The following is a 43972-nucleotide window of genomic DNA, read 5'->3' as shown; positions in this document are numbered from 1 at the left end:
TTTTTAAAAAGCTATTGCAAATTATACAAAGAAATCCATATATTTCTCAGACAGAACTTATAAATTTATGCTGCTCAAAAGAATTTATTAATAAGATATATACTTCAAATCGCATTGAACTACTGAATGCTCTTTCAGGTTCCAAACGCCTTCTTACTCTTTCCGAAGTGGCAGATCTTGGCCTGGTTATATTCGGACCTAAAAACTGGTATTTTGATAACTGTGCAGATCCAAATATTCCATTGTCTTACAATAGTAAAAAAATATATTCATTACAGCATAACCAGGATGTATACAACGCCTCTCGTCTGGCCATTAATATAAATCATATTCAGGCTACTACTGGCTTTTCATGGAGAGTATGTGATATCATGGCCAGTGATGCATGTCTTGTTTCAGAATACAGACCAGACTTTGAACGATGCTTTCCAGAAATACCCATTCCATTTTTTACCAACCGGTATGAAGCCAGATCGCTCTGTCAGAAACTTCTCAACGATGAGAGCTTACGGAGAGACATTGTTGCTCAATGCAATGAAATTATTGATAAAAAATTCCGTTTTGAAAAACTCGTACCTTCTCTGGAAAATTTTTTCAAACGGTCTCTTCAGACAGAACAACCAGCAGAGCCTCCACGCATTGAAGCGATTCCCGATATCTGCATCATGCCCTCCCGACAGACTCTCTCCAAGGTGGCAGACCTGAAAAAAAGATGTAAGCTGGTATTTTACCTTACTATTCTCATATCTGCGCAGCTTCCGGGTTTCAATCTGTGCTTTTCTCCCGAAAGGCGAAGCTATTTCTTGAAAAAAATCAACAAGTACTGGCGATAAATCATTGCCAATGCTTTTTTCTGTACTGTAATAGGAATCAGGAGCCCGTATGGACGTTTCTTTTCTCGATCTTGCCAAGGTGAACAACCGGTTCCGTGCTGAAATCGACGCACGCATCAAGAACATTCTCGACAAGGGCTGGTATCTTCAGGGCGAACAGAATGAACTGTTCTGCCGGCATTTTGCCGAATATTGCGGTACAAAATACGCTCTTGGCGTAGCCAACGGACTGGATGCACTCAATCTTATCGTCAAAGCCCACGGATTCGGTCCGGGGGATGAAATCATCGTACCTGCCAACACCTATATTGCCACCATTCTGGCCATATCGGAAAACGGCTGTACCCCCGTACTGGTTGAACCCACCCTGGAAACCTGCAACATCGATCCCGACAGGATAGAAGAAGCCATCACCCCGCGCACGCGGGCCATCATGGTGGTTCATCTTTATGGACAGGCCGTGCGCATGGAGAAAATCTGGGCTCTGGCAGAAAAATACCATCTTAAAGTATTTGAAGACTGCGCTCAGGCACACGGAGCCGTCTATCAGGGACAAAAAGTAGGAAATCTGAGCGACGCCGGAGCATTCTCCTTCTATCCGGGCAAAAATCTCGGCTGCATGGGCGACGGAGGCGGCATCACCACCAACAGCAAGGAGCTGTATGAAAAAATAAAGGCTCTGGCCAATTACGGTTCCGACCGCAAGTATCACCATATTTACAAAGGAACAAACTCCCGCCTCGATGAAATTCAGGCCGCCGTCCTGGACGTAAAGCTGAGCAGACTCGATGCCGACAACGCCCGGCGCCGGGAAATCGCCACCTTCTACCGCACGCACATCACCAATCCCCTCATAAGCCTTCCTCAGACGTATGACGAGCAGGCCGCCGTATGGCATGTATTCACCGTGCGCACGAAGAAGCGAGATGAATTCCAAAAATATCTTTCCGAGAACGGCATACATACCATCATTCACTATCCTACGCCGCCGCACAAGCAGATTGCCTATGCGGAATGGAGCGAGCTCTCCTTCCCCATCACGGAAAAAATTCATCGGGAAATCATCTCACTTCCCATGTCTCCGGTCATGACCAGGGAAGAAATAGAGTTCGTTGTCGATACCGTAAACAATTGGCAAGAATAAAAGGACGACAGTGTGATGGCGAATCCTCTGGTTTCTGTCATTATCCCGTCATGGCGGCATGAACGTTATATCAGGGAGTGCATGGAATCCATCATAGCCCAGAGCTACAGTCCCATTGAGCTTCTGGTTATTGATGATGCATCACCGGACGGCACGCTGCAAGAGGCGGAAAAGCTGCGTCCCCAGTGCGAAGCCCGTTTTGTACGTACGGTCATGTTCTCCAAGGAAAAAGGAAATGCCGCTGCATCGTGCAACACGGGCATCGCCATGGCACAGGGAAAATACGTCTATCTCATCGCTTCGGACGATGTCGCAGAGCCCGAGGCGATAAAGGAACTGGTGGAAGTACTGGAAGCCCGTCCCGATCTGGTTCTGGCCGTTGGGGATTCCATCCTTATAGACGACAAGTCCTGCCGCATCGGCTGGGATGCCGACCAGAGAAGCGTTCCTCTTGATCATGCGCCGTTCAAGACGTTCGGAGATTTTTTCAAATTGAACGAACCGTTCCGACGTCCGGGAGGTTTCGGCAGCTATGCATCGCTTCTGGAAGATAACTACATTCCCAACGGATATTTGATGCGCACTTCGGCACTGCGAACTGCGGGAGGCTACAACACCTCCGTACTGGTGGAAGACTGGTACATGAATCTCCAGCTCGCAAAGCTTGGCGGCATGGCATATCTTCCAAAAATTCTGTTTCGTTACCGCTGGCATAACGCTAATACCATCAAAACATATGCAACGGAAGAGTTACGAAACAAGATATACCGACAGATATACGGTCTTGAAGAACCATACTGTCGAGACCATGGTTTTCTTTCCATTCTTCGACGAAGACACCCCGACAGCATACGCAATCGCTGGCACAGACTGCGACGCAAGGTCCTCAAGGCCGTCAATCATATATTTTACATCAACATTGCCAAAAGAAAACTGAGTATCTTTGGACATAATTTCCGCTTATGAGGTGAGACATGAAAGTTATACAGACAGGTATTGACGGGCTTTATGTTCTCGAACCACACGTTTTTATCGACAGCAGAGGCTATTTTTTCGAAAGCTACAACAAAACTTCTTTTGAAAATGCAGGACTTTACTATAATTTTGTACAGGACAACCAGTCGAAGTCCAGCTATGGAACAGTAAGAGGGCTGCATTTTCAAAAAGGAGAACATGCCCAGGCCAAGCTTGTGCGGGTCATTGAAGGCACCGTGCTTGACGTGGCCGTGGATCTTCGCCGGGCATCCCCAACATACGGAAAATACCTCTCGGTAGAACTTTCGGGAGACAACAACCGTATGATGCTGATTCCCCGCGGTTTCGCCCACGGATTCTCCGTTCTCAGTGAAACGGCTGTTTTTTCCTACAAATGCGACAATTTCTATTGCAAGGAGTCCGAAGGCGGCATCCGCTTCGATGACCCCACTCTCGCCATCGACTGGCGCATCGACATGACCCGAGCGCTTACCTCGGAAAAGGACAAACTGCATCCCTTCTTTACGGAGTTTGAATCATGCTTCTAGTCACGGGTGCGACAGGTCAGCTCGGCCGGGAGCTTCGACGTGTTCTGGGAAACCGGGCAGTGTACGTCGGACGCAAGGAGCTCGACATTGCCGACGAAACGGCAGTGAAGGCGCTTTTTGCTGCGCAGTCGTTTGACTTCGTCATCAACTGTGCAGCCTATACCGCCGTCGACAAGGCGGAAGACGACGTCGAGGCCGCGGACAGAACAAACCGTCTCGGCCCTGCCATCCTTGCCCGTTACGGCCACCGCATCATTCACGTTTCCACGGACTATGTCTTCGACGGAAGCTCCTGCCTTCCCTACAGGGAAAATGACGCGACAAATCCCGTTTCCGTCTACGGCAAGACCAAACTGGCGGGCGAAGAAGCCGTGATCAACGAAGCGGAAACGGCGGTGATCATCCGCACGTCCTGGCTCTATTCCGACTTCGGCAAGAACTTCGTCAAGACAATGCTCCGCCTCGGCTCGGAGCGTGAGAGCCTCGGCGTGGTGTTCGATCAGGTCGGAACTCCCACCTATGCAGCCGATCTGGCGGCAGCCGTCGTGTCCATGCTGCCGCAGATAAGGCCTGGCATGAAGGAAATCTATCATTACAGCAACGAGGGCGTAGCCAGCTGGTATGACTTTGCCGTTGCCATCATGGAAGAGTCGCGTCGTTCCTGCGCCGTTCGCCCCATCGAAAGCGCCGACTACCCCACACGGGCCGCACGTCCAGCCTTCAGCGTACTCAACAAGGCAAAAGTCAAAAAGGACTTCGGACTCTCCATTCCTTACTGGAAGGATGGACTCCGACGAATGTTGAAAACTATTTCAAACTGAGAAAGACAACTATGGAAGTTCTCTGCAAAGGGAGAGCTTCCGATTTTCTTGCTCTTCTCATCATGTCAGGATACTCATCATGAAATCCATACTCGTCACCGGCGGCGCCGGATTCATAGGCTCCAACTTTGTTCCGTACTTCTGCACGAAGTACCCGGAGTATCACGTCATCAACCTCGACAAGCTCACCTATGCGGGCAATCTCGACAACGTGAAGGAATGCGAGGACATGCCCAACTATACCTTTGTGCAGGGCGACATTTGTGACGAGGGCTTCGTGGAACGGCTCTTTGCGGAACACGACATCCGCGGCGTCATACACTTTGCCGCAGAAAGCCATGTGGACAATTCCATCAAGGGCCCCCGCGCCTTCATGGAAACCAACTACATGGGAACCTTCACCCTCATGGAAACGGCACGCCGCCACTGGATGGACGCCCCGGGCAAGGTGAAGCCGGGATACGAGGAAGCCAGATTCCATCACATTTCCACCGACGAGGTGTACGGCACGCTGGGCGCCACCGGATACTTTGCCGAAACAACGCCCTATGCTCCCAACAGTCCCTATTCCGCCAGCAAGGCGGGATCGGACTTCATCGTGCGCGCCTACCATCACACCTACGGCATGAACGTGACCACCTCCAACTGCTCGAACAACTACGGGCCCAAGCAGCATCACGAAAAGTTCATCCCCGTCATCATCAGCAAGTGTCTTTCGGAGCAGCCCATTCCGGTATACGGCAACGGCTCCAACATCCGCGACTGGCTCTACGTGCTCGACCACTGCAAGGCCATCGACCTCATTTTTCACAAGGGACGCAGCGGTGAAACCTACAACATCGGCGGCCACAACGAGCGGGACAACCTTCAGATCCTGCACAAGGTGTGCTCAATTCTGGATGAACGCCGTCCGCGCAGAAACGGCGCGAAATATGAGGAGCTCATGACCTTCGTCTCCGACCGCCCGGGGCATGACAAGCGCTATGCCATCGATCCCACCAAGATCGTGACCGAACTCGGCTGGAAGCCCGATGAAAACTTCGACTCCGGCATTGTGAAGACCGTGGACTGGTATCTGAAAAAACTGGGATAATCCATGAAGCGTCTCGCTCTCTATGTTTTCTGGGAAAAGGACGGCATCGTCCGCGATTATGTATCGTACTATCTGGAAGGTCTCAAAAGCGTCGCTCAGGATATTACGGTCATCGTAAACGGCTGTTTGTCCCCGGAAGGTCGTACCAGGCTGAAAAAGCAGGGCATCGACATTCTCGTCAGAAAAAATGAAGGGCTTGATTTCGGAGCGTGGCAGCATGCCCTTCTCCATAAGGGATGGGACAAGCTCCATGAGTACGATGAGCTTATTCTCTGCAACTGCTCCTGCTATGGTCCGGTGTACCCCTTTTGGGAAATGTTCAACACCATGAGCCGCAGATCCTGCGACTTCTGGGGGATCAATCGCCAGCCTGCCCTTCCCGGCAGGTTTCTGGGCACGGCACAGCAGCGCTTCCCCGTCAGGGAGCACATCCAGTCCTACTTTTATGTGTTCAGAAAAGAGGCTATGACCTCCCCGGTCTTTCAGGATTGGTGGAACAATCTCCGCTGCGCTGAAAGCTACTGGGAGGAGGTCGGCCTTCACGAAATGGCGTTCTCCGGCCATCTGGAAGAAAAAGGCCTCAGCGGCTCGACCTACATGGACTTTGAAAAATACCGCCGTCTTGCCCCGGAGGGAGACGCCTTCAACGTCTGCGCGGACATTCAGCTCGTCGAGGACAGAAATCCCCTCGTCAAGCGCAAGCTCATTCTGGGCAACTCCCCTGCGGTCATTCCGGTGCTCAAACACATCATCCATGCAACGGACTACCCCCTCGGCTGCATCACCGATGATCTCGGACGGGAATTTCCCTATTCCCGTCTCAGGCACGACAAATGCAGAATACTGTCCTGCTGCCTGGGAGGAACGGCCCGGGAACACTACAAGGTCAAGGCCTTCAAATACGATCTGCTGAAAGAGGCGGCCCTTTCAAAATAATTCCACAGTAAAGCACACGAACGCCTACCGGCTCTTATCCGTCCCGGACATAGACGCGGCCGCACGCTTCTGTCCGCAGCGCCGTGAGCTCTCCCCGCAATCGCATGCCGCCTTGCGGGGAGGCGACGCAGGCCGTGCCGGGGCATGCCCCAGAAGCCCGACACGGGCTCTCGCTTCCAGAGCGCCTTCTCCCGCAAGCCGCACCGTTTTTTCCCTCAACGCACAAGGCCCGCGCTGCTTTCACAGCGCGGGCCTTGTGGTATCAGGCTTTCAGACCGACGTATTCAGACTAATACAGACCGAGCACGCCGCCGCCGATGAAGAGCACGCTGGCGACGCACAGGGGAATCCAGATGAAGGAAATGGTCACGCCGGCCTTGAGCCAGTCCTTCATGGAATAGTAGCCGTACTGATAGGTCACGAGCTGCACGGCATCGATGACCAGCACCAGGGAGGCGGAGGCAAGGAAGCCCAGAGGCAGCGCGAGCACCACGGGATTGAGGCCCTTGCTCTGGGCCAGAGCGATGATCATGGGCATGAATACGGCGATGATGGCCGTGGAGTTGGTGACGAGCAGATGAATCCACATGGCGAAGAAGCCGATGATGAGCATGATGAGCCAGGTGGGCAGGTCAAGCAGACCGCCGAGGAAGGTATTGCCCATCCAGGCGGCGGCGCCGCTTTCCCACAGGGACATGCTGAGCGAGCAGGCGCCGCCTATGAGCATGAGGATGCTCCATCCCATGCGGGGACCGGCATAATTCCAGTCGATGAGATCCACGCCGGGAACGAACAGCACCGCGCCTGCGATGACGGCGAGAATGGGCAGGGGAATGTGGTGGATGCTGTCGGTGCACCACAGGATGATGTTCACCAGCATGAAGATGACGAACTTCTTTTCATCCCTGCTCATGGGACCGAGATCCTTCCATGCGTCCTCAAAGCATTCCGTGCCTTCCAGATAATCGAGTTCCAGAGGGAACAGCTTGAGAAGGATGAACCACACCACGGGAATGAGCACGATGGCGACCGGCACGCCTATGGCGGCCCACTCAAGGAAGCTCATGTCCACGCCCGCCATGTCACGCAGGAACTGCATGGTGAGGATGTTCATGGATGCGCCGGTAGGAGTGGCTATGCCGCCCATGAGCACGCCTATGGGAAGACCGATCATGATGGCACGGGCAAAGTTGCTGCCGTTTGCCTGGCACTTGTTCTGCTCCACGACCTTGAGGGCGATGGGCGCCAGCATGACCACCACGGGGACGTCGGCCATGAAGGCGGAAAGGATGGTGCCGCCGGCAATGAAGCACAGAAGCAGCCGCGAAGGACTGCCTCCCGCCAGGCGGGAAATCCACAGCGCCACACGTTCGGAGAAGCCGGAACGGGTGAAGGCGAACGTGACGCAGAACATGCCGAAGCAGAAGAAGACGATGGGGTTGGCGAAGTTGGCGAGAGCCTTGTTGAAGGGGGCCGCGCCGGAGAGCGGCTGAAGCATGGTCATGAGAATGGCGGCCACGGCAAGAGGCAGGGCGTCGGTCACCCAGATGATGACGGCCGCCACCATGAGGGCGATGGAACACTGTCCCTGGTGGGAAAGTCCGTCCACGGGACCGAAGCCGTAGGCAATGGCGATGTAGGCCGCCACGGCGGCCAGGAGCTTTATGGCGCGCTGGGAGGAAAAGGGGATGGCGTTGATGATTTCGGCTTTCTCAGACATGTAGGTTTCTCCGATGGGAAATTTCTCGTCAGCATCCCGCGGGGCGGGAAGGCATCATGGCAAGACCGCCGCGCCGCAAAGGCATATGCCTCCTCCGGCGCAGAAGTCGCGCCGGATCAGTGAATGCTCCAGCCCTCGTCCACAAAAAGGGCCTGTCCCGTGATCATGGCCGCCTCGTCGGAGGCGAGGAAGGCCACGGCCGCACCTATCTCCTCAGGCTGCACGAGACGACCGAGCAGCATTTTGGGATGCACGGAAGACGCAGAGCCCATGGCCTTCGTCATTTCGGTGGCCACGATGGCCGGCCCCACGGCGTTGACCGTGATGCCGAGAGGAGCCCACTCCAGAGCCAGAGCCCGGGTGAGCACGTTGATGCCGCCCTTGCTCGTCTGATAGGGCACGCGCTTGTCCAGGACGTTGGTGGAAAGACTGGAGGTGATGTTGATGATGCGTCCGCCGCCCGTCATATGCTTCACGGCCGCCTGCGCGATGAAGAACGGAGCCTTGAGATTGACGCTCAAAATGCTGTCCCAGCACTCTTCCGTCACTTCAAGGGCGGGCACGGGACGATTGACGCCCGCGTTGTTCACCAGAATGTCGAGCCCGCCGAGCGCCGCAGCGTCTTCATCAATGGCCGCCGGAAGCTCTGCCGTCCGCGTGATGTCCATGACGCGGCACACGGCCTTTCGTCCCTGTTCACCAATGAGACGCGCCGTTTCCTTCAGTCCTTCCTCGTTGACGTCCCAGCAGGCGACGTCGGCGCCGCGCGAGGCGAGAGCAAGGGCTATGGCCCGTCCCAGTCCCCGGCCGGCTCCGGTCACAAGCGCTTTCTTTCCCTGCAATCCTTGTCCGTTCATTCCTTATCTCCTTTGCCGTTTCACACAGCCCGCATGCTCTGCAAAGGCCATGCCAACAAAATATTTCTTCATGATGAAGCTGCCATGTGCAAATAAGCATTTTTCATGCCATTCCCATTAAATTTGAAATATCAATTGGTTAATAAATATTCCCGATAATGGAACATACTATGTTTTGGTAAGTTGAGTTATAAAAAAAAGAGACTGCACTCTTTTTTTTGTCATCACTCATAACAGACGAATTTGCGCCGCAAAAAGAAAACTCCATTTTTATCAAGAAAACGAAGACACAAAAAAATGTGACAATAAATGGCATATTAATTGCTATTTATTGTCACATTTACCCATTAACGCTTTCTGCGCCGCAAAGGGCATTATTCATCAACCTGTTGTTTTCATGGCATTTTCAACTTTGGCACGCATTTTGCTTCATTGTCGGGCATAGCACGCCCGGATCTTCCGCGTGAAGGTCCTCAACCATTCAAGGAGCAAGTCATGGCCATACACGGCATTCCCACCGGCGTTCATCGTTACGACAAGGAACTGTGCTGCGACGGTTACAATCTGTTCAGCCCCTATTTCAGAAACGAGACTCACCTCATCAACATGGAAGGCGAAATAGTCCACACCTGGAAGACCAACTACTTCCCCGGTCTGTTCGCCCACCTCATGCCCAACGGCGATCTCGTCCGCGGCATCCGCGTGCCCGATCAGGCCGTGCTCTTTGCCGGAACCACGGGCGGCTTCGAACGGTACGACTGGGACGGCAACCTGCTCCAGCGCTACATCAAGAACGACCATGAGACCCAGCAGGTGCTCTCGCACGCCTTCTGCCCCATGCCCAACGGCAACACCATCGTCATCTGCCTGGAAAAGAAGAGCAACGAGGAGGCCTACGCCCGCGGCCGCATTCCCGGCACGCTGCCCGAAGAAGGCGAATGGTTTGAAGGCAAGCAGCACAAGGGACTGTTCCTCGATTATCTGATGGAAATCGACAAGGACAACAACGTGGTCTGGGAATGGCACCTGTGGGACCATGTTGGCGACGCGCCCGACGAGTTCAACCTGAACTACATTCTGCCTCCGGCGGCCCACTATTTCTCCACCGTGGACTGGGTGCACTTCAACGCCGTGGACTACGACCCCATTCATGACCGCGTGTGCATGACCTGCCGCAACTTCGGCGAGTTCGTCATCGTGGACCGCAAGACCGGCAAGCTCATCTACCGCTGGGGCAATCCCTCCACTCATCTGCGCGGCCGCAAGCCCGGCTGGCTGGACGACGGCGATCAGCAGCTTTTCGGCCCGCACTGCGGCACCTTCATCAACGAAGGCAAGCACATTCTCATCCACGACAACGGCTGGTTCCGTCCCAAGGGCAACCGCTCCCGCGCTCTGGAAGTGGACATTGAAACCGGCAAGATCGTGTGGTCCTACGAATCCCACAATCCGCAGAACTTCACCTCTCCCTATCAGAGCTCCGTTCAGCGTCTGCCCAACGGCAACACGCTCATCTGCTCCACGGGTTCCGGTCAGATCTTCGAAGTCACGCCCGGCCCGCAGCCCCGCGTGGTGTGGGAATTCGTGTGCCCCTGGCTGCAGGACGGCCGCACCGTCAACTACCTTGACGACACCGACGTGCTCTACAGCACCACGTCCCACATCATCAAGGAAGGCCACATGAAGAACATGATTCACCGCGTGTACCGCTACGCCAAGGACTATCCCGCCTTCCAGGGCAAGGATCTCTCGCACGGCGTGCCCATCGATCCTTCCATCGTGCGCCTGTGGGAAATGGAACCCTTCAAGTCCGGCTACGAACGCGCCAAGAAGAATCCCTGGCCGCAGCCCATTGCCTACCGAGAAAACCCCGACGTCAAATAGGCCCCGGTTCTTCGCCCGAGCCGACACAAACTCCCCTTGACGGCGGGACAAGTCTCCATTGCCCGCGTTCTTTTGCTCCGGCGCTTCCTTCACGGAACGCGCAGACGGTCATGCCCATCGCCGTTCGCCGCAAAAGATCATGAACGTCCCGCCCTTCGGTCCGTCATGGCCTCCCATGACGGACCGTTTTTTGTCCGTTTTCCGTTCTGCGGAAAAAGTTCAGTGAACAAGCCGGACTCCGGCAGGAATTCAGTGTCTGTCGCGCATGCGGCGCGCCTCGGCGCGTTCGGCCTGCTCGTCGGCGCTTTTCCGGTCGGCCTCGTCGCGCGGCTCGAACAGGCGGCCGCGCATGACGGCGTTCCCTCCATAACGGGAACGAAGAGCGTCCACGGCCCTGTTCAGTCTGTCGCGTCTGCCTTCGTCCTTTTCCGGTTCCTTTTCGGGCAGCAGGGAAAGCTGCACGGGCCCTCCGGCCTCAAAGCCGGAAACGCCCACGCCGATGAGACGGACCCTGTCCGCAAGTTCCAGAGAGTCGAGAATGCCGCAGGCCGTCTCGTAGATGCTCTCGGTGCTGCATATTCTGTGCTCCAGCGTGACCTGGCGCGTTATCTGATGAAAGTCGGCGTACTTTATCTTGAGCGTCACCGTGCGTCCGGCCAGCCCCTGTCCGCGCAGAGAAGCCCCCACTCTCTCGGCATGACGCAGAATCCAGGTTTTCAGGAACTCCCGGTCCCGCGTGTCTTCATCGAGGGTCACTTCCGCGCTTTCCGACTTGGGCGGCGACCACGGCATCACCTCCCGGGGATCTTCGCCGCGTGCCCTTTCGCAGAGCACGATTCCGGCCTTGCCGTAGCGGGTGCGCCAGAACTCCTCCGCATAGCGCGACACGTCGCCGCATGTCTTCACGCCGAGTCTTGCCAGCTCCTCGGAAAAGCGCCTTCCCACGCCGGGCACGGCGGTCACGGGAAGCGTCGCCAGAAATTCCGGAACACGTTCTCTTTCAAGCATGAACAGTCCGTCGGGCTTGCGCTTCTCCGACGCTATCTTGGCCAGAAACTTCACCGGCGCTATGCCCACGGAGCAGGTCAGGCCGCCCGTGGCTTCCCTTACCGCGGCCTTGAGAGCGCGTCCCATGGCATCCACCGGCCCGAACAGCCGCTCAAGTCCCGTGGCGTCGAGATAGGCCTCGTCCACGGAAGCCATTTCCACCTTCGGCGAAAAGGACGCAATGGTCTCGCGCACCAGCGCGGACATTTCCACATAGCGGCGCATTCTCGGCCGCACGTACACGGCCTGCGGACAGCGACGTTTCGCTTCGGCAATGGGCATGGCCGAACGCACGCCGAAACGACGCGCCTCGTAGGAGCAGGTGCTCACCACGCCGCGATGGTCTCCGCCCACCACCACGGGACGGCCGCGCAGCGACGGGTTGTCGAGCTGTTCTATGGACGCAAAAAAGGCATCCATGTCCATGTGCATGATCCAGCGCTGCGATGAACTCAAGGCTCCGTCTCCCGAAAAGCCGCAGAATATGAAAATCTCGTTACAGAGGGCCCCTTTCCGAGGATTGTCCTTGACAAAGGGGGGGGGTCTCTCTAAGGAAGAAGTACCCGTCCTCATCATGCCCTTGAGCAAAAAAAAGGGCAACCTCGGGCCTCCCCGGCCCTTCTTTTTTCCATTCCCATAAGGAGTCAGGATCGTTGGCCAGAAAGAAATCTATGCAGAAGTGGACTGTGGAAGATTCCGTCGACCTGTACGGCATCCGCAACTGGAGTTCAGGATATTTTGACATCTCTCCGAACGGCGAGGTGGTCATTCGTCCCTTCGGTCGCGACGGAGGCCCGGAAGTCAGCGTTCTGGAAATCATCCGCGAACTCAAGGCGCGCGGGTACGACCTGCCCGTGCTGCTCCGCATCGAGAACATTCTGGATTCCCAGATATCTCTTCTGCATCAGACCTTCCGCGCCGCCATCAGCGAACTCGGCTACAAGGGCGAATACCGCGGCGTGTTTCCCATCAAGGTGAATCAGCAGCAGCAGGTCGTGGAAAAGATCGCCCAGTACGGCGCCGCCTACCATCACGGTCTCGAAGTCGGATCCAAGGCCGAGCTCATCGCGGCCATAAGCCAGCTCAAGAGCCGCGAGGCCTGCCTCATCTGCAACGGCTACAAGGACGAGGAATTCATCGATCTCGGCCTGCACGCCCTCAGCATGGGCTTCAACGTCATCTTCGTTCTGGAAATGCCGGGCGAGCTCGAGGTCATTCTCGAAGAGGCCAAGCGCCTGAACATCCGCCCGCAGATCGGCGTGCGCGTGAAGCTCAGCACCAAGGCCAGCGGCCACTGGTCGGAATCGGGCGGCGAACGTTCCGCCTTCGGCCTCACCTCCGCGCAGATCGTGGACGTCGTGGACATTCTTAAAGAACACGACATGCTCGACACCTTCAAGCTCATGCACTATCACCTCGGCTCGCAGGTGCCCAACATCCGCGACATCCGCGCCGCGGTCATGGAAGCCACGCGCATTTACGCGAGCCTCGTGCAGGAAGGTGCGGCCATGGGCTATCTCGACCTCGGCGGCGGTCTCGCCGTGGACTACGACGGATCGCACACCAACTACGTGAGCTCGCGCAACTACACCATGATGGAATACTGCACCGACGTGGTGGAAGCCGTCATGACCATTCTCGACGAGCAGGGCATCGCGCATCCGCACATCATCACGGAATCCGGCCGCGCCACGGTGGCCTATTATTCCATTCTGCTCTTCAACGTGCTCGACGTGAGTCTCATCGAAGTGGGCAGTCTGCCGGAAGAACTGCCCGAGGACGCCCCCGAGCCCGTGCGCAACCTGAAGGACACCCTGCAGAACATCAACCCCCGCAATCTGCAGGAAACCTACAACGACGCCATCTATTACTATGATGAAATGCGCCAGCTCTTCATTACCGGACGCGTCACCCTTCGTCAGAGAACGCTTGCCGAACGCTTCTTCTGGGCGATCATGCGCGTGCTCTCCGAAGAGAAGAACCGCGTGAAGTACATTCCCAAGGAGCTCAACGAAATCGACTCCATGCTGGCGGACATCTACTACTGCAACTTCAGCGTGTTCCAGTCGCTGCCCGACAGCTGGGCCATCGATCAGCTCTTCCCGGTCATGCCCATACACCGCCTCAACGAATTTCCCGAAAGGCAGGGCATCCTTTCCGACCTCACCTGCGACAGCGACGGCCGCATTTCCCACTTCATCGATCCGCAGGGCCTCAAGACCACGCTTGAGCTGCATCCCCTCAAGGAGGGCGAAGAATACTATCTCGGCACCTTCCTCGTGGGCGCCTATCAGGAAACGCTGGGCGATCTGCACAACCTGCTCGGCGACACCAACGTGGTGTCCGTGCGCATTCAGGAAGACGGCAGCTACGACTTCGTCCGCGAAATCGACGGCGACTCCGTGTCCGACATCCTCGCCTACGTGGAATACGATCCGCACCGCGTGCTCGTGGGCATACGCAAGTCCGCGGAACGGGCCGTGCGCGAAAACCGCATCACGCCCGCCCAGCGCTATCAGCTCATGCAGGCCTTTGAAGACGGCCTGCGCGGCTACACCTACTTTGAACGCTAGGAAAGGCCGGAGGGAACCTGTTCCCTCCGCATCCCTTTCCCCTGCCGAGAACCTCGTTCTCCCCTTTATTCATAAGGCCTTCAGAGCGCGGTTTCCTTCCGCCTCCGAACCCTTCATCTGCAAGGAGCAAGAACATGGCAAAGGTACTTATCATCGGCGCAGGCGGCGTAAGCTCCGTCGCCACGCACAAGTGCGCGCAGGCCGCTGACGTTTTTACCGACATAGTGCTGGCCAGCCGCACGAAATCCAAATGCGACGCCATCGCCGCAAGCGTGAAGGAACGCTGCGGTCGCGACATTGAAACCGCTCAGGTGGACGCCGACAACGTGCCCGAGCTCACGGCTCTCATCCGCCGCGTGCAGCCCGATCTGGTCATGAACATCGCTCTGCCCTATCAGGACCTGCACATCATGGACGCCTGCCTCGAGGCCGGCGTGAACTATCTCGACACCGCCAACTACGAACCGCCGAACGACGCCCACTTTGAATACAAATGGCAGTGGGCCTATCAGCAGAAGTTCAAGGACGCGGGCCTGTGCGCGCTGCTCGGCTCCGGCTTCGATCCCGGCGTGACCAACGTGTTCTGCGCCTACGCGCAGAAGCATCTCTTCGATGAGATCCACGTGCTCGACATCATCGACGCCAACGCCGGCGACCACGGTCTGCCCTTCGCCACCAACTTCAACCCCGAAATCAATCTGCGCGAAGTGTCGGCCAATGGCCGCTACTGGGAACGCGGCGAATGGGTGGAAACCGATCCGCTGTCGTGGAAGATGAACTTCGACTTTCCCGAAGGCATCGGCAAGCGCAACTGCTACCTCATGTACCATGAGGAACTGGAATCGCTGGTGCAGAACCTCAAGGGCATACGTCGCGCCCGCTTCTGGATGACCTTCGGCGACTCCTACCTGAACCACCTTCAGGTGTTCAAGAACGTGGGACTCATCGGCATCGAGCCCGTGAAGTTTCAGGGCCACGACATCGTGCCTCTCCAGTTCCTGGCCAAGCTTCTGCCCGACCCCGCCTCCCTCGGTCCCCGCACCGTGGGCAAGACCTGCATCGGCTGCCTGATGCACGGCGTGAAGGACGGAAAGAAGCGCACCGCCTACATCTACAACATCTGCGATCATCAGGAATGCTACCGCGAGCTCGGCTCGCAGGCCATTTCCTACACCACCGGCGTGCCCGCCATGGTGGGCGCCATGATGATGGTGACCGGAAAGTGGAACAAGCCCGGCGTGTGGAACATGGAACAGATGGACCCCGATCCCTTCCTGGAAGTGCTCGGCACGTACGGTCTGCCCTGGAAGGTCACCGAGCCCGACCTGTAGGAGCAAAGCGGAACCCTTTCCGCAGCAAAAAACGTATCCGAATCCCGGGGAGCGGGCGGGATGAGCCCGTCCGCTCTTCCTATCTTCCGGAGGCGACATGACTGCCGAAGAACAGATAGCCAGACTGGAAGAGCTGGCCTACTTTCAGGAAAAGCTGCTCTCGCAGCTCAACGAGGCGCTCATAGGCCAGCAGAAGCAGATCGATGCTCTAGAAAAGCGCCTTGCCGACGTGGAGGAAAACGTGACCACGCTGCTCGACGCCTCGCAGGACGGCCCGGTGAACACGCTGCCGCCCCACTACATGCCCGAGCGCTACTGAAGCCTTCATGCCGCCCGCAGACCGAACCGTCTCCCGGAGCCGTCCGCAGGCCACGACCGCGAACGCCCCTCCTCCCCGGCCGGCCGGGTTCCGTGTCCTTTTCCCCGCATAGGCGGCCGATCCGCCGAAACACGCCCTCATCCGGCGCCTTCTGCAAGGCGCCAGGCTCAACCTTCAACCCGCCGAGCGCCATGAACGACTATCTTGCCAGACTCCGCCCCGAATCGTGGCCTTCCCCCTGCTTTGTCACCGACCTCGCCCTGCTGAAAAAGAACGCCGCCGTTCTCGACGACGTGCAGAAGCGCACGGGTGCGAAAATCATGCTCGCGCTCAAGTGCTTTTCCCAGTGGATGACCTTCCCCGTGCTCTCGCGCGCCATGCGCGGCCCGCTCTACGGCTGCTGCGCAAGCTCGCCCGACGAGGCGAGACTCGCCAGAGAGGATTTCTGCGGAGAAGTGCACGCCTTTGCCGCGGCCTGGAGCGAAGAGGAACTTGCCGAAACGCTGCGCTACGCCGATCACATCGTGTTCAACTCCTTCGCGCAGTGGAAGAAGTTCCGTCCGCTGGTGCAGAAGGCCGAAAACGAGCGCGGCATGACCATAGAATGCGGCCTCCGGCTCAATCCCGAGCACTCCGAGGGCGCGGTGCCCATCTACGACCCCTGCTCCCCCGGTTCCCGGCTCGGCATACGGCCCGCAGCCTTCCATGCCGAGCTTGAACGCGATCCCCACGCCCTCGACGGCATAAGCGGCCTGCACTTCCACACGCTCTGCGAGCAGAACGCCGACAGCCTCGCACGCACGCTGGAAGCGGTGGAAAAGCACTTCGGCGCCTACTTTTCCAGAATGAAGTGGATCAACTTCGGCGGCGGCCATCACATCACCCGCGCCGACTACGACATCGATCTTCTGTGCCGCTGCATCGAGCAGGTGCGCGACACCTACCATGTGCAGGTCTATCTTGAGCCCGGCGAAGCCGTGGCCCTCAACGCAGGCGTGCTCATCGCCACGGTGCTCGACGTCGTACAGGCCGACATGCCCATCGCCATTCTGGACACCTCCGCCGCCTGCCACATGCCGGACGTGCTGGAGATGCCCTACCGGCCGAACGTCATCGGCGCAGGAGAACCCGGAGAAAAGAACTTCACCTTCCGTCTGGCGGGCAAGTCCTGCCTTGCGGGCGACGTCATCGGAGAATACTCCTTCGACACTCCTCTAAAGAGCGGCGACAGGCTGGTCTTCCTCGACATGGCCATCTACAGCATGGTGAAGACCACCACCTTCAACGGCCTGCGCCTGCCTTCCATCGCCATATGGGATTCGGAAACCGACCAGCGCCGCGTCACCCGCACGTTCGGCTACGAGGACTTCCGCAGCCGCCTGTAGAACGCTTCAAATTAAACAGACGGGGCCCCTTCCGCGACCAGTACGGAAGGGGCCCCTTTTTTCAGCGCTTGAACGTCAGTCCGTCGGCCTCGAAGGGAAGGTATTTCGCCTCCTTCCCTTCGGGGCTGCCGTAATAGGCCATCCAGTACGGACGGAAAAACGTCTCCACGCCCATCTCGCCGAAGGTCGGCAGATTGCGGCACATGCGCATGACGATGCGCCGGGCAAAGTTCATGGCGGCTTCCCCCGCCTCGCCGCTCTCCATCTCAAAGCGGCCGTTCTGAAAGTGCTCTCCCTGAACGGACGCCAGCACGAGGTCCGTGTCCTTCATGGCGCAGCGGCCGTAAAGAGCGTTCACCGCCACGCTCATGACGCCGCCGGTTTCATGCCTGCGGAAGGGAAAACGCCGGGCCTCCACGGCATAACGCAGCGTGACCATGTAGAAGCGCACGTACTCCAGCCGCAGTTCCGTGAGCGGCTTCCGGACGAATATCCTGCCCAGGAGCCCGCCCTTTCCGGCGGCCCGACGGAACGCCTCCTCCCGGGCAAGGGTGACGGGGGTAGCCATCATGTCCATAGAAAGCTCCACAGCGGCGCTCCATCCGAGAGGAAGAGCGGCAGATGTCCATCAGCCATGCTGGCGAAAAAAGTCACGAATGGCAAGCACCGTGATGGACAGGCAGACCACGGCCACCAGCCCCGGCAGAATGTAGCCGAGCATACTCACGCCGCTCACGAGTCCCCACACGAGGACCACGGCTTCCACAATGATGGCCACAACGAACTTGATGTCGGCAGCAGCGCTCTGTTCCATGACACACTCCTTTTTCAGCATTCATTGACGGGTTCGGCATTGCGGTCGATGGGCTTGCCTATCATGTTCCCGAGAAGGAACAGCAGGAAGGACACCGGCAGGGCCACGAGAACGGGCTTGAGTCCGAAGGGATTGCCCATGGCCTGCCAGACCAGGGTGGTGCCCATGCCTCCGAGCATGCTGAGGAAGCCTCCCGCCACGGTAAAGCGCCATCTCCAGAACAGTCCGCCGAGCACCGGCACGAAGGCCGACGAGAGATAGAGACCGCCGAGGAAGATGACGGCGTCGAGCACGGCGGAGAACTGGAAGGCCAGAAGGCAGCCGCTCAGACCTATGCAGACCATGAAAATGCGCGTGAGCCGTATCTGTTCCTTGTCCGTCATGCAGGGGCGGAACATGGGCTTGATGAGGTCGCAGGTGAGCGTGGTGGCGCCGACGAGGAAAAGGAACTCATGGTGGACATGATGACCGCGAGGATGGAGCATATCCACAGGCCCGTCAAAAACGGCGGCATGGCGTTGATGGCCATGGTGAGGAAGGCCTTGCTGCCCTGCAGCTCGGGATACATGGCTCTTGCGCCGAGGCCGAGCATGGTCATGACGGTGTCGAAGGCCATCCAGATGAGCAGGCAGGTCAAATAGGCGCGCTTGGCGGTCTTCGCACTGTTGGAGGCGCCGAAACGCTGATAGGCTGCGGGGTCGGCATAGACCTGGAAGCCCAGGAGGAAGAAGACGAGAAGCTGACTTACGGGCAGTCCGCCCGTAGGCGAGAAGTGACCGGCAGGAAGCGCTGCGCGCAGTCCCTCGAATCCGCCGACGCTGCTCCACACGCCGGGCAGCAGAAGAAGCGTAAGGCTGGTCATGAGGAAGAACTGCAGAACGTCCGTCATGACCACGGACCACAGACCGCCGAACATGGAATAACATATGACCACGCCCACGATGACCGCGCCGATGATCCAGTTGGGCAGGCCCGTGACGGTATTGCCCATGATGCCTACGGAAACGATGTCCATGAGACGGCTGGAATAGCACACGATGAGTATGGCGCCGAGAATGGCCACGGGTCTGGCGTACAGCCTGCCGAGAAGGGCGGGAATGGTGTTTTCCTTCACGCCGCGCACGCGCGGAGCCACCCACAGTGCCAGAGGAATGCGGCCGAGATGCGCGGGCACGCACCAGACCACGAAGGCGGCTATGCCGGCGTTGAAGGCCAGTTCCGCGGTGCCGAACACCGCACCGGAGCCGTACCATGTGGCGGCGACCGTGGCCACGACCATGGGATAGGACAGGGCTCTGCCCGCCATGAGATAGTCTTCGGAGTTCTTCACCTTTCGGGAAACATACCAGCCCACCAGAATCATGATGCTGAGGTACATGAATATGGCCAGCCAGTCGAGACCGGTCCAGTTAACGACTACATCCTGCATAAGGCTCTCTCCTGTGTTGAAATTTCATGGTCTCAGACGACAGGGGCGTGAGCGCGGGCAATTTCCGCGAGGCGTCCCGAAGCCATCAGGTCATAACCGGTTCTGATGTCCGCGCTGATGACGCGGTCCTGATCAAGGAAGGGAATGACGGCGCGAATGGCCTCATAGGCCTTTGCCGTGGCCGTGCCGAGGGGAGCGGAACGGCGCAGATCCACGGCCTGCGCCGCGTGATAGGCCTCCATGCCCAGCATGTAACGAAGGTTGTCGATGATTTTTGCGGTCTTGCGCACGACGAGCGGCGCGTTGGACGCATGATCCTCGACCTCGCCGGAAAGCGCCATGTAGTCCGCGCTGACAGGGTTGGACAAATGACGTATTTCCGCCTCCAGCGCGGAAAACGTCTTCTGATTGGTGGTGTAGGCCATGACGCTCGTGCCGTCGGGACTCAGGAAGCGGGGAAGACGGCTGAAGCCGGGAGAATCCAGCTTTATCACCTGATAGCAGATGTTGCGCGCCAGATGGCTGAGCGCAAGCCCCAGCATTTCAAAGCCCAGCACCCAGGAAGTCACCTCGAAGTTGGAATTGTGCGCAAAGCGCCGTTCGTCAGCGATCACGCAGGGATTGTCGTCCGTGGCATTGACGTGCAGAAGAAGCTGGGGCTTCAAATAGGAAAGGGCGTCGCGCACGGCGCCGTGCACATGGCAGGCGGAGCGGAAGCAGAGCGGATCCTGCATGGTGGCGGCCACGCCGCCCTTCCAGAGAAAGCTGTTTTCCAGATATCGACGCACCCGGGCGGCGGTTTCCGTGGGGCCCGGCACGGGACGACGGCTGAAGCAGGCCGCATCCAGCGGCGACACGTTGCCGCCGTAGCCTTCAAGAGCCAGCGCATACAGAAGGTCAGCGGCGTCCATGAGGCGCTCGCACTCGTCGAAAGCAAGCGCCGCGAGCCCTGCGGACATGGCGTTGCTGCTCACGATGGCCAGGCCTTCCTTGCATCCGAGGGCAAGCGGTTCAAGACCTGCCTCGGAGAGCGCCCGGCGGGCTTCCATGCGCTCTCCGCGCAGCATCACGTCTCCCTCGCCCATGACGGCGAGGCCCACGTGCGCCAGGGAAACAAGATCCGCCTCGCCTATGGAACCGCGCCCCGGAATGACGGGATGCAGCCGCAGATTGAGGAAATCCCGGTAGCGCTCCACAAGTTCCCAGGAAACGCCCGTTCCGTCGGCGAGAAGGCAGTTGAGGCGGACAAGCAGCGTCGCCCGAACCTCAGGCTCATCGAGCTCGGGGCCGACGGCGGCGCTGTGCGAGCGGATGAGCATGGAGTTGAAGGCGGCAAGGCCTTCCCTGCTGATGTCCCAGTCCTTGTTCATGCCCACGCCCGTGTTGAAGCCGTAGATGCGCGGCATGGTTCTGTCCTGCGCCATGGCAAGCACCATGTCGCGGGTGCGGCGGATGCGCGCTTCCGCTTCCGGGGCGATGGCCACAGATGCGCCCTCGCGTGCCACGAGAACGATCTGACCGATCGTCAGGGAAGAACCGTTCAGAAGGATGACTGGCTTCATGATTGCTCCGAGGGCCTCAGGCCCGGCTGCGCCCGCGCAGCATGAGCGCCGCGACAAGGCTGATGAGGGAAAAGGCGAAATAGATGAGGAAGGCGCGGGAATAGGCGACATCGACGCCGAGCATCTGCAGACGCTCCAGAACCGCGCCCACGGCGGCCTGAAGGCAGGCCGTGCAGGCAAAAATGGAAAAGCTGAGCATGGACGTGGACAGTCCGAGCACCGACCCCGGCAGCGTTTCCCTCACCGCGGTGAACAGCACCGAGGCCGTGGCATTGCCGGCAAGGCATATGCCGCCGAACTGAAGCCAGAGCGCCCAGAGAGGCAACGGAGCCGTACAGAAACAGAGGCTCGCGGAACTTGCGAGCGCGGCAAGGGACCCCGCCACGAGCACGATCTTCCGGGAATGAAGTCTTTCGGAAATCCATGCTCCCGCGGGCGTTCCCACCACCAGGCTGAGCGCGCCGAGCGAAAGCAGCGCTCCCGCGGACTCGGAAGAGAGGTGATGCACCCTGCGGTAGTAGTCTCCGGCCCACAGTCCGGCAAAGGAAAAGAACAGGGAGGCTCCCGTCAGATACCACAGCACGATGAGCCGGTACTGACGCGAGGAAAACAGCACGCGGAAGGCCTCGCGTGCGCTCAGCCTCTTCTGCGGCTCATCCTGCCCCATGTTCATCAGCGCAGGGGCCGGCAGACCGAGTTCCCGCCGCTGGCTTTCGGAAGGAGCATCCTTCACGAGGAAAAAGAGCACCGCGCCCCAGAGCAGGGAAAAGACTGCGATGGCCCAGAACACCGGACGCCATCCGAAGGCATCGCTGAGCGAGGCCAGCGGGGCCGCGGCAAAAAAGGTGCCGAGTCCGCCCACGGCCATGAATATGGACACAAGTCTCGCATACGCGCCTTCACAGAACCAGCGGCTCATGATCTTGAAGGAAGCCGTGGTCACGACGGCCATGCCCACGCCCACGAGGGCGCGGCCCGCAAGGGCCTGCCCGAGGCCGGAGGCGGAAGCGAAAAGAATGCCTCCCACGCCGCCGAGTCCGAAAAGAATCAGCATGGCCCTTCTCGGCCCCCAGCCGTCCACCATGAGACCCGCGGGAATCTGCGTGGCCGCATAGGCGTACAGGAATGCCGAGCCGAGCCAGCCCGTCATGGCAGGCGCAAGCTCAAGTTCCTGCGCAAGCTCGGGCATGATGACCCCGAGACTGAGCCGCTGGAAGAACACCAGAAAGTATGCGCCGCACAGCGCGGCGAAAAGCAGGCATGCATAGGAGAAGGAACGGGAGCGCATGAACGTACCGCCGTAAATTATGGTGAATCACTCCGGGCACGGAAGGCAGACGCCTCCCGTGCCCCCGCCGTCAGCGGTAACGCAGTTTCTGACCGAGGCCGAGTCTGCCGGCCTTTTCCAGCATGGCCCAGCCGAGGGCGATGTCGTTGGTGCTCAGACCGCGATGCCAGAAAAGAATGGTCTCGTCATCGCTTTCACGGCCGGGACGAAGGCCCGCCACGATCTGCCCGAGCTCGGCGTGCAGATTCTCCTCGGTGAGCTTGTCCGCCTCCACATGGGGCCGCAGCGAGCCGTAGGGAAGCCCCTTGCGGCACTGCCCCCAGTCGTCCACCACGATCTTGTCCATGATGTCGGTGAGCGAGAGCTCCACCGCGCTCATGGTGCCGTAGGGAACCACGAAGGCGCCCTTCTTTATCCATTCCGTCTTCAGCATGGGACAGGGGGCGGGCAGCCTTGTCGCCTCCACCACGATGTCCGCGCCCTCCACGCAGGATTGCCAGTCGTCCACCACGCGAACGGGCTTTCCGAGATCTTCGGAAAGTCTTCTGCCGAAGGCCTCGCGACTTTCCGGACGGCGGGAATGGACGCGTATCTCCTCAAAATCGAACAGCGAATCAAGCAGACGCACGTTCCAGTAGGAGGTTCCCCGGGAACCTATGTGACCGAGCACGCGGGAATTTTTTCTGGCCATGTATTTCGCACCGAGAGCGGTCACCGCGCCGGTGCGCATGTCCGTGATGGACGTGGCGTCGAGCACGGCCTTCACCATGCCGGTCTCGGGATCGAACAGGTTCATGATCGCCATTTCCGACGGGAGATTCTGCTTGTAGTTGTCCACATAGTCTCCCACGATTTTCACGCCCGCCACGTGCAGAGGCTGAATATAGCCGCGCAGCACGTTGAAATGACCCTTGGCGGAATCTTCGGGCACAAGATGCACCCGCGGCTCGATGCGGGTCTGTCCGAGCCCCTGAGCGCGGAGGCTCTCCTCCACGGCCGCAAGAATTTCGGCATCGGTCATGTTCAGAGCGTCGACGTCGGGCCCGTTGAGATAGGTAAGGTAGCTTTCCTGCATGGTGTGGACTCCAGAAGTTTCAGGTGAAATCAGACGGGGCAGGGGTAGCCGAGGCGCAGAGCCCCGGCTTCCTGCTCCGCAAGGACCGCATAGTCGGAAGGGGAAGGCAGGCAGAAGCCACGCATGCACAGTTCCCGGCGGAGCTCCTCGCCGCAGGAGGCACGGCTCCACTCCGCAAGCGCCCCGCGAAGCGCAGAGACGGCGCGCTCGTCCGCCTCGGGAGAGGACGCGAGAAAAGGCATGGCCGTCAGGGGAGAACGGCCGATGATGCAAAGCTCCTCCTGCCATTCCCGTTTGGCGGAAACAAGCAGGCTGTAAAAATAACTGTCCAGGGGAACGACATCCGCGCGATGCTCGCGCAGCGCCTTCAGGCAGTCGGCCGGAGTCTCAAGCTCCACGATCTGCGAGTAGAGCTTCCGTCCCGCCGCATGCGGCGCAAGCAGAAAGCGCAGGGCGTTGTACCCCGACTGGGAGTGGGCGGGCATACGGCCCAGCCTGCCGCCGAAGCTGTCCTCCACTCTCGTCCAGCCGCTGGACGCACGGGCCAGAAGAAGCGTCCGATACACGGCCTTTTCTCCAGACTCGGGTCCGAGGGGCGCGCCCATGATGCGGTGACGGGCTCCGGCCTGCACATACGGCCGTCCGCACATGAACACCAGCCCCATGTCAGGCCTTTTCCACAGCTCGCCGAGAGACGCCGGTGCCGCCCAGTCCAGCACGACAAGCCTCACGCCGGCAAGACGGCCGACCTCCTCGAAAAGCATCCGCCAGGCCTCCGCATGACGGGCCGTGGCGTTGTACAGTCTGGAACAGGCGATAAGCGTGGTCATGGGAGCCTCGGGATTAAAGGTTCTGCCGTGCGCCGTCGCATCGGAAACGCGACCGCCCTTTACGGAGCAGTCGAGCTTCTTCTATCATTCTAAAAAAATTTTTGTCAAAACAATTATTGATAAAATTTATTGATTGCTATATAGACGACTTCAATACCGCATGCGCAGCGGCACCGTCCGTCCTTTTCGGCGACAAGCCGCCGGAACATCGTCTTTTCGGGGGAAAGCCATGATCGAACCCTTCAGCGGAAACTTTCTGCAGTGGCTCCGCGGCTTCTATGCCGTGGCGGAATACGGCAACATGTCGCAGGCGGCGGAAAGTCTCGGTCTCAGGCAGCCCGCCGTCAGCTATCTGGTGCAGTGTCTGGAAACGGAACTCGGCGTGCAGCTTTTCCACCGGCGCAACAAAAGCCTGGAGCTCACGGCGGAGGGCCGTCTTCTGAAGGAAAAGGCCATCACCATGTTCGACCTCGTCAAGGAAATCCGCTGCGAGGTGGGCAGCGGCGGCAGAGAGGAGTTCAAGGGGGAAGTCTCGCTTTCCACGACGCACAGCGTTTCGGCAAACATCATTGCCGCCCCTCTCGCACGTTTTCATCAGAAGTACCCGCTCACGAGCTTCATTCTGCAGTCCGGCGGCGAATCGAGCTTCACGCTGGATCTCGTCAACAGCTCCGCCATAGACTTCGGCATCCTGGCCGGAAAGGAATTTCCCCCGACCATTGAAGCGCGTCCGCTCTTTCTGTCCAGACTGGTGCTCGTCAGCCGCCGCGACACGGCTTTCACCCGGGACGAACAGGGATTTCTCAAGGACCCGAACGAACTTGACGGAGTCCCCTTCGTCTCCTTCTCCTCAGCCAGCACGCTGAGCCATGTGGTCACGGACGAACTTCTCGAATGCGGTGCCTCTCCGGCCGTGGCCGCCACGGCCAACAACTCGGCGGTCATTCTCTCCTACGTGCGGGCGGGCATGGGCGTGACCATTCTCGAAGACTTCACCGTGCGGCACTGCCAAGACGAGCTCGACATCTATCCCCTGCCCGGAGAAAAAGTGCTGCGCCAGTATTCACTCATCACGAGACGGCGCAGACACCTGCCGCCCCAGAGCGCGGCCTGCATCGAAGCGCTGTTCAAAGACCTTGCAGACAGCGTCAGACCCATGTAGCGCTTTCCTGCAGCAGGCATGCCCGGCGCGCTTTTCGACACGGCGCGTCGATTCACCGTCTCCGGTCGCTTTTCCGCATGGTCGGCAGCCGCTCCCGGCTTTTCGCATCATGCCGGACGTCCCGTGGCGCTCCGCTTCTCCTTTTTGCCGCAAGGAGACAAAAAGAGCCCCTGCCGCTCCGACGTTGCGCCGGCCCTTTCTGCTCCTCCGGCGGCTGCAATGCCTGCATCAGTTTTTCCGCATGGGATACCATTATTATAATACACTACGATAATGCCATAACTACTCTATAATCAAAATAACACAATCATATAATATGCCAGCAATCATCTCATACGTCAGCGTATAATAACGTGTAAAAAACTGAACATTCTAATCATTCTCATATTGTTTTTGTCATAAAAAAGAAACTATACCTTTTCCATGCCTTTCATAAAGGCCAAAATCCTGCATTCTTTCTTCTGTATGACGCATGGAATGTCATCCATGCCGGAAGAATCAGGCAAAACAGTGGGAAGGTATGACATGAAAAAGATTCTCACCCTCATGCTGGCGGCAGGCATGACGCTGGCCGCGACAAGCGGCGCATCCGCCGTCGACGTCAAGATCAGCGGAACCTACGACTTCTCGTTCAGCGGCTCCAGCAATCTCAACGGCGACAACTCCTTCATGGACGCTTCGGACTATCGCCACAACACCGGCCGCGAGCTGAACCAGCATCACTTCGACGTGTATCAGCGTATGCGTCTGGGCATGGACTTCGTCATGAGCGAACAGCTCTCGGCGTTCTATCAGGCGCAGATCGGCATCTTCAACTGGGGCGGCCCCTACAAGGGCGCCGGCAAGATGGAGAACGACGGCGGCGCTCTGGGCACCCGCTCCACCAACATCACCACCCGTCAGGCCTACCTTGACTGGATGATTCCGCAGACGAACGTGCATGTGCGCATGGGCCAGCAGGAAGTGCTTCTGCCCAACTACGTGGCCGGCAGCCCCGTGCTCGACGATCCCGCCACCGGCGTGTTCCTCTCCGCCCCCGTGACCGACACCTTCAGCGCCAACGCCTTCTGGATGCGCGCCGTGTCCGATCCTCTGAAGAACGCCTACGGCGAATACGACTACAACGACGCCGACGTGGATCTGTTCGGTCTCATAGGCGATCTCAAGTACGACTATTTCCGCTTCACTCCCTGGGCCATGGTCGGTCACGGCGGCGACAACTTCGACCGCGTGTCGAACGCCGGTCCCACCGCTTCCGGCCTGCTGCCCTTCAACGGCATGAACCGTCTCTCCTGGGACAACGGCACGCTCGTGGCCACGCCCGACGGCACCGGTTCCACCGTATGGTTCGCGGGCTTCGGCGGCGACTTCACGCTGTTTGATCCTCTGCGCCTCGCCATGGACTTCTATTACAGCGGCACGCACAACGGCAACGCCTCCACGGAACGCGAAGGCTGGTATCTGGCCGCCCTCGCCGAATACCGTCTGCCCTGGTTCGTGCCCACCCTGAAGGCCTGGTACGCTTCCGGCGACGACAGCAAGGTGACCAACGGTTCCGAACAGCCTCTGTACCTCTCCGGCGGCTTCAAGCCCGGCGCGAGCTCCTACTTCAAGGGCCGCTTCAACATCGCCAACACCATAGACAACGGCAGCGCCGGCGGCACCTGGGGCATCAGCGCCCAGCTCAACAGAATGAGCTTCATCGACAACCTGTCGCATGATTTGCGGGTGAGCTACTTCCGCGGCACCAACAGCAGCAACATGCCCAACATCATCAACAACATCTACGGAGGTTCCGTGTCTCCGGCCAACTATCTCACCACCAAGGACCACGTGGTGGAAGTGGACTTCGACACCTCCTATCAGATCTACAAGAACTTCGTCACCGTTCTGGAACTGAGCTACGCCTTCCAGGACTTCGACGGCGGCGTGTGGAAGAACGCCGCCGGCGACAACAGCGACTTCTCCAACGCCTGGCGCGCTGCGCTGAACTTCCGCTACAAGTTCTAGGCATCTTTTCATCCCGTCGCCACCGCCCTTCTCTTCTGTCATTCCGGGAGAAGGCCGGACCCCTCTGACGGCAGGATAAGACAAGGCCGGCTCCTTTCGGAGCCGGCCTTTTTTCGTCATGCAAAACGCGCTGCAAAAAACGCCCTTTTTCCCCCGCTCAGGCCTTTCTGTCCCGCACCACGCCGGAGCCGAAGAACATGACGGCGCACAGCACGACCACCACGCCCATGGCCGCCTGAAGTCCGACAAGAGAACCCAGCATGCCGATGAGCGGAGGAATGAAGAGCTGACCGCTTGCTGCAAGCATGGAAAGAAAGGCCGTCACCGTGCCGGTGGGCATGTCGTGTCTCCGGCCCGCCGCACTGAAGATGATGGGCACGCTGACCGAAAGGCCGAACCCCATGAGGGCGTATCCCAGCAGGCAGACAAGGGGCCACGGGGAGAGAAGGGCCACCAGAATGCCACAAAGCGCGCAGCCGCAGCACGCGCGCAGGAGACGTGCGTCGCCGAAGTGTTCGCGCAGCCGGTCGCCGAAAAAGCGCATGATCACCATGGCCACGGAAAACGAGGCATAAGCCAGGGCAGCCGTATGCTCGGACGCACCCTTCACCTCATGCAGAAGCAGCACGCCCCACTCTCCCACCGAACCTTCCGAGGAATAGGAACAGAGCATGAGTATGCCGAAGGCCAGCACCCAGAGAGGCGGCAAGGAAAATTTCCCTTTTTTCTCTCTTGGACGCGGCACGTCGTGCAGAAGATTCCGGGCAAACAGGGGAAGAAGCGCCAGAAGGATCAGAGCAATGCCGGCAAAATGCCCCAGCGGAGGAACCGCTAGAGCCGCCATGCATGAGCCTGCGAGCGCCCCCAGAAGGCCGCCCGTGCTGTAGAGCGCGTGCATGGAGGAAATGACGGGCCTGTGCATGGACGTTTCCACCAGAATGGAGCCCGCATTGATGCCCACGTCGTTCATGCCTATGGCAAAGCCCAGAAGCGCAAAAAGCAGGCATGCCGAAACAAATCCCGACGCCAGCCCCATGCAGGGAAAAAGCAGAATGAGCCCGCAGCTTGCCAGGGAAAGCACGGTGCGGCAGCTCGTGCGTGAAATGGCCCAGCCCGCCAGAGGGAAGGAAAAAAGTCCGCCCACGCCCATGCACAGCAGCATCACGCCCACGTCGGCATCGCTCAAGAACGCCTGCGCCTTGATGGCGGGCATGCGGGACATCACGCTGCCGTAGGCAATCCCCGTGACGGCAAAGAAAAACGAACAGGCCCAGCGAGGGCTCACGACCGGAAAGCTCACAATTCCCCCCGCCGCCGTCTCCCCGGCGGACTTTCATGAAGGTTCATGCCCTTCAAAAAGGACAAGGCCGGAAGAGTTCCCTTCCGGCCGAAGAATTTCTCCTGTTTATGCAGGGGGCTTTCCGCTGTCAAGCGCCTCTCTGTACTTCGCCGCGGAAACAGGGCACTATGCCCCTCTGGAGGAATCGCCATGGAACATCCCGGCTGCACATGGAGCAGAAGCAACGACCTGCTGCGCCTCTACCACGATACGGAATGGGCCGTGCCCGTACACGACGACAACGTGCTTTTCGAGCATCTTTCTCTGGAAGTTCTGCAGTGCGGCCTGAACTGGCTGCTCATGCTCAAAAAAAGAGACATATTCCGGCAGGCGCTCGCCGGTTTCGATCCGGAGCGCCTGGCCGCCTTTTCGGAAAGCGACGTGGAGGCCGCCCTTGACGTGCCCGGCATGATCCGTTCCCGCCGCAAGGTGGAAGCGCTTGCGGGCAACGCGCGCGCCTTTCTTGCCGTGCAGAAGCAGTTCGGCTCCTTTCATTCATGGCTCTGGAGCTTTACCGACGGATGCATGCTGGTCTATGAAAGCCACGACCGTGCCGTGCCCGCCAAAAATGAACTTTCCGACCGCGTAAGCGCCGCCCTCAGGGCACGGGGCTTCCGATACGTCGGCAGCGTCACCATCTATTCCATGCTTCAGGCCTGCGGCATGATCAACGACCACGAACGGGACTGCCCGCGCTTTCGCGCCGTCATGCAGGGCGCAAACGTAAGACACGTCAAAGACTGATCTTCACTTCCGAGGACGCCATGAACAAGATTGCTCCCTTCTTCCTGTCCCTCTTCCTTGCCCTTGCCGCACACGCCGCCGCTGCCGGGGAACCCGCCCTGTCCACCTACACGGAACAATCCTCCGACCTGAACGTCAAGGCGTCCTGGCAGCGCTTCGGCCTTGCCCTGCCGGACAGGGAATCCGACGATCTCGTCAGGCGATTCGTGGATGATTTCAGGGAAGCGGCAGAGCAGGACAGAAAGGAACTCCGGGCCATGAAGGAAAAATCGCCGGACATGCCGGAACATATGTTTGAAATGGACATTGAAGGCACCATTCACGGCAACGGCAAGGTGACGGGCATGCTGTGGAAGGCCTACCAGTATGCCGGCGGCGCCCACGGAAATCTGCTCGTCCTCTCCAGAAACTACGTCTCTTCGAACGGAAGGTCCGTCGGGCTGCACGACCTTTTCAGACGGCCTGAAAAGGCTCTTGCGCTCATGAGCGAGCTGACGAGAAAAAAACTTCTGGAGCAGGAGCTTCCTCAGGACATGGTGGAGGCCGGCACCGCCCCCGAAGAAGAAAACTTCAGCACCTTCCTGCTGGAAGAAGACGGCCTCACCGTGTACTTCAACCCGTACCAGGTCGGCCCGTGGGCCGCGGGAGTGGTCACCGTGACGCTGCCTTTGAAGGAGCTTGCGGCGGCACAGCCGGTCATGAGCTTCTGGAAGTAGGGGCAAGCTCTCCTCGAAGGCGCTGAAGGCCATGGAGCACAGGGGCGAAGAAGCAACGTGCCCGGAAGAGGACTCCGCCCCAGAGCGGTCAGCGTGCCGGTTCAAGAGTACGTTTCATGGCTTCTATGCGCCGCCAGGACTCTTCCAGCCTCTCCCGGCTCACGACGCCCGCATGCACCAGATGCATGAGCGCCTGAAAGACCTTGTCGTGCAGATCAGGATCATAGGAAAGATTGTTGCCGAAAAGCAGGATGTCGTTGCCCGCGGCGACGGCAAGACGCACCCTCTCTTCCAGGGAGCGCCCCTTTGCCACGGCTCCCATCTGAAGATCGTCGCTCACGACCACGCCGTTCCAGCCGAGCCTGCGGCGCAGAAGCGTGTCCACCACCTTTGAAGACAGGGAAGAAGGCAGGTGCGCGTCGAGCCCCCGATGATACACGTGCGCCACGAGCACCATGCCAGGCCAGCCTCGCTGAAAGGCCTCCACATAGGGCAGAAGCTCTTCTTCCGTCCAGGTTTTCGTCACGTCCGGCAAGGCCAGGTGAGAATCCTTGCTGGCGCTGCCGAGGCCGGGGAAATGCTTGAGCGCAGGCAGAACGCCCGCTTCGCGAAGCCCGTCGGCAAAAGCCAGCGCCTGCCTCGTCACCTGCTCGCTTCCCGAACCGAAGAGACGTCCCGCATTGCCGAGTCCGGGACTCTGCCGGGAACGCTGAAGATCCACCACCGGCGCAAGATCCACGTTGATGCCGAGTTCTGCCATTTCCGTACCGGCCTTGAATCCGAGCACCCGCACTTCCTCTTCGCTCATGCGGCCCATGAGCTCGGCGGAAGGAAGCGCAAAAAAACCGCGCTCAGGCTTGAGACGGCATACCCTGCCGCCTTCCTGATCCACGGCCACGAGCAGCGTTCGGGCGGAAGCGGACTGCAGGGAAGAAATCAGCCTCTTCAGCTGGGCGGGCGATTCGACGTTGTACGGATCACCCTTTTTCCGCCCCCTGTCGAACAGAATGACGCCGCCGAGACGGCCTTCGGAAACGGCCTTCAATACGGACTCGGGAGCCGTTGTCCCGTGAAAGCCCACCATGATCATGGCGCCGGCCATCTGCTCCGCGGAAGGTCCGCGGGAAGACGCGGCAAAGCCCGGCCCCGGCAGAAGACACGCCAGCGCCAGAACGACGGTCAGAATCAGTCGCACGGAAACCCTATTCCTCCCCTTCCTCCCGAAGAGACACGGAAGGAAGTTCTCCCTTCGCGTAGCGTTCGGAAAAGGCGCGGAGGGCTTCAAAAAGCAGCAGCTTGAAATGACGGTTCACGTCTTCCTTGCGGTATCCGAACACCGTGGTCAGAGAACGGGCCATGTCGCGCTGCACGCAGAGCATGAGAAGATACGGGGCCATGACCGTGATGATGCAGCACTGAAGCGCCGGATCGTCACGGGGAATGCCCGTCATTTCCGAAAGAAGCGACCCTATGCTTCTTTCCTTGGACAGGGTGCTTTTGAGAAAGTCCACCCCGCCTATGGGCGAGGGGGCGATGAGCTCATGCGCCCATATCCTTGCATACCAGCTCTGCCCGTCGTAGGCCGCCGCGATGTAGGCGTCAAGCACTCTTTCCAGCTTCACCTCCACGGGAAGCTCCGCGGAGGTGATGAGTTCCATCTGCCTTTCGTTCACGATGTGCTCATGCACGTCGTCGAGAACGGCACGGTAGAGATCATCCCGGCTGCCGAAGTAGTAGTTGACGGCGGCAATGTTCACGCCCGCCTCACGACAGATCATCTTGCTCGTCGTATCGGCGTATCCGTGCTCGGCAAACAGACGAACGGCCGTGCCGAGAATCTGACGGCGCGTGGCTTCGCCGTCCTCACGCGAGTGCTTCTTGCGGGGAAAAAACAGCATACAGGGGAAACCTCTCGTCAGGGAACGCTGCGTCAAGCATAAGCCAGGAAGGGACGGGCCGCAACGGCTTTCCCGAAACGCCGCGATGAAAAAAGGGCAAAAAAAAGGCTGGGGCATCGTGGACGGCCATGCCCCAGAACCTTCACGGCCGCCGAGGGGTGGCAGACATCGTGCGTATCTCTTTCACGAAGTCTCGCCGTCCTTCCCCAGAAAGCGGCCTGCGCGACAAGGGAATGGAGAGGTTGTATTCCCGCGCGCACCACGAGCGAAATTCGTCCCGTCAAAACGGGATTGCGCTGTTTCCAGCAAAAATCTCAAATCTAAATTTGAATTTGAACTACTCCCCCTGTTCTGTCAAGTCAAAAAATCATCCTTCCGTCTCGATCCGTCTGCGCCTCTCCTGCGTTTTCCCGCCGATGCAAACGCTCCCCCTTCGGAAGATGGCCAAAAAAACGCAAGGAATTTCACAGGATGAAAACATATTGACAAAACGGAAAAACTGTCGGAAGGGCAGATTCGTCTCTTCTCCTTCATCCACAAGGAAACGCCATGTCCTATCTTCCTTCCGCTAGCGGCAAGGCCACGCTTCTGGGGCTTGCCGCGCCCGTGTGCTGGGGAATGTCCGTCGGGCTGGTGCGCAGCATCACGGAACAGTTCGGCCTTGCCGCGGGACTGTCCATTCTCTACGTCTCCACCTGTCTCTTCCTCGTCTTCTTTCTCGGACTTCCCAGAATCAGTGCCTATCCCAGAAAATATCTTTTCCTGGGCATTCCCCTGGCCAACGTGTGTTCCGTCTGCTTCTGCCTGTCGCTTTATCTGTCGGACGGCGGACAGCAGACCGTGGAAGTGGGCATGGTAAACTACCTCTGGCCCTGTCTCGTGGTGCTCTTTGCCGTGCTTTTCAACGGACAGAAGGCCAGATGGTGGATAGCTCCCGGCGTGGTCATCAGCTTTCTCGGCGTCATGATGGTGCTCGGCGGAGAAAAGGGCGTGCAGCCCGCGGAAATATGGATGCACGTGCAGAACAATCCATGGAGCTATGTTCTGGCCTTTGTCGGCGCGGTGGCCTGGGCCGCCTACTCGAACTTCACGCGGGCATGGTCCAACGGCGAGAACCCCACGCTCATCGTGTTCGCCATAGACAGCGTCATGTTTTCCTGTCTGTGGCTTGCAGGCTACGGCGACATTTCCCATGCCTCGTTCACGGGCTGGGCGAGCGTCGCCATCGGAGCCGTGGCCATGGGCGGATCCTACGCCGCGTGGAGCTACGGCGTCACCAAAGGCAACATCACGATTCTTGCCATCGCCTCCTATTTCACGCCGGTGCTTTCCTGCCTGTTCGCCACGGTATGGATAGGCGCAAGTCTCGACGGTGCGTTCTGGCAGGGCGTGGCCGTCATCGTTCTGGGCTCCCTTCTGTGCTGGAGCTCCACGGTCATGCACAAGTAACGCGCACGCTTTCCGAAAACGAAGACGGAATGAATCTCCGAACGTTTCGGAGTTCCCTTCCGTCTTTTCATCCGAACCTCCGCGCGAAGCGCAGAAAATCAGTTGCTGCAGGATGCCGCGGCGTCATGGGCGGCACGAAGCTGGCCGCAGGCCGCCTCGATGTCCTGCCCCTTGCTCTTGCGCACGATGGCGGTAATGTCCTTGGCCCACAGCGCCTTTTCAAAGCGCAGGAGCTCTTCGGGCGAAGGCGCGCGGTACGGCGTGCCCGGCGTGGGATTGTAGGGAATGAGATTCAGCTTGGCCTTGAGGCGCGCGCATATGCGGGCCAGTTGATTCACGTGCTCAGGCTGGTCGTTCACACCGGCAATGACAAGATATTCAAGCGTGATGCGTTCCCTCGTCTTGAGCGGATACTCTTCCAGCGCGCCTATGAGCTCCTCAAGCGGCCAGCGCGCGGCGCGCGGCATGAGCTTTTCGCGCAGCTCCTGATTGGGCGCGTGCAGCGACACGGCAAGGAAGGCCAGACCGCTGTCCCCGAACTCTCTCATGCCCGACTTTATGCCGCAGGTGGACACCGTGATGCGGCGGGGAGAAAAGGCCAGCCCCTTCGGATGCTCCAGCGTGCGCAGGGAATCCATGACCGTGTCGAGATTGAGCAGGGGCTCTCCCATGCCCATGTAGACGAGATTGCGGATGATGGGGCGTTCGGGCTGCGTGTCGTGCACATAGGCGCGCGCGACCTGCACCTGTCCCAGAATCTCGCCCATGGTCATGTTGCGTCGAAAGCCCAGCTTTCCCGTGCTGCAGAAGGAACAGGCCATGGCGCAGCCCACCTGCGTGGACACGCACTGCGTCATGCGCACGGAAAGGTCGTTGGGCCTTTTGGGCGCGTCGCTCGGAATGAGCACCGTTTCCACCAGCTCGCCGTCGGCAAGCTCAAGAAGAAACTTGGTGGTGCCGTCGGAACTTACGCGCACGTCGGCAATGGAGGGCCAGCGTATCTCGGCAAGCTCTGCAAGCTTTGCCCGGTCGCTCTGGGAAATGTCGGTCATGGCCTCAAAGCCGGCCACGTTCTTCACCCATATCCACTGCCATATCTGCACGGCGCGGAACTTCTTGAAGCCCAGCTCCTCCATGACGAAGCGCTCAAGGGCAGGATACGGCAGATCGCAGAGATTCACTTTGCTTGAAAGGGACATGAACAATCCTCGGCCGCAGAGCGGTCAGTTTCTTTATCTTTTATGCCGCCGCACGAAAACGGCATTCAGGGGAGGAAGGCGCAAAAAACGTCAGGAATGTTCCTGAAGCCTACCGCTAACGAAGGGCGATGTCACCCAGGTGCCGCTTCAGAACCTCATCGAGCGCATCCCAGTCCCGGCAGGACACGATTTCCTGCCGCAGCGCCCGCGCGCCGTCCAGATTCTTGACGTATCGCGGCACGAAGGTGCGCATTTTCAAAATGGCATGCTCCGGCGCGTAACGGCGGGCCAGAGCCGCATGACGACGTATCACAAGGGCAAGGGCCTCTCTGTCGGCGGGAAGGGAATCCAGAACATCGCAGGCGTGCTGCGCGTCGAGTTTCCGGCCTTCCTCGCAGGCCAGTCCCGAGCCCTCCGGCAGCTCCCCTTCCAGGGCCCCTTCCGCAAGCAGTCTGCCGTGCTCGGCGAATATGGCCGGATTCTTGAGCGCGCCGCGTGCGTACATGACGCAGGCCGCTCCCGTTTCCCTGAGCACCCTCACGCCGTCGGCCGCGGTGAAAAGATCGCCGCTCGCGATCACGGGCACGGAAAGCTCCCGGGCAAGCTCCGCCACGGCCGAATGTCTCGGCGTGCCGGAAAAGCCCTGCACCGCATGACGGGGATGCAGGGTTATCCATCCCGCTCCGAGCTCTTCCAGACGGCGGGCAAGGTCGAGATAAACCTCATGCTCCGCGTCCCAGCCGAGGCGGATCTTGAATCCGGCCCTTCCCGGTCCGGCTGCGCGGATGACGGCTTCGGCCACGCGCAGCGCGTTCGGCACATCTCGCAGCATGGCCGCTCCCGCGCCGGTCTTGGTCACCTTGGGCACGGAGCAGCCCATGTTCACGTCGAACCACGAAAAGCCGCGGTGACGCAACAGCTGCACGGCCTGTTCCATGAACTCGACCTCCGCACCGAAAATCTGCACCACCAGAGGATGGTCGCAGACCACGCTTCCGTCTTCCAGCCTCTCCCCTTCCTCACTCGTGGTGGCAAGCAGCTCCTCGGTGTTGCGACCGCCGTAAACCAGCCCCTTGGCGCTCACCATTTCCGTACAGCAGACGGCGGCACCCATCTCGCGGCAGAGAAGGCGAAAGGGCAGGTCGGACCAGCCGGCAAGAGGGGCCAGCCACGGAGCATCGGGACGAATGGGAAGTTCTGACATGAGCCATCCTTGAAAGCATGAAAAAACATGAAGAGTCGAAGGCCGGAGTTCAAAGCGGCCGCACGGCGAAGAGATCACGCTCTGTCCGGCATGAAAAGCCGCGGCAGGAAGACCCGGAAAGGCAGCACGCCGCCTCCGGCTCCGCTCTACCTGCAAGGCGCACGCCGACGGAAGACGCCCGGAAATCCGGCAATCGTCTGCGTACCCGGACCGTTCCGGCGCTATGCATAGCAGGCGAAGACGCCTCATGGCAAGGCGAAGCTTCCGCCTCCGTCAGCCTCAAAGCGCGACGAACGTGCCAGCACGGCAACGTCCACGCGGGAAGCGCCCGCCGCAAGCAGACTCTCTGTCGCCCGCTCGAGCGTCGCGCCCGTCGTGCACACGTCGTCGACCAGAAGCACGAAAAGCCCTCCGGCGTCCGCCGCACGAAAGGGCTGAGCCAGGTTCCGGCGCTGCTCCCTGTTCAAAAGTTCCTGCGGAGTCACCTGACGAACCTTGACAAGAAGGTCGGAACGTACGGGCACGCCCATGTCCTTCGACACGTGCCGCACGAGCTCCCGGCACTGATTGAATCCGCGCTCGCGCAGTCTTCCTACGTCCAGCGGCATGGGCACGATGACATCAGGCTTCACCGTCACGTCGTAATGCTCAGCGCAAAGCGCCGCCAGCAGTCTTCCGAGAACGTCCGCACAGGCCAGAGAACCGCCGAACTTCATCCGCAGAAGAAGATCCCGCAAAAGCCCTCCGTACACGCCGAAGAAAATGACATCGTTCCACGGCGGCGTGCGGACGAGACACTGAGCGCAGGGCATGCAGGGTGCCTCTTCCAGAAGCGAGGGCTCTCCGCAGTACGGACAGAATCCCGTGATGCGGCGCTTCATCTTCGTCCGGCAGGAAGGACAGAAAAAACGATGCAGCACGTCGTCCACGGGCGATTCCGAACGGTCTGCGACCTCTTCCGGCTCAAAGGGCTCGCGGCAGGACACACAGCGCCGTTCCCTGAGACCGAGCAGACGGGCCACAGTTCCCGCAAGACGTCCGACCGCCGCAGCCGGGCTCTCCGACGCTCTCACGACGCCGACCCTGCGGCCAGAGCTTCGGCAAAAGAAACGATGCGCGCACAGGCCTCCGCGCTGTTCTCAAGATCCCGGGGGCCGTCCAGTCCGTAAAGACGAAGCGGCTCACTCCAGGTCATCCCGAGAGCAAGGGCCATGTAGCGGAACGTCCGTTCCGCGCCTTCAAAAAGCTTTTCGCCGCGAAGTCGCGCGCCGAAAAGAACGGCCGTCAGCACTCTGCCCCGTCCCGGTTTCTCTCCACAGGTCCAGAATCGCTGGGCGCGGTCTATCCACGCCTTGGCCTGAGCGGGCACATGGTAAAAATACACAGGACACGCCAGCACGCTCACGGGCGCGGCGCACATGCCGTCAAACAGCGCCTTCGCCCCGTCGCCGGGCGCATCAAGAGAACACGTTCCGGGGCGGGAAAGGCACATCCCGCAGGAAACGCAGGGCCGGACGCCTTCATCAGCGATGCGCCACGCCCTGCACGGCACCTTCATGCTCCGCTGCATGAGCGACACGGCAAAATCACTGTTGCCGCCGCGCCTCGGACTGCACGAGGCAAGAAAGACAGGAGCCGACACGTTCTTCCTCCCTGCGCCACGCCCCGTCGTCCCCTTCATGAAGGAAGAAAACCTTCTGCCGGAAACGACGACGGCGCCTTTTCCATGACCTTTCTACGGGGCATCGGCCTTTCAAGCGTTTTTTTGCGGCAGACGCATTTTGCGTTCCTGCCGCGCGCATGAAAAACGCCGGAATCTAGGCTCGGCAGCAGCAGTTGTGCGCCTTCTCGTAACCGATGCTCGTTTCCTGCCCATGCCCGGGATACACCACCACGTTGTCGGGCAGCGTATACAGGCGTTCCCGCAGCGACTTCATGAGCTTTTCACCGTCGCCGCCGGGAAGGTCGCTTCGTCCCACGGAACGGAAGAAAAGCACGTCGCCCGTGATCACAAGACCGAGGTCGGCGAAGTAATAGCAGAGACTGCCTTCGGAATGACCCGGCGCGTGGATGACTCGGCAGGAAAGACTGCCCCAGCTGACCTCGCCCGGCTCAAGGACATTCGCCTCAAAGGGCTTCAGATTCATGCCGAAGCACATGCCGCGGCACAGCAGAAGGCCGCGCTCCGCCCAGTCCTGAGCTCCCACGAAAGGCACGAGTCCCGTGGCGCGCGTCATGTCGGCGCAGCCTATGCAGTGGTCGCAGTGCAGATGCGTAAGCGCCACGGCGCGCAGCGTGAGACGGTTCTCGGCGATCTTCTTCAGCACGAGATCCGTTTCGTCGGAGGGATCGAACACCACGGCGTCCCTGCCGTTGTGCACGATGTAGCAGTTCGCTTCCAGCGGACCGAAAGGAAGAGTGATGACGGGCATGGAGGCTCCTTGATGGCTGTTGTCGTTGCGCGCTTCCGCTGAGTCCGGCGGAAAGAACACGAAAATCCTGTCCGCATACGGCGACCCAGCATGAAGAATGCGGCGTTCCGCCCTCGGGAGGTCGCCTGCGGACTCTCCTGCCTTATCCTGTTTGCCCGGCTTTCGCAATGAAAAGGCCCCGGTTTTCCCGGGGCCGGAAAGACGTGCCGCCCGTCAGGAGAAAAGACCTCCGGCAGCGCGCCACGCAAGACAAAGACGCAGAAAGCTTTCGTGAAACCTGCCGTCCGACGTGAGTTCGGGGTGAAAAGACGTGGCAAGAATGTGATGCTGCCGCACGGCCACGGGACTCGGGCCGAGCGGTCCTTCCACACGGCAGAGCACCTCCACGCAAGAGCCGCACGACACGATGACGGGAGCGCGTATGAACACGGCCTCCACGTTGCAGGCCACGCCCTTCACGTCCAGCCGAGTTTCAAAGCTGTCCGACTGTCTGCCGAAGGCGTTGCGTCGAACACGGGCGTCGAGCAGATTGAGCCGAGGCTGATCGAGAAGCTCACCGTCCGGTCCTTCCACCTCGCGGCAGAGCAGAATGAGTCCGGCGCAGCTTCCGTACACGGGCATTCCCGCGCGTCCGCAGGCCCGCAGAGGCTCAAGCAGGCCCTCTTCCACGAGCAGCCTTCCCATGGTCGTGCTCTCCCCGCCCGGCAGCACAATGCCGTCGAAGCCCTCCAGCCCTCCCCACGGAGAATCCCCGGACAGACGTCGTATTTCCGTCACCTTCGCACCGCACCTTTCCAGCATGATCCGGTGTTCCCGAAACGCACCCTGAAGTGCGAGCACGCCTATGTGAAGAGGCTCTACCATCCCCGCTCCTGCATTCTCTCTTCCGGGGCGATGGTGGAAATGTCAAGGCCCGGCATGGCACTGCCGAGTCCTTCCGACACTTCCGCCAGCACGTCCGCATCATTGTAGTTGGTGGTGGCCCTTACAATGGCCCTGGCAAAGCGCTCCGGGTCGGAAGACTTGAAAATGCCCGAGCCCACGAAAATGCCGTCGCAGCCGAGCTGCATCATGAGCGCGGCGTCGGCGGGAGTGGAAATACCGCCCGCCGCAAAGTTCACCACGGGCAGAGCGCCCTTCTCCCGCACTACGCGCAGAAGTTCAAGAGGCGCGCCGAGCTCCCTGGCACAGCCCGGCACTTCCTCTTCGGGCAGCGAAAGCAGATGACGCAGCTCGTCCATGACCACCCTGATATGCCTCACGGCCTCTATGACGTTGCCCGTGCCGGGCTCTCCCTTGGTGCGTATCATGGCCGCGCCTTCGGCAATGCGCCGCAGCGCCTCGCCGAGATTGCGCGCGCCGCAGACGAAAGGAATGGTGAAATCATGCTTGTTCAAATGATAACGGTCGTCCGCAGGCGTGAGCACTTCGCTCTCGTCGATGTAATCCACGCCGAGCGACTCCAGAATCCTTGCTTCGGCCATGTGGCCTATGCGCACCTTGGCCATGACGGGTATGCTCACCGCCTTCATGATGCTTTTGACCACGGCAGGGTCCGCCATGCGCGCCACGCCTCCGGCCCTGCGTATGTCCGCCGGAACGCGCTCCAGCGCCATGACGGCGCAGGCGCCTGCCCTCTCGGCAATGACGGCCTGCTCAGGCGTGGTCACATCCATGATGACGCCGCCCTTCAACATTTCCGCAAGACCCGTCTTCAGTCGAATCGTTCCTTTTTCCATAATGAGCTCCTTTTGCCGGCCATTTTCCGAAAAGACGCCATCACGCCGCAAACAGGCCGGAACTTATTTCGGAATTAGGTCGTTTCCTTGCCTTTTTCTAGAAAATAAAGCAATACGGGGACAATTAATATTGTCATGCATGCAAGGGCGCATTGCTCATTTTCATGCCGTCCTGTTCCAGGATGAGACAACAGCCTCGAAGGATCCGATGAACGCAAACGATGACCGTCTGCGCAGACTGCGCGAACTCTATGAACACTCGGGCGCTCCCTGCCGCTATCAGCGCGTGGCCGAGGCGCTGGAAGAAAGCATACGACAGGGCACGTTCCGCCCCGGAGACGCCCTGCCCACACAGCGCGCTCTTGCCGCATGGCTCAACGTCACCACGGGAACGGCCACGCACGGCTATGCCGAAGCCGCAAAACGGGGACTCGTCACCGGCGTGACGGGACGGGGAAGCTTTGTTGCCGCCGCAGGCTCGGACGTGGACGTCATGCCTCCCCCCGCCCCGCTGCCCCCGGCCACGGCCTGGCCTGAAAGCCGTGACGACACGCCCGAATCGTGCGATGACGACGAGCCGCGCTGGAATCTCGGCTTCATCGCCCCCTTTGAAAGTCTGAATCCTTCCCTGCACGACGCGCTGAAACGGATGGTGACGCGAATGGATGACCGGGCCATGGCGGAGCTGCAAAGCTATCATCGCCCGGCAGGTCTGGAGAGGCATCGCGAAGCCGGTGCTCTGTGGGCACGGAGATACGGCGTGCCCGTGTCCGGCCGCGATCTTCTCGTATGCGCAGGCTCGCAGCATGCGCTCATGACGCTGCTCACCACGCTCTGCACGCCCGGCGATCGACTTGCCGTGGAAACGCTGAGCTATCCGCTGCTTCGTCAGCTTTCCTGGCGTCTGCGCCTGCCGCTGGTTCCCGTCCGCACCGACGCCTGCGGCATGCTGCCCGACGCGCTGGAAAACGCCTGCCGAAGCGGCGGCATGAAGGCCGTCTACCTCATGCCATCCTGCCGCAATCCCACGCTCACGCGCATGCCGGAGTCCCGTCGGAAAGAACTGGTGGAGGTCTGCCGCAAACACGACGTGCTCATCATTGAAGACGACGTGTACGCCCTTGCCATGAACGCACAGCCTGCACCGGCCTTTGCAGAACTTGCGCCCGAAAGAACTTGCTTCATCGCCGCCACCAGCGAAATACTCGGCGGCGGGCTGAGGGTGGCCTACCTGTGCCCGCCTCAGCACACGCTTGAAGAGCTTGAGCGCACCATCTCCCACACCATCTCCATGGTGCCTCCGCTCATGGCGGAACTTGCCTCTCAGTGGATAAGCGACGGCACGGCCGAAAAAACCCTGAAGGCAAAACGCGAGGAGGCCGCGTTCCGCAATGCCCTGGCCCGCAGCATTCTGGACGGTTTTCCCCTCATGTCCCGCAACAGCGGATTTTTCTGCTGGCTCCGCCTGCCCGAGGCATGGACGGGACGGAAGCTTGCGGCGGAAGCACGGAAACGGGGCGTGATCGTGGCCGAAGGCGAACATTTCCACATGGGACACAGCGTCGCGGAACACGGCGTGCGTCTTGCCCTCGGCGGCGTTGCGAGCCGTGAAGAGCTGGCCCTGGCCCTCGGCATCGTCAGGGAAATTCTGGAATCCTGAGTCTCGCTCGTCACAGCCGTCACATGGAGGACGGGACGGCATTGACGCGCTTCCCCCAGCCGTTATGATGACACGTCAACGTCCCAAGGAGAGAGAGGATATGATAACCGCAATACTTCTTTACTGTGTGCTCGGCGCAGTAGCCGGTCTTCTTGCCGGCCTTCTCGGCATAGGCGGCGGAGCCATAGTCGTGCCCATGCTCGTCTTTTCCTTCCAGTGGCTGAACATCTCGCCGGAAGTGGCCATGCACATGGCCATAGGCACCTCGTTCGGCAGCATCATGTTCACGTCCATTTCCAGCGCCATGGCTCATCACCGTCACGGCGGCGTGGACTGGCATGTCTTCCGCTGCATCGCTCTCGGCATTCTGGCGGGCACCTACGGCGGATCCTTCATCGCTGCCCGCATTCCCGCCCGCTATCTCCAGATGTTCTTTGTGGTGTTCCTCTATTACGTGGCCACCAACATGCTCTTGAACAAAAAGCCCAGCGCCAGCCGCACGCTGCCTGGCTTTGCCGGAATGACGGGCGCCGGCGTGGTCATCGGGGCCGTGTCCAGTCTCGTCGGCATCGGCGGCGGCACGCTCTCCGTGCCCTTCCTCGTCTGGCACAACATGGACATGCGCCGCGCCGTGGGCACCTCTGCGGCCATGGGCTTCCCCATCGCCTTTGCCGGATGTCTCGGCTTCGTGACCAACGGCTGGAACAATCCCGAGCTCCCGGCCTATGCGTTCGGCTATCTCTACCTTCCTGCCCTGGTAGGCATCGTGGCCGTCAGCATGCTCACGGCTCCCCTTGGAGCGAGCATTGCGCACAAGCTTCCGGTGCCGCAGCTCAAAAAATTCTTTGCCTGCTTCCTCTACGTCATCGCAACCAAGATGCTGCTTGACGTGCTGTAAAAACAGCCGCTCCAAAGACGGAACCTTGAAGGTTCCGTCTTTTTTTTTTGCGATGTTCGACTCAACAGTGCCGGACGAGTCTTGTAAGGACGGACCACGGGATGACCGATCCGTCTTTTCCGCATGATACGCCGACTCGGGCAGAACGCCCCGAAGACACAAAAAAAGGAACCGCCTCTTCTCTGGCGATTCCCTTTTTTTCATGGTCTTGATGTTTTCATATGTTTGCGTCCCGCGACGCGTCGAAGCGGATTTTCCGGCAATACGGCAACGCTCCCCCTGCATTTTTCTGCCGAAGGAACGCGATACCGCAACGCCGTTTACGCCTGCAGATCCGCAATGATGCGGTCGCACCAGCCGTCCACGTCATCCCGGCTGCCGTCATAGTCACCTTCCACCTTGAGCCCTTCTTCCATGATGACGGCCCCCAGACCGGAAAGTCTGTTTTCAATCACGTCCACGGCCCCGCAAAAATGCTCGAAGCTGCTGTCGCCGCTGGCAAAGCAGGCCGCTTTTTTGCCGTCTACGCCGATGGCATCGAAATTTTCAAAAAGCGTGTTGAAATCATCCTGCATTTCCACCTCGTCGGTGCCCCAGGCTGAACAGCCGAACAGCGCGGCGTCGTAACCGTTGCACAATCCCTCGGCCGTGGCGTCGGCGGCGTTCAGCACCGTCACGTCGAGACCGGCGTTGCCCATTCTTGCGCCGAGCGCTTCCGCAATGCCCGCGGTATTGCCTGTCGTCGAACCGTACACAATGAGAACCTTCATGTTTCTTCTCCAGTAAGGTCCTTCGGAAAACGAAGGCACAGGGCAGCTGCCCGTCTCCGGCCCCGTGCCGACGGCGGGCGGCCTTCGCTTCCAAAGGAGATGCGAGTCCGTTTTTTTTGCACGGCGGAGACTTGCCGTCTCTCTCCGCCGTGCACGACCAGGAGTATTCATCCCGCCCGAATACGGGATGAATGCAGGACCATAAATCTGGCCGGACCCTGCTGTGAGTCAGAAGCCCGGCTGGGGAATGTGTGGAAAGCCAGCTTTACGAGGTCGGTCAGGCTATGT

At 59.6% G+C, this 43972-nt stretch carries 41 protein-coding genes; 19 read left to right on the top strand and 22 right to left on the bottom strand.

The window, feature by feature from the left end; translation table 11 throughout:
* From QZZ60_RS01655 to QZZ60_RS01625, 7 genes are all read left to right on the top strand, one after another.
* A partial coding sequence (locus QZZ60_RS01655) for a glycosyltransferase (RefSeq protein WP_295636922.1) occupies window positions 1-833 on the top strand: 833 nt, incomplete at its 5' end.
* Window positions 834-882: 49 nt separating this feature from the next.
* Window positions 883-1977, top strand: coding sequence for a DegT/DnrJ/EryC1/StrS aminotransferase family protein (locus QZZ60_RS01650; protein ID WP_295636919.1), 1095 nt, complete (start codon window positions 883-885; stop codon window positions 1975-1977).
* Between the two features lie 15 nt (window positions 1978-1992).
* Entirely contained in the window at window positions 1993-2943 is a 951-nt protein-coding gene (locus QZZ60_RS01645; RefSeq protein ID WP_295636916.1) for a glycosyltransferase, read from the top strand.
* An 8-nt stretch (window positions 2944-2951) separates the two neighbouring features.
* Window positions 2952-3500, top strand: a complete 549-nt coding sequence (rfbC, locus tag QZZ60_RS01640; protein WP_295636913.1) for a dTDP-4-dehydrorhamnose 3,5-epimerase — start codon at window positions 2952-2954, stop codon at window positions 3498-3500.
* On the top strand, window positions 3491-4321 hold the full coding sequence (gene rfbD, locus QZZ60_RS01635) for a dTDP-4-dehydrorhamnose reductase (RefSeq protein ID WP_295636910.1): 831 nt from the start codon (window positions 3491-3493) through the stop codon (window positions 4319-4321). The genes rfbC and rfbD overlap by 10 nt, the downstream gene beginning before the upstream one ends.
* 79 nt (window positions 4322-4400) lie before the next feature.
* Complete coding sequence (gene rfbB / locus QZZ60_RS01630) at window positions 4401-5414, top strand: dTDP-glucose 4,6-dehydratase (protein WP_295636907.1); 1014 nt, start codon at window positions 4401-4403, stop codon at window positions 5412-5414.
* 3 nt (window positions 5415-5417) lie between these two features.
* On the top strand, window positions 5418-6350 hold the full coding sequence (locus QZZ60_RS01625) for a rhamnan synthesis F family protein (RefSeq protein WP_295636904.1): 933 nt from the start codon (window positions 5418-5420) through the stop codon (window positions 6348-6350).
* Window positions 6351-6639: 289 nt separating this feature from the next.
* Here QZZ60_RS01625 and QZZ60_RS01620 read toward each other — a convergent pair whose 3' ends face one another.
* Together QZZ60_RS01620 and QZZ60_RS01615 are read right to left on the bottom strand one after the other, a co-directional pair.
* Window positions 6640-8070, bottom strand: coding sequence for a DASS family sodium-coupled anion symporter (locus QZZ60_RS01620; RefSeq protein WP_295636901.1), 1431 nt, complete (start codon window positions 8068-8070; stop codon window positions 6640-6642).
* Window positions 8071-8186: 116 nt separating this feature from the next.
* The gene (locus QZZ60_RS01615; protein WP_295636898.1) at window positions 8187-8927 is read right to left on the bottom strand and encodes an SDR family NAD(P)-dependent oxidoreductase; all 741 of its coding nucleotides are present in this window, start codon (window positions 8925-8927) and stop codon (window positions 8187-8189) included.
* A gap of 495 nt (window positions 8928-9422) precedes the next feature.
* On the opposite strand from QZZ60_RS01615, the gene QZZ60_RS01610 reads away from it, so the two are divergent.
* Window positions 9423-10811 carry an aryl-sulfate sulfotransferase gene (locus QZZ60_RS01610; RefSeq protein WP_295636895.1) on the top strand — a complete coding sequence of 463 codons (1389 nt, stop codon included), beginning with the start codon at window positions 9423-9425 and terminating at the stop codon, window positions 10809-10811.
* Between the two features lie 249 nt (window positions 10812-11060).
* On the opposite strand, the gene dinB is transcribed toward QZZ60_RS01610, so the two are convergent.
* The gene (gene dinB / locus QZZ60_RS01605) at window positions 11061-12314 is read right to left on the bottom strand and encodes a DNA polymerase IV (protein WP_295636893.1); all 1254 of its coding nucleotides are present in this window, start codon (window positions 12312-12314) and stop codon (window positions 11061-11063) included.
* 197 nt (window positions 12315-12511) lie between these two features.
* Between dinB and speA the strand changes: the two genes are divergently transcribed.
* From speA to nspC, 4 genes are all read left to right on the top strand, one after another.
* Window positions 12512-14431 (top strand): biosynthetic arginine decarboxylase, encoded by a 1920-nt coding sequence (speA, locus tag QZZ60_RS01600; RefSeq protein ID WP_295636890.1) that lies wholly within the window; start codon window positions 12512-12514, stop codon window positions 14429-14431.
* Window positions 14432-14565: 134 nt separating this feature from the next.
* On the top strand, window positions 14566-15762 hold the full coding sequence (locus tag QZZ60_RS01595; protein ID WP_295636887.1) for a saccharopine dehydrogenase family protein: 1197 nt from the start codon (window positions 14566-14568) through the stop codon (window positions 15760-15762).
* A 97-nt stretch (window positions 15763-15859) separates the two neighbouring features.
* The gene (locus QZZ60_RS01590; RefSeq protein ID WP_295636885.1) at window positions 15860-16081 is read left to right on the top strand and encodes a SlyX family protein; all 222 of its coding nucleotides are present in this window, start codon (window positions 15860-15862) and stop codon (window positions 16079-16081) included.
* Between the two features lie 191 nt (window positions 16082-16272).
* Window positions 16273-17466, top strand: a complete 1194-nt coding sequence (gene nspC, locus QZZ60_RS01585) for a carboxynorspermidine decarboxylase (RefSeq protein ID WP_295636882.1) — start codon at window positions 16273-16275, stop codon at window positions 17464-17466.
* A gap of 61 nt (window positions 17467-17527) precedes the next feature.
* Here nspC and QZZ60_RS01580 read toward each other — a convergent pair whose 3' ends face one another.
* The 8 genes from QZZ60_RS01580 to QZZ60_RS01545 all read right to left on the bottom strand — a co-directional run bounded on the left by QZZ60_RS01580 (window position 17528) and on the right by QZZ60_RS01545 (window position 24464).
* Window positions 17528-18043 carry a hypothetical protein gene (locus tag QZZ60_RS01580; RefSeq protein ID WP_295636878.1) on the bottom strand — a complete coding sequence of 172 codons (516 nt, stop codon included), beginning with the start codon at window positions 18041-18043 and terminating at the stop codon, window positions 17528-17530.
* Between the two features lie 51 nt (window positions 18044-18094).
* On the bottom strand, window positions 18095-18280 hold the full coding sequence (locus QZZ60_RS01575; RefSeq protein WP_295636875.1) for a hypothetical protein: 186 nt from the start codon (window positions 18278-18280) through the stop codon (window positions 18095-18097).
* A 14-nt stretch (window positions 18281-18294) separates the two neighbouring features.
* Complete coding sequence (locus tag QZZ60_RS01570; protein ID WP_295636872.1) at window positions 18295-18765, bottom strand: hypothetical protein; 471 nt, start codon at window positions 18763-18765, stop codon at window positions 18295-18297.
* Entirely contained in the window at window positions 18660-19709 is a 1050-nt protein-coding gene (locus QZZ60_RS01565) for a sodium:solute symporter (RefSeq protein ID WP_295636869.1), read from the bottom strand. The genes QZZ60_RS01570 and QZZ60_RS01565 overlap by 106 nt, the downstream gene beginning before the upstream one ends.
* A gap of 32 nt (window positions 19710-19741) precedes the next feature.
* Complete coding sequence (gene hutH / locus QZZ60_RS01560) at window positions 19742-21271, bottom strand: histidine ammonia-lyase (protein ID WP_295636866.1); 1530 nt, start codon at window positions 21269-21271, stop codon at window positions 19742-19744.
* A gap of 16 nt (window positions 21272-21287) precedes the next feature.
* Window positions 21288-22559, bottom strand: a complete 1272-nt coding sequence (locus QZZ60_RS01555; RefSeq protein ID WP_295636864.1) for an MFS transporter — start codon at window positions 22557-22559, stop codon at window positions 21288-21290.
* A gap of 70 nt (window positions 22560-22629) precedes the next feature.
* On the bottom strand, window positions 22630-23634 hold the full coding sequence (locus QZZ60_RS01550) for an ornithine cyclodeaminase family protein (RefSeq protein WP_295636861.1): 1005 nt from the start codon (window positions 23632-23634) through the stop codon (window positions 22630-22632).
* Window positions 23635-23663: 29 nt separating this feature from the next.
* Window positions 23664-24464: a PhnD/SsuA/transferrin family substrate-binding protein gene (locus tag QZZ60_RS01545; RefSeq protein ID WP_295636857.1), complete on the bottom strand. Its 801-nt coding sequence runs from the start codon at window positions 24462-24464 to the stop codon at window positions 23664-23666.
* Between the two features lie 229 nt (window positions 24465-24693).
* Between QZZ60_RS01545 and QZZ60_RS01540 the strand changes: the two genes are divergently transcribed.
* The gene (locus tag QZZ60_RS01540; RefSeq protein WP_295636854.1) at window positions 24694-25626 is read left to right on the top strand and encodes a LysR family transcriptional regulator; all 933 of its coding nucleotides are present in this window, start codon (window positions 24694-24696) and stop codon (window positions 25624-25626) included.
* Window positions 25627-26151: 525 nt separating this feature from the next.
* On the top strand, window positions 26152-27636 hold the full coding sequence (locus tag QZZ60_RS01535) for an outer membrane homotrimeric porin (RefSeq protein WP_295636853.1): 1485 nt from the start codon (window positions 26152-26154) through the stop codon (window positions 27634-27636).
* 157 nt (window positions 27637-27793) lie between these two features.
* Here QZZ60_RS01535 and QZZ60_RS01530 read toward each other — a convergent pair whose 3' ends face one another.
* Window positions 27794-28936, bottom strand: coding sequence for an MFS transporter (locus QZZ60_RS01530; RefSeq protein WP_295636850.1), 1143 nt, complete (start codon window positions 28934-28936; stop codon window positions 27794-27796).
* Between the two features lie 189 nt (window positions 28937-29125).
* Between QZZ60_RS01530 and QZZ60_RS01525 the strand changes: the two genes are divergently transcribed.
* On the top strand, window positions 29126-29719 hold the full coding sequence (locus QZZ60_RS01525; RefSeq protein WP_295636846.1) for a DNA-3-methyladenine glycosylase I: 594 nt from the start codon (window positions 29126-29128) through the stop codon (window positions 29717-29719).
* 20 nt (window positions 29720-29739) lie between these two features.
* The gene (locus tag QZZ60_RS01520) at window positions 29740-30435 is read left to right on the top strand and encodes a DUF3298 and DUF4163 domain-containing protein (RefSeq protein WP_295636845.1); all 696 of its coding nucleotides are present in this window, start codon (window positions 29740-29742) and stop codon (window positions 30433-30435) included.
* Between the two features lie 88 nt (window positions 30436-30523).
* Here the strand turns inward: QZZ60_RS01520 and QZZ60_RS01515 are convergent, their stop codons facing one another.
* Window positions 30524-31630, bottom strand: a complete 1107-nt coding sequence (locus QZZ60_RS01515; RefSeq protein WP_295636842.1) for a glycoside hydrolase family 3 N-terminal domain-containing protein — start codon at window positions 31628-31630, stop codon at window positions 30524-30526.
* A 7-nt stretch (window positions 31631-31637) separates the two neighbouring features.
* Complete coding sequence (locus tag QZZ60_RS01510) at window positions 31638-32333, bottom strand: TetR/AcrR family transcriptional regulator (RefSeq protein ID WP_295636839.1); 696 nt, start codon at window positions 32331-32333, stop codon at window positions 31638-31640.
* A gap of 549 nt (window positions 32334-32882) precedes the next feature.
* Between QZZ60_RS01510 and yddG the strand changes: the two genes are divergently transcribed.
* Window positions 32883-33782, top strand: coding sequence for an aromatic amino acid DMT transporter YddG (gene yddG, locus QZZ60_RS01505; RefSeq protein ID WP_295636836.1), 900 nt, complete (start codon window positions 32883-32885; stop codon window positions 33780-33782).
* Window positions 33783-33880: 98 nt separating this feature from the next.
* Here yddG and rlmN read toward each other — a convergent pair whose 3' ends face one another.
* From rlmN to pdxS, 7 genes are all read right to left on the bottom strand, one after another.
* Window positions 33881-34981 carry a 23S rRNA (adenine(2503)-C(2))-methyltransferase RlmN gene (rlmN, locus tag QZZ60_RS01500; protein WP_295636833.1) on the bottom strand — a complete coding sequence of 367 codons (1101 nt, stop codon included), beginning with the start codon at window positions 34979-34981 and terminating at the stop codon, window positions 33881-33883.
* A 115-nt stretch (window positions 34982-35096) separates the two neighbouring features.
* A complete protein-coding gene (locus tag QZZ60_RS01495) occupies window positions 35097-36185 on the bottom strand; it encodes a tRNA-dihydrouridine synthase family protein (protein ID WP_295636831.1) in 1089 nt (362 codons plus the stop codon).
* 245 nt (window positions 36186-36430) lie between these two features.
* The gene (locus tag QZZ60_RS01490; protein ID WP_295636828.1) at window positions 36431-37258 is read right to left on the bottom strand and encodes a ComF family protein; all 828 of its coding nucleotides are present in this window, start codon (window positions 37256-37258) and stop codon (window positions 36431-36433) included.
* The gene (locus tag QZZ60_RS01485; RefSeq protein WP_295636825.1) at window positions 37255-37827 is read right to left on the bottom strand and encodes an NAD(P)H-dependent oxidoreductase; all 573 of its coding nucleotides are present in this window, start codon (window positions 37825-37827) and stop codon (window positions 37255-37257) included. The genes QZZ60_RS01490 and QZZ60_RS01485 overlap by 4 nt, the downstream gene beginning before the upstream one ends.
* Before the next feature lie 175 nt (window positions 37828-38002).
* Window positions 38003-38617 carry an MBL fold metallo-hydrolase gene (locus QZZ60_RS01480; protein WP_295636822.1) on the bottom strand — a complete coding sequence of 205 codons (615 nt, stop codon included), beginning with the start codon at window positions 38615-38617 and terminating at the stop codon, window positions 38003-38005.
* A gap of 213 nt (window positions 38618-38830) precedes the next feature.
* Window positions 38831-39481: a pyridoxal 5'-phosphate synthase glutaminase subunit PdxT gene (gene pdxT / locus QZZ60_RS01475; RefSeq protein ID WP_295636820.1), complete on the bottom strand. Its 651-nt coding sequence runs from the start codon at window positions 39479-39481 to the stop codon at window positions 38831-38833.
* On the bottom strand, window positions 39475-40356 hold the full coding sequence (gene pdxS, locus QZZ60_RS01470) for a pyridoxal 5'-phosphate synthase lyase subunit PdxS (protein WP_295636817.1): 882 nt from the start codon (window positions 40354-40356) through the stop codon (window positions 39475-39477). The genes pdxT and pdxS overlap by 7 nt, the downstream gene beginning before the upstream one ends.
* 208 nt (window positions 40357-40564) lie before the next feature.
* Here pdxS and QZZ60_RS01465 point away from each other — a divergent pair, with 208 nt between their 5' ends.
* Both QZZ60_RS01465 and QZZ60_RS01460 read left to right on the top strand, forming a co-directional pair.
* Window positions 40565-42016 (top strand): PLP-dependent aminotransferase family protein, encoded by a 1452-nt coding sequence (locus QZZ60_RS01465; protein ID WP_295636814.1) that lies wholly within the window; start codon window positions 40565-40567, stop codon window positions 42014-42016.
* A gap of 100 nt (window positions 42017-42116) precedes the next feature.
* The gene (locus QZZ60_RS01460) at window positions 42117-42914 is read left to right on the top strand and encodes a sulfite exporter TauE/SafE family protein (protein ID WP_295636812.1); all 798 of its coding nucleotides are present in this window, start codon (window positions 42117-42119) and stop codon (window positions 42912-42914) included.
* Window positions 42915-43234: 320 nt separating this feature from the next.
* Here the strand turns inward: QZZ60_RS01460 and QZZ60_RS01455 are convergent, their stop codons facing one another.
* Window positions 43235-43684 (bottom strand): flavodoxin, encoded by a 450-nt coding sequence (locus tag QZZ60_RS01455; protein WP_295636809.1) that lies wholly within the window; start codon window positions 43682-43684, stop codon window positions 43235-43237.
* Window positions 43685-43972 lie beyond the last annotated feature (288 nt).

Source organism: uncultured Mailhella sp. (genome assembly GCF_905187505.1).
Taxonomy (GTDB): Bacteria; Desulfobacterota; Desulfovibrionia; order Desulfovibrionales; family Desulfovibrionaceae; genus Mailhella.
Note: the sequence above shows the minus strand (reverse complement) of the source record. Positions and strands in the feature narration are given on the sequence as shown.

Excerpts from the sequence above, each read along its gene's own strand:
- QZZ60_RS01555 (WP_295636864.1), bottom strand. The coding sequence starts at position 22,559 with ATGCGCTCCCGTTCCTTCTCCTATGCATGCCTGCTTTTCGCCGCGCTG.
- nspC (WP_295636882.1), top strand. The coding sequence starts at position 16,273 with ATGAACGACTATCTTGCCAGACTCCGCCCCGAATCGTGGCCTTCCCCC.
- QZZ60_RS01520 (WP_295636845.1), top strand. The coding sequence starts at position 29,740 with ATGAACAAGATTGCTCCCTTCTTCCTGTCCCTCTTCCTTGCCCTTGCC.
- pdxT (WP_295636820.1), bottom strand. The coding sequence starts at position 39,481 with ATGGTAGAGCCTCTTCACATAGGCGTGCTCGCACTTCAGGGTGCGTTT.
- rfbB (WP_295636907.1), top strand. The coding sequence starts at position 4,401 with ATGAAATCCATACTCGTCACCGGCGGCGCCGGATTCATAGGCTCCAAC.
- QZZ60_RS01545 (WP_295636857.1), bottom strand. The coding sequence starts at position 24,464 with ATGACCACGCTTATCGCCTGTTCCAGACTGTACAACGCCACGGCCCGT.
- QZZ60_RS01615 (WP_295636898.1), bottom strand. The coding sequence starts at position 8,927 with ATGAACGGACAAGGATTGCAGGGAAAGAAAGCGCTTGTGACCGGAGCC.
- pdxS (WP_295636817.1), bottom strand. The coding sequence starts at position 40,356 with ATGGAAAAAGGAACGATTCGACTGAAGACGGGTCTTGCGGAAATGTTG.
- QZZ60_RS01580 (WP_295636878.1), bottom strand. The coding sequence starts at position 18,043 with ATGGACATGATGGCTACCCCCGTCACCCTTGCCCGGGAGGAGGCGTTC.
- rlmN (WP_295636833.1), bottom strand. The coding sequence starts at position 34,981 with ATGTCCCTTTCAAGCAAAGTGAATCTCTGCGATCTGCCGTATCCTGCC.
- QZZ60_RS01570 (WP_295636872.1), bottom strand. The coding sequence starts at position 18,765 with ATGCTCCATCCTCGCGGTCATCATGTCCACCATGAGTTCCTTTTCCTC.
- QZZ60_RS01480 (WP_295636822.1), bottom strand. The coding sequence starts at position 38,617 with ATGCCCGTCATCACTCTTCCTTTCGGTCCGCTGGAAGCGAACTGCTAC.
- QZZ60_RS01495 (WP_295636831.1), bottom strand. The coding sequence starts at position 36,185 with ATGTCAGAACTTCCCATTCGTCCCGATGCTCCGTGGCTGGCCCCTCTT.
- QZZ60_RS01650 (WP_295636919.1), top strand. The coding sequence starts at position 883 with ATGGACGTTTCTTTTCTCGATCTTGCCAAGGTGAACAACCGGTTCCGT.
- QZZ60_RS01455 (WP_295636809.1), bottom strand. The coding sequence starts at position 43,684 with ATGAAGGTTCTCATTGTGTACGGTTCGACGACAGGCAATACCGCGGGC.
- yddG (WP_295636836.1), top strand. The coding sequence starts at position 32,883 with ATGTCCTATCTTCCTTCCGCTAGCGGCAAGGCCACGCTTCTGGGGCTT.
- QZZ60_RS01525 (WP_295636846.1), top strand. The coding sequence starts at position 29,126 with ATGGAACATCCCGGCTGCACATGGAGCAGAAGCAACGACCTGCTGCGC.
- QZZ60_RS01620 (WP_295636901.1), bottom strand. The coding sequence starts at position 8,070 with ATGTCTGAGAAAGCCGAAATCATCAACGCCATCCCCTTTTCCTCCCAG.
- QZZ60_RS01460 (WP_295636812.1), top strand. The coding sequence starts at position 42,117 with ATGATAACCGCAATACTTCTTTACTGTGTGCTCGGCGCAGTAGCCGGT.
- QZZ60_RS01645 (WP_295636916.1), top strand. The coding sequence starts at position 1,993 with ATGGCGAATCCTCTGGTTTCTGTCATTATCCCGTCATGGCGGCATGAA.
- QZZ60_RS01625 (WP_295636904.1), top strand. The coding sequence starts at position 5,418 with ATGAAGCGTCTCGCTCTCTATGTTTTCTGGGAAAAGGACGGCATCGTC.
- hutH (WP_295636866.1), bottom strand. The coding sequence starts at position 21,271 with ATGAAGCCAGTCATCCTTCTGAACGGTTCTTCCCTGACGATCGGTCAG.
- QZZ60_RS01540 (WP_295636854.1), top strand. The coding sequence starts at position 24,694 with ATGATCGAACCCTTCAGCGGAAACTTTCTGCAGTGGCTCCGCGGCTTC.
- QZZ60_RS01590 (WP_295636885.1), top strand. The coding sequence starts at position 15,860 with ATGACTGCCGAAGAACAGATAGCCAGACTGGAAGAGCTGGCCTACTTT.
- QZZ60_RS01610 (WP_295636895.1), top strand. The coding sequence starts at position 9,423 with ATGGCCATACACGGCATTCCCACCGGCGTTCATCGTTACGACAAGGAA.
- QZZ60_RS01565 (WP_295636869.1), bottom strand. The coding sequence starts at position 19,709 with ATGCAGGATGTAGTCGTTAACTGGACCGGTCTCGACTGGCTGGCCATA.
- QZZ60_RS01510 (WP_295636839.1), bottom strand. The coding sequence starts at position 32,333 with ATGCTGTTTTTTCCCCGCAAGAAGCACTCGCGTGAGGACGGCGAAGCC.
- QZZ60_RS01550 (WP_295636861.1), bottom strand. The coding sequence starts at position 23,634 with ATGCAGGAAAGCTACCTTACCTATCTCAACGGGCCCGACGTCGACGCT.
- QZZ60_RS01535 (WP_295636853.1), top strand. The coding sequence starts at position 26,152 with ATGAAAAAGATTCTCACCCTCATGCTGGCGGCAGGCATGACGCTGGCC.
- QZZ60_RS01575 (WP_295636875.1), bottom strand. The coding sequence starts at position 18,280 with ATGGAACAGAGCGCTGCTGCCGACATCAAGTTCGTTGTGGCCATCATT.
- rfbD (WP_295636910.1), top strand. The coding sequence starts at position 3,491 with ATGCTTCTAGTCACGGGTGCGACAGGTCAGCTCGGCCGGGAGCTTCGA.
- QZZ60_RS01595 (WP_295636887.1), top strand. The coding sequence starts at position 14,566 with ATGGCAAAGGTACTTATCATCGGCGCAGGCGGCGTAAGCTCCGTCGCC.
- rfbC (WP_295636913.1), top strand. The coding sequence starts at position 2,952 with ATGAAAGTTATACAGACAGGTATTGACGGGCTTTATGTTCTCGAACCA.
- QZZ60_RS01465 (WP_295636814.1), top strand. The coding sequence starts at position 40,565 with ATGAACGCAAACGATGACCGTCTGCGCAGACTGCGCGAACTCTATGAA.